The following is a 40597-nucleotide window of genomic DNA, read 5'->3' as shown; positions in this document are numbered from 1 at the left end:
GACAACAGCATTAGGAGGTGTGCGAGGCCGTCTCCAGCTGCGGGGTGGCGCGCCCGGCGGGGCGCGGCGGGTCCGCCCTTCTCACGCCAGACACCCGATCGGGTTTCACCACCCGGCACACGCCAACGCGCCGGGGCGGGGCCCGGGCCCTGAGCCGACGTCAGGCGCGGGGCTTCGCGCGGACGTGCATGCGCTCGCCCTGGCGGCCGAAGAGGCTGAGGATCTCCACGGGGCGGCCGTCCGCGCTGCCGAACCAGTGGGGGAGGCGGGTGTCCCACTCGGCCGCCTCGCCGGGGCCGAGGACCAGGTCGTGCTCGGCGAGGACGAGCCGCAGGCGGCCGTCGAGGACGTACAGCCACTCGTAGCCCTCGTGCGTACGCAGATCGGGCTCGCTGCCCCGGTCCGGGATGATCATCTTGTACGCCTGGAGGGGGCCCGGGCCGCGGGTCAGGGCCACGGACGTGCCGCCGTCCGGCAGGGAGCGGGGGGCCATCCGTACCCGGGGATCGCCCACCTCGGGGGCGCCGACCAGATCGTCCAGGGGCACGCGGTACGCGGAGGCGAGCGGCAGCAGCAGCTCCAGGCTGGGGCGGCGCTGACCGGACTCCAGCCGCGACAGCGTGCTCTTGGAGATGCCGGTCACCTCGGAGAGCGCCGCCAGGGTGAGCCCGCGCTGGGCGCGCAGCCGCCGCAGCCGCGGGGCGACCTCGTCGAGGACCGCCTGGTGGGGCGGTGGGGTGTCCTGTGCCCGGTCCGGTGCCGGGTCCGGTGCCGTGTCCTGCGCTGTGTCCATGCGGGCATTCCACCCCGCTGTCCCGGAATCGGCAACAAGAATTGCCGTACGGGGTCCGGGGGCGCACGCTCCTCGGCATGAGCACACGCAACGCTTCCGGACACGGACTCTCCGGACACGGACACGGACACGGTCAGGGCCAAGGGCAAGGCCACGGTCACGGACACCACTCCACCACCGAAATCGACTGGGAGGTCATGGCCGCCCACCTGGAGCGCAACGGCGAACTCCAGCTCCCGGTCCTCAGCCGGACCGCGGCCCGCCTGAGGGAGCTGCTCGGCCCCAAGCGCGAGGTCCGGCGCGTCCTCGACATCGGCAGCGGGCCGGGGGTGATGACCTGCGTACTCGCCGAGGTTTTCGCGGACGCCGAGACGGTCGCCGTGGACGGCGCGCCCGGGCTGCTCGACCGCGCCCTGGCCCGCGCCGAGAGGCTCGGGCTCGGGGCCCGGGTGGCCACCCGGCAGGCGGAACTCCCCGACGGTCTGGACGACGCCCTGGGCACGGCTGATCTGGTCTGGAGCAGCAAGGCCGTGCACCACCTCGGCGACCAGCAGGGCGCAGTGGACGCGCTCGCCGGCGTGCTGCGGCCCGGCGGGCTGCTCGCCGTGGCGGAGGGCGGGCTGCCGATGCGTTTCCTCCCGCGCGACATCGGCATCGGCGCGCCTGGCCTCCAGGCCCGGCTGGACGCCGTTCAAGAGCACTGGTTCTCGATCATGCGGGCCGAGCTGCCCGGCAGCACGGCCGTGGTCGAGGACTGGCCCGCCATGCTCGCCCGCGCCGGGCTCACCGGCGTCGGCGGTTTCACGTTCCTCCTCGACCTGCCGGCGCCGCTGGGCGGACCTGCCCGCGCCTTCCTGCACGCCCATCTGACCCGGTTGCGGGAGGCGATGGGCGAGTTGCTGGACGCGGAGGACCGCACCACCCTCGACGTGCTGATCGATCCCGAGGCGGCGGAGGGCATCGGGCGGCGGCCCGACGCCTTCCTCCTCTCCGCCACCACGGTCTTCACCGGCACCCGCCCGGCCGGCGCCTCATGAAGCCGACCGGCATAGGCGAGGCCGCCCGGGCGGCGGGAGGACGTACGGAGCCGGCGCCTCCGGTCCGGTGGGTGCTGGCCGGCCTGTCGTTGTCAATGCTGCTGTCCTCCCTCGGCACCAGCATCGCCAACGTCGGGCTGCCGACCCTGGCGCAGGCCTTCGGCGCCCCCTTCCAGGAGGTGCAGTGGATCGTCCTCGCCTATCTCCTGGCCATCACGACCGTGATCGTCAGCGTCGGACGGCTCGGCGACATCGTCGGCCGCCGCCGGCTCCTCCTGGCCGGCGTCCTGCTGTTCACGGCGGCCTCGGTGCTGTGCGGCTCAGCGCCCGCCCTGTGGCTGCTGATCGCCGCCCGGGCCGCACAGGGCCTCGGCGCTGCCGTCATGATGGCCCTGACCATGGCGTTCGTCGGCGAGACGGTACCCAAGGCGCGGACCGGCAGCGCGATGGGGCTGCTCGGCACCATGTCCGCGATCGGCACCGCGCTCGGTCCGTCGCTGGGCGGCGTGCTGCTGTCCGGATTCGGCTGGCGGGCCCTCTTCCTCGTCAACGTGCCGCTGGGACTGCTGACCCTCCTGCTCGCGCACCGCCACCTGCCCGCCGACCGGCGGCCGGAGCCCACCGCCGGCCGGGCGCGCTTCGACCACCTCGGCACCCTGCTGCTCGCCGTGACACTCGCGGCCTACGCACTCGCCATGACGACCGGGCGCGGCCGTTTCGGTGCGCTCAACCTGGCGCTGCTGGCGGCCGCCGCCCTCGGAACCGGGCTCTTCGTACGGGCCGAAGCGCGGGCGGCGTCACCGCTGATCCGGCCGGCCGTGTTCCGCGATCCCGCGCTGAGCGCGAGCCTGGCCATGAGCACGCTCGTCTCGACGGTGATGATGGCGACCCTGGTGGTCGGGCCGTTCTACCTCTCCCGGACGCTCGGGCTCGGCGAGGCCCTCGTCGGACTGGTCCTGTCGGCCGGCCCGCTGGTCGCCGCGCTGACCGGGGTGCCGGCCGGCCGCATCGTGGACCGTTTCGGCGCTTCCCGTATGACGGTCCTCGGGCTCGCCGCCATGGGGGCCGGTTCCTTCCTCCTGTCCGTGACCCCGCAGACGCTCGGTGTCCCCGGCTACCTCGCCCCCCTCGTCGTCGTCACCGCCGGCTACGCGGTGTTCCAGACGGCCAACAACACCGCGGTCATGGCGGACGTCCCCGCCGACCGACGGGGCGTCACTTCCGGCATGCTCAACCTGTCGCGCAACCTCGGGCTCATCACCGGAGCCTCGGTCATGGGCGCCGTGTTCTCCCTCGCCTCGGCGGCCGCCGATGTCGCCACGGCGCGCCCCGACGCCGTGGCCGGCGGGATGCGGATCACGTTCGCGGTCGCGGGGGTTCTGATCGTCGTCGCCCTTGCCATGGCGGTGGGAAGCCGTACGCTCGCGCGACGCGCCGCCGCGAGGCCCGCGGTCGGAGGGGTCAAGTCCAAGGCATGAGCAGTCGGTTGATCCACCGGTGGGGCGGACCGTCGGAGCATATGCTCGGGCCCCACGTCGGCGCGTCCGTACGTCCGTACATACGCCCGTGCATTCGAATGCCTCGCGAACCGTAAGGGGACCGCGCCGTGAGCGTCCGCATCCAACCCTCCGCCCAGGTCGACGACACGGCCGAGCTCGGTGAGGGGACCACGATCTGGGATCTGGCGCAGATACGGGAGGAGGCCCGGCTCGGGCGCGGCTGCATCGTCGGGCGCGGGGCGTACGTCGGGCCGGGCGTGCGCATCGGGGACCACGTCAAGCTGCAGAACTACGCCCTCGTCTACGAGCCGGCCGAACTCGGCGACGGCGTCTTCATCGGCCCGGCGGCGGTGCTCACCAACGACTTCTACCCGCGGGCGGTCGACCCCGACGGCACGCTGAAGCGCGACGGCGACTGGGAGCCCGCCGGGGTCGTCGTGGCCGAGGGGGCCTCACTGGGGGCCCGTTCGGTGTGCGTGGCCGGGGTGCGCGTCGGGCGCTGGGCCCTGGTCGCGGCGGGCGCCGTGGTGTCCCGGGACGTGCCCGATTTCGCGCTCGTCGCGGGCGTACCGGCACGGCGGATCGGCTGGGTGGGCAGGGCGGGGGTCCGCCTGGTCGAGCGCGCGGACGAGCCGGGCGTGTGGGAGTGCCCGCGCACCGGCTCGCTGCACGAGGAGAAGGACGGAACCCTCGTCGAACGGACCTGACGCCATGTCGGCAACTTGGAACACCGGCATTTCCTCAAAACCGCAATCAACGAGCATCCATGGGGCATACCGTGTCCCTGCACACGGGATCTGGGCCGGCAACACGCTTGTCCCAGTGGGGGGTTGTACACGACGAGAAGCATCGCGGGCAGTGTCGCGCCGGCGCGGATCCACCGCGCCCGCAGAGACTGCCGCTCACGCGTGCCTCCGTCCACGGCATCGCTGGGGGGTCCAGACGCAGCCGTCGGACGGCTCGTGCACCGGCAGAACGAGAAGCACCGCCGGGCACGCGCACCGTCATGCGCAGTCCCCCTCCGCGGAATGACGACCGCCAGGTCCGTCCGAGGAGCGATCAGAGGGGATAGGTGTGTTGGAGCCGAACAGCTCGGACATACGGAGTGCGCTCAATACGCGGAAAGTCGGGGTGGGGACCCGATGACAGCCACACGATCAGCAGCACTTGCCGGCGCGGACGCGCCGCTGCACGCCCTCGCCCAGCGGCTGCTGGCGCTGGCCGAGGCGGGCCTGCCCGCGATGTACCTGCCCGGCGCCGAGACCTTCGTCTTCACCCGGGCGGGAACGGTCGCGCCCGACGGCACCCGCCGCCTGGCACTGCGCGGCACCAGCACCCGGTACGCGGCCATCACCGCCCTCGGGGCCCGCTTCCTGCCTGAGGACCGGCAGCGCGCCCTGTTCGGCGGACGCACCGCCGAGGAGTTCACGGGTCTGCTGGTGCAGCGGCTGCCCGGGGTGACGAACCTCGGGGACGCGGCGCTCACCGCCTGGGCCGCCGCCGAGACCGGCCACCCCAAGCTGTCCGACGCCCTCGACCGGGTGGCCGAGCTGGACCCGCCCGGGCGGCCGCAGTACACGGTCGAGGCGGCCTGGGTGCTCTCCGCCCTCGCCGCCGCCCGCGCCGCCGTGGACGTCGAGGGCCGCCTCGCGGCCGCCCGCGCCCGCCTGCTGGCGGCCAGGACCGGCGACAGCCCGCTCTTCGCGCACGCCACCGGGCCAGGGCTGGTCCCCGGATACCGCTCCCACGTCGCCTGCTTCGCCGACCAGACCTATCCGCTCCAGGCCCTGGCCCGGCTGCACGCGAGCGGCGGCGACCCGGAGGCCCTCGAGGCCGCCGACGCCTGCGCCTCCCGTATCTGCGCCCTCCAAGGGGACGGCGGACAGTGGTGGTGGCACTACGACGCCCGCCACGGCGGCGTGGTGGAGGGCTATCCCGTCTACAGCGTCCACCAGCACGCCATGGCCCCGACGGCCCTGTTCGACCTGGCCGAGGCGGGCGGCACCGACTTCGGCGCCCACATCCGCCGGGGCCTGCGCTGGATGACGGAGGTGCCCGAACTCACCGGGCCGGCCGGCATCCCGCGCGAGCCGATGATCCGCGAGGACTTCGGCGTCACCTGGCGCAAGGTCCACCGCGGCGACCCGAAGAAGGCCGTCCGCGCCGCCCGCGGGCTCACCACCCGCGTTGCGCCGCATGCCCGGCTCACCCCGCTGGACCGGCTCTTCCGCCCCCTCTCGGTGGACCGCGAGTGCCGCCCGTACGAGTTCGGCTGGATGCTGTTCGCCTGGCTGGGGGGTCCGCAGAGATGACGCCACGGCAATCCCTCTTCGGGGTCGGACTCGACCCGCTGACCATGGACGAGACCGTACGGCGCTGCCTGGACGCGGTGGCGCGCGGCGAAAAGATCGAGATCGGCATGGTCAACGCCGCCAAGCTGGTCAACATGCGGCGCGACCCCCGGCTCGCCGAGGCGGTCGTCGGCTGCGACCTGGTCCTGGCCGACGGACAGGCCGTGGTCTGGGCCGGCCGCGTCCTCGGCGTCCGCCTCCCGGAACGGGTCGCGGGCATCGACCTGTTCCTGCGGCTGCTCGCCGCCGCCGAGGAGGCCGGCATCTCCGTCTACCTGCTCGGTGCCCGGCAGCAGGTCCTGGACATGATGCTTCGGCAGATCGCCGAGCGTTTCCCGAAGCTGCGCGTGGCCGGCAGCCGCGACGGCTACTTCGCCGACTCCGAGCAGGAGCCGATCGCCGACGCCATCGCGCAGAGCCGCGCCCAGCTGCTGTTCCTCGGCATGACCTCGCCCAAGAAGGAGATCTTCACCGCCGGCTACGGCACCCGCACCGGCGCGCAGGTGGTCCACGGCGTCGGCGGCTCCTTCGACATCCTCGCGGGCATCACCAAACGAGCCCCCCTGGTGTGGCAGCGGATGGGACTCGAATGGTTCTACCGCACCCTCCAGGAGCCCCGCCGGCTCGGCAGGCGCTACCTCACCACCAATGCCGCCTTCCTCCTCATGACGGTCCGGGAACTCATCCGCCGCACACCGTCTGCCGGTTCCGCGAACAGGAGTCACTGATGCGTGTCGTCGTCGTGGGACAGGGATACGTCGGCCTTCCGCTGGCCATCAGGGCCGCCGAGGTCGGACACCAGGTGATCGGTTACGACGTGGACGCGCGGCGGGTCAAGAGCCTCGCCGCCGGCGAGTCGTACGTGGAGGACGTCACCTCCGAACGGCTGAGCCGGGCGCTGGAGCGCGGCACCTACCGCCCCAGCGAACTGGCCCGGGACTGCGGCGGCTTCGACGTCGCCGTCGTCACCGTGCCCACCCCGTTACAGGAAGGCGCTCCCGACCTGCGCTACATCGAGGAGTCGGCGCACACCCTGGCCCGCTTCCTGCGCCCCGGCGCCACGGTCGTCCTGGAGTCCACCACCTACCCGGGCACCACCGAGGAGCTGTTCGCGCCGATCCTGGAGGACGGCTCCGGGCTCACCGCCGGCGCCGACTTCCGCCTCGGCTACAGCCCGGAGCGGATCGACCCGGGCAATGCCGTCTGGGGCTTCCAGCAGACGCCCAAGGTCGTCTCCGGCGTCGACGCCGCCTCCCTGAAGGCCGTCGAGTCCTTCTACGGGGAACTCGTCGACACCACCGTGCCGGTGAGCTCGCCCAAGGAGGCCGAACTGGCCAAACTGCTGGAGAACACCTTCCGGCACGTGAACATCGCGCTGGTCAACGAGATAGCCATGTTCGCCCGCCACCTCGACATCGACGTGTGGCAGGCCATCGAGGCCGCGTCCAGCAAGCCCTTCGGCTTCATGAAGTTCACGCCCGGGCCCGGCGTCGGCGGCCACTGCCTGCCCATCGACCCCTCGTACCTGTCCTGGCGGGTGCAGCGCGAACTCGGCCAGAGCTTCCGCTTCGTCGAGCTCGCCAACGACATCAACAGCCACATGCCCGAGTACGTGACGCGCCGCGTCATCGACGCCCTCAACGCCAGGCGCCGCTCGGTCAACGGCTCCCGCATCCTGCTGCTCGGGCTCGCGTACAAGAAGAACACCGGTGACGCGCGGGAGTCGCCCGCCGTGCGCATCTCCCAGCTCCTCCTGGACATGGGGGCCAAGGTGCGGGCGGCCGACCCCCACGTCGTGGAGAGCATCAAGGTCGACGCCCGGCTCGTCCGCGTCGAACCGACGCGCAAGGAGCTGGCCGCCGCCGACGTCGTCGTCCTGCTCACCGACCACGACTCCTTCGACTACGCCATGGTCACCGAGCACGCCTCCTTCCTCCTCGACTGCCGCAACCGCCTGTCCGGACCGACGGTGGAGGTGCTCTGAGCCCATGACCAGGATCATCTGCGTCGCCGGAGCGCGACCCAACTACATGAAGATCAAACCCGTGATGGACGCACTGGAACGCCGCGGCGTCGACGTGGTCCTCGTCCACACCGGCCAGCACTACGACGCGTCCATGAACGACGTGTTCTTCCGCGACCTCGGCATCCGCACCCCCGACCGGTACCTGGGCGCCGGCTCCGGCACCCACGCCCAGCAGACCGGCCGGGTCATGGCCGCCTTCGAGCCGCTGCTCGACGAACTGGCCCCCGACGCGGTGGTCGTGGTCGGCGACATCAACTCCTCGCTGGCCTGCGCCCTGGTCGCCGCGAAGGCCGGCCCGCTGCTGGCCCATGTCGAGGCCGGACTGCGCAGCCGTGACTGGAGCATGCCCGAGGAGGTCAACCGGGTCGCCACCGACCGGGTCAGCGACTACCTGCTGGCCCCCTCGCCCGACGCCGCGGCGAACCTGCGGGCGGAGGGCTACCGGGAGGACCAGATCCACGTCGTCGGCAACGTCATGATCGACACCCTCCTCGCCAACCTGGACCGGGCCCGGGAGTCGGACATCCTGGACCGGTACGGGCTCACCCGCGGCGGATACGGCCTGGTCACCCTGCACCGCCCGGCCAACGTCGACGACCCCGCCGCCCTCGGCGGCCTGCTGAAGGCCCTGGGCGAGATCGCCGGCCGCTGTCCCCTGCTGCTGCCCGTGCACCCGCGGGCCGCCGAGCGGCTGGCGGACATCGGCGTGCCCGGCGGCATCCGGCTGGTGCCGGCCGCCGGATACCTCGACTTCCTCGCCCTCCAGGACTCCGCCCGCCTGGTGCTCACCGACTCCGGGGGCATCCAGGAGGAGACCACCGCCCTCGGCGTGCCCTGCGTGACCCTGCGCGAGAACACCGAGCGGCCCATCACCGTCGAGGAGGGCACCAACGTCCTGGCGGGCACGGACCCGGAACGCATCGTCACCACCGTGCACCGGGTGCTCGACGATCCGCCGGCGCCCCGCTGCCCCGCACTGTGGGACGGCCGCGCGAGCGACCGCATCGCCGAGGTCCTGCTGGCAGGCGGGTCCGCGGACACCCGGCTCAGACCCACCGGCCTCGTCCCGCGCGGGGCCGGCACCGCACCGCAGTAACCGTACATCCGAGGGGGAGGAAGACCATGGATCTCGCCGAAATCTGGCGGGTCATGCGCAGGCGCTGGTACGTACTGCTGCCCGGACTGCTGCTCACGGCGGCGCTGGCCGCCGCCGTGCACCTGCTGGTGCCGGTGGAGTACCGGTCCCAGAGCACGGTGACGCTCCTGAACTCCTCGAAGGCCACGGCGGCCTTCGACGGCAACCCCTTCCTGAGTACGCAGGCCTCCCTCACCGGGATGGCCGACGGTCTCGCCCGCAACCTCAACTCCGACGGCTCGTCCGCCGCGTTGAAGGCCATGGGCGTGACCGGGCTGCACGAGGCGAAGATCGCCGACAATGCCCAGGGGCCCTTCCTGTGGCTGAGCGTCACCGGGCCCGACCCGGCCGCCGTCCTGAAGTCGGACGAACTCCTCACCCAGTACGCCGAGAAGCGGCTGCGTGAATTCCAGACCCAGCAGTCGGTGACACCGGAAGCCATGATCCGGATGGCGACGATCGTGCCACCCCAGAAGCCGGAGGCCGAGACGAAAACCAGGCTCCAATACCTCGTCATGGCAGGCGCGTTGGGCTTTGTGCTCAGCCTGGTCGCCACCTTCTTCGTCGAAGCCCGCAGGCGGACGCCCGGCAAGCACCGGCCCGCCCCGGACGAGGCGGCCGCGGCACCCGCGGCACCCGCGGCGGCCCCGGCCGCCGAACCGGCCGGTTCGCCGTGACCGGCTCCGGGACCGATACGGAGGCCGGCCCGGCGCCGCCGGCGCTGGGGCGCAAGGTCGGCTCCGCGGCCCGGTGGAGCCTGGTCAACACCGTCGTCATGCGGCTCGGGAACTTCGTCACCGGGATCATCCTCGCCCGCTTCTTCCTCGGCCCCGAGGCCTGGGGCGTGTACGGCATCGCCCAGACGGTGCTGCTGGTCCTGCTCTCCGCGAACGAACTCGGCGTCTCGCTCGCGATCGTGCGCTGGGAGGGCGACCCGCGCCGCTTCGCCCCGACCGTGCTCACCCTGAGCGCGGCCTCCAGCTGCCTGCTGTACGCGGCGCTCTTCGCGGCGGCCCCCGCCGTGGCGGCGGTGCTCGGCTCGCCGCAGGCCTCCGGGGTGCTGCGCGTGATGTGCCTGTGCGTGGTCCTCGACGGGCTGTCCCAGGTGCCCGCCGGCTTCCTCACCCGGGAGTTCGCACAAGGCCGGCGGATGGCCGTCGACGCCGTCAACTTCGTGCTCAGCACCGCGGTGACCCTGCTGCTGGCCGTCGAGGGCTGGGGCCCGATGAGCTTCGCCTGCGGAGCCGTCGCGGGCAACGTGGCCGCGCTCATCGGCTGCTGCCTCGCCGCACCCGGCACCCTGCGGTTCGGCTGGGACCGGGAACAGGCCCGGGCGCTGCTCCGGTTCGGGCTCCCGCTCGCCGGAGCCAGCATGCTCGCCCTCGGCGTCGTCAACGTGGACACCATGGTGGTGGGCTCCGCCCTGGACCAGCTCGCCCTCGGTTTCTACGTACTCGCCTTCAACATCTCCGGCTGGCCGGTCCGGATCGTCTCCGAGGCCGCCCGCCGCGTCTCCTTCGCCGGATTCTCCCGGCTGGCCTCATCGCCGCAGGCGCTGGCGAGTGGCTTCGGCCGCGCCCTCGGCGTCGTCGTGACGGCCACCGTCCCGCTCTGCGTCCTGCTCGCGGCCCTCGCCGGCCCGATCGTGGAACTCGTGTACGGAGAGCGCTGGCTGCCCGCCGCCCGCGCGCTGCCCTGGCTGATGGCCCTCGGCCTGGTCCGCATCGGCTGCGAGCTGGCCTACGACTGCCTCGTCGCCATCGGCCGCCGCCGCTCGCTCATCGCCGTCCAGGGGCTCTGGCTCCTCATCCTGATCCCCGTCCTGGTCATCGGCGCCGGTACCGGCGGGATCGTCGGGGTGGCGCAGGGGCACGTGCTCGTCGCCGGCGGCGTCGTGGTGCCGGTGTTCCTGATCGCGCTGCACCGCGGGGGCATCCCGCTGGGGACGGTCGCACGGGCCTGCGCCTGGCCCTTCCTCGGCGGAGCGGTGATGAGCGCGGCGGTCCTCGGCCTGGAGCGGTACCTAGGGGACGGCGTCCTCGCGCTCCTCGCGACCGGAGCCGCCGGGACCCTCTGCTACGTGCTGTGCGTCCTGCCCAGCCGCTCCTTGCTCAGAGGGTAGGCCGCCGTGACACGGGACCGGAGGCGGTGGGGAGCCTGGCTGCTCGGCGGGGTGGTGCTGGCCGTCGTACTGACCCTGTACCAGGCCGACCGCACCGGCGTGAGCGAGCCCTCGGCGGGACCCCCCGCGGGGCCCTCCGCCACACAGCCCGGCCGGCCCGCCCCCACGCCGCCCGCCACGGGCACGACCGCCCCCTCGGCCACCACGGGCACCCCCGGACCCTCGGCCACCACGGCGGAACCGTCGCCGAAGGCCTGCGCATCGCCCGGCGCCTGCGGATTCCCCGACGAGAGCAGCACCGGCCCGCGGACCGCCCTGGAGCAGCACGACACGGGCAACATGTCGGTCAAGACCAACGGCACGGTCATCAAGGGCTGGGACATCCGCGGTTCGCTCGACGTCTACGCCGACGACGTCACCGTCATCGACAGCCGGATCACCTCCGCCAACTGGTGGGGGATCAACCTGCGCCCCGGCTTCCGCGGCCTGAAGGTCCTGCACACCACCATCACCGCCGTGCCGGGCAAGGGCCCTGACAACGGCGGGGTGAACTACGCCGTCTCGAACATGGGCGACAGCTCGATCGAGGTCGGCTGGTGCGACATCTCGGTGTTCGGCAACGCCCTGTCCATGGGCCAGGGGGAGCTGCACGACAACTACGTGCACGACATCGTCCCGTTCCGCAACCAGGGCGGCGAATGGCAGCACACCGACGCCGTCATCAGCGGAGGCGGCAACAAGGGCCGGCTGACCGTCCGGCACAACACCCTCCTGAACTCCGTACCCGTGGACAAGGGGGCCACCGCCGCCCTCGGCCTCTTCGCCGACACCGGCACCGTCTCCTCGGTCGTCGTCGACGGCAACTGGCTGGCCGGCGGGGCCTACGCCCTCTACGGCGGCGGCCCGGGCGCCACCGGCATCCAGGTCACCGACAACGTCTTCTCCACCCAGTACCACCCCGGCAGCGGGGCCTACGGCCCGGTTGCCGCCTGGAACGCGGGCGGCGCCGGGAACGTCTGGCGGGGCAACCGCATGACCGATGGCCGCCCGGTCGTGCCCGAACCGGCCCCCTGACCCCCAGTGACCACGGAGAGTTCATGATGCGCCGTATCGCCCGGGCCCCCTGGGAGCTGCTCAAGCGGGTCTTCGGCTGGCTGGTGCTCTTCGAGGCCTCCAACAAGGTCCGCCTCTTCCCCTCAGCCGTCCGGCTGCGGCGCTTCGAGGACGCCGAGACCACCCGGCTCGCGGCCCTCCTGGGCCGGCCCCCGGCCGCCCTCGTCGCCACCGTGATCGCCACCCACCGGCGCCCCGAGGCGCTGCGGGCGGCGGTCCGCTCGGCGCTGGAGCAGACCGTGGCCGACCAGGTGGTCATCGTCGTCGACGACGGCGCAGGCCTGCCCGGACTGCCCGCCGACCCGCGGCTGTTCGCCGTTTCCCTGGCCCGCAACACGGCCACCGCCGGAGTCGTGCGCAATGTGGGGATCCGCCTGACCAGATCGCGGTACGTGGCCTTCCTGGACGACGACAACCTCTGGGAGCCCGACCACCTGGAACAGGCTCTGGCGGTCCTGGAGCCGCCCAGCGCGCCCGACGCCGTCTACACCGCACTGCGCAGGATGCTGCCCGACGGCACCGAGAAGGACGTCCTGTCGGTGCCCTTCGACCGCCGCCGCGCCGCCCACGAGGCCTTCCTGGACACCAACGCCTTCGTCGCGCGCCGCACCCGCTCCCTGTACTTCAGCCGCCTGCGGCGCACGCCCGAGGTGCTCCCGCGCGAGGACTGGGAACTGGTCCGCCGCTACAGCCGCCACCACGAGGTCCGCCACCTGCCCCGCGCCACCGTCCGCTACCTGGTCAACCCGGGGAGTTTCTACACCGCCTGGGACCAGGGCCTAGGGCCCGGGAGTGGCGCGCAGCGCGGAGGGGCCGGCCAGGGCCCGGGCGGCCGCTCTGCTTGACGCCCGGCCGAGGGCCGCCCGGGAGGTCTCCCGCAGCAGGACGGCCGCGCGGAAGGCGGTGGCAGCGGCGAGCCCGTGGCGGCGGCGGTAGAGCCGGACGCGGTTGAGGGTCAGCAGGGTCCACAGGCGCGGTGACACCTGCGAGTCCCCGCCGAGATGGGTGGCCGCGGCCGCGGGCTCCAGGCGGGTGACGAAGCCGCGGTCCCGGGCCCGCAGGCAGTACTCGGTCTCCTCCGAGTACAGGAAGAAGGATTCGTCCCAGGCGCCGCACGCGTCCAGGCAGGCCCGGGACAGGGCCATCAGCGCGCCGGTCGCCCAGTCCGCGACCGTCGCCCGCTCGTAGGCGGACGGGTCCGTGACCAGCTCGCTCCAGCGCGGGAAGCGCCCGGCCCGGCGGTTGCCCAGCACCGCCTCGCCGAGCGCCCGGGTCACGCTGGACTCGCGGCGCAGCGAGTGGAGGAGCGTACGGCCGTCCTCCTCGTACAGCAGCGGGACGCTGATCCCGACGCGGCCGCCGCCCCTCTGCGGGGCGTCGAGCGCGTCCACGAGCAGCAGGGCGCAGCCCCGCCGCATCCGGACGTCCGGATTGCACACCACGGCGGCCCGGAAGCCGCCCTCCCACTTCGCGGCGGCCTCCAAGGCGGCGTTCACCCCGGCCGCGTATCCGGCGTTGCGGCCGGTCTGGACGATGGTCGTCTCCGGGGCCAGGGAGCGGATCAGATCCACGGTGCCGTCGGCCGAGTCGTTGTCGGCGACGACGAGGCGCCAGTCGAGCCCGGCCATGCCGTCCGGCAATGAGGCGAGGAACTCCGGCAGCACCGCGGCGCTGTTCCAGGTGACGACGAGGACGGCTACGGGACCGGCACCCGGGGCGGGGTGACCGGCGGTCGGGCGGTCGGAGGGCATGGGGACTCCACGATCGGGGGCTGGGCGGGCGCCGCGCGCCGGACGAAGCCGAGGCAGCTGCCTCCGGCGGCGATCGTCAGGAAGAACATCCCGGCGAACATCGGGAAGCTGAGGGCGTCGAAGGTGGCGCTGATGACCAGGGCGACGAGGGCCGAGGCGAAGAACGCCTGCCCGAGCTCCCGGTCGGACTCGCCGCGGGCCAGCCGGCGGATGGCGCCGCCCTGGTGGATCCCGGTGAAGAAGAGGAGCAGCAGGGCGATCAGGCCCAGCGCGCCCGTCTCCGCGAGGGTCAGCATGTACTGGTTGTCGGTGAAGAAGTAGAGCTCGGGGATGAAGGTCCCGAAACCCCGTCCGAACAGCGGGCGTTCCTCCACGTAGGGGAGGATCGCGCTGTATTTGAGGGTACGGGCCTGGGTGCTGCTGTCGGAGTTCGTCAGGAAGGAGGCGAACAGCGTGCCGATGGTCCCGATCAGCCCGGGGACGATCACCTTGAAGCAGGCAACAGCGCCCGCCAGCATGCCGATCGCGGCCCACCGGCGCTGCGGCTTCCAGCGCAGCACCATCACCAGGACCACGATGAGCACCCCGATGATGGAGGTCCGCGACACCGTCAGCGGCAGGGCGCCGCCCATCAGCACCACGGGCCCCCAGCGGTGCAGCCGGCTCAGGTGCCCCCGTACGGGATCGAAGGCCTGCTGGACGGCGAAGGGCAGCAGGAGCGCGAGCATCCCGCCGAACTCCAGAGGCTGGGCCGTGGTGGAGCGCGGCCGGGTGAAGGCGCCGCGGTCCAGCGTGGTGATCTGGGGGACGCTCGACTGGAGTCCCGGGATGCCGATGTGGTCGGCGATGTTCGTCGCGGTGAAGAAGTCGTAGTAGCCGATCGCGGCCACCACCGACGCCATCACGACGGCCCGGCGCAGCAGGACGTCCAGGCGCGCCCGGTCCTTGATCCCGGCGGAGACCAGCACCACCAGGGACACCCAGACGAGCAGCGCGATCAGGCCGCGGTCCGCTGCGAGGATCTCCTTGTGCACGCTGCCGCGGGTGGCGTTCGCGAGGTACGAGGCCAGGACCGCGACGGCCAGCAGGCACATCACCACCCGGGGCAGCCGGGTGCCGGGGGCCGCCCGGATGCGGCCGGTGATCCAGGCCGCCAGGTACCAGAACAGGCCGAGCAGCGCGAAGACGTTGGCCGGGGTGCCCACCCCGCCCATGCCCGGCAGGGTCAGGTTGGAGGGGATGAAGAAGGCCAGAGCCAGATAGCCGGTGAGCAGCCGGGTGGTGTCCAGGTTCAGGGCCTGGAGCCCCCGGTGGACGCGCCGTTTGCGCGGTGACGCCGGGGGGGCGGCCGAGGGCTCGGCCGCCTCGCGCCGGCGGCGGCGCGCCATCAGCACGCTCTCCGTCACGAAGGAGAGCGTGAACCCGGCGGTCGTGCCGAGGATGATGACGCCCAGCACCTGCTGGTAGCGGCTCTTCAGCTGCGGCACCGGAGTCTGCGGCAGCACCACCGGGGCGGTCTGCACGAAGTACGCGGGCTGCACCTGGGCCGCCGCCTGGAGGGCGTTGAGCTGCTCCCCGGCGAAGGCGGTGAGCGTACTGGTCTCGCCCAGCACCTTCGCCCGGTCGGTCCCCGTGACGGTCAGCGTGATCAGCGGACCCGAGGTGTTGGCGGCGAACCCGACCGTGTAGGGGTCCGTCACCCCCAGGCCGTGCAGGTCCCGCGCCGCGTCGGCCCCCGACAGGGTCCTGATCAGCACGTCCGCGGTCACGACCAGCGAACCGCCGGCGTTCGAGATGGGATTGCCGAAGGCGGGCGGCAACTGGGAGTTGGCCGTGGAGTCGAGCAGCGCGACCGAGCTCTGCGACTGGTACGCCACCGGCACCGAGCGGTACAGGTGCAGCGCCGCGAGCAGGCCGAGCAGGGCCAGGGGCAGCATCACGTACCAGCGGCGGCGCAGCACCGCGCCTATCTCGCGGATGCTCACGAACACCCCTGCGGCGCATCGGATTTGATGGCGGGCCTACCCGTGTCCTGCGAGCATCGGTCACGATGGAAGGAATCCCCGTGTCGCCTGGTGAGTTGGTCCGCGCACTGCGCCGGCGCTGGTACGTCCTGGTCGTGGTGATGCTGCTCGCGGCCGCCGGGGCCCTCCACGTCCTGCGCCCCGACCGCACGTACGTCAGCTCGGCGGTCGTGGTGCTCAAGCCGCCGGTGACCGGCAGCCAGCCGAACCAGCTCGCCAACCTCCAGCCGCCGCTGGCGGCCGTCTCCTACGCGGTGATACAGCAGCTGCTCGCGCCCGACGGCGCGGCCGAGCTCAGGGCCGCGGGGGTCGAGGGAACCTACCGGCTGGTCCCGCGGAACAGCGGCACCAGCGTCACTCCGCGCCACCTGATCCCCTCCTTGCAGGTCCAGGCGGAGCAGTCCGATCCGGCCGCCGCCGACGCGGCCGTGCGCACGATCACCGAGGTCTACGCCAAGCACCTGTCGGACCTGGAGACACGGCAGGGGATCCCGGCGTCGGCGCGGATGAGCGTGGACCTCCTGGTACCGCCGACCGCGGTCGAGCGGACCAGCGACCGCAGCCGCGGACTGGCCGGGGTGGCACTGCTCGCCGCGGTCGGCGGCGGGGCGGCGGCCCTGTGGACCGATCAGCTCCTGACACGCCGGGACCGGCGCCGGCGCGAAGGCGCCGACACCGGTCCCGAGACCCCGGCGCGGGACGGCCGCGTGCCGCACGCCGCGGCGTCCCGCTGAGCCGTGCTGGTGGTTCATCAGATCCCCCGGCGCTTCCAGGACTGCCACCACAGCCACTCGCGGCCCCGGTCGGCGACGGCGGAGAGCACCAGCGGCTGGAGGCAGGGCATGGCCCGCGCCCCGATGCGCCGCCGCCGGCGCAGCGCCCGGTACTCGCCGAGCGAGGTGTAGCCGCCGGGCAGGCACTCGGCGGCGAACGCCTCCAGCTCCTCGACCGGTACCACCGCGGTACGCCCACGGTCGTAGGCCCGGTAGGCGCGCCGCAGCGCGTACCGGGCCAGCCGGGTGCGCGCCGCCAGCGACAGCCGGTCGGCCCCGGGCAGCAGATCGGCGCACTTGTCGAGCACCGAGTCGAAGGCGACGAGGCGCTGGCGCAGGTCGTCGAGCTGCCCGCCGAAGTCCGTCGTGGACATGTTGTTGCCGTGGACCCGGTAGAAGGCCTGGTCGGCGCCCCGGATGTAGCCCACGTCGGCGTGCGCCGCGAGCCGCATCCACATCTCGATGTCCCCGGCGTGCGGGAGCTGCGGATCGTAGCCGCCGACCTTGTGCTGGAGGCTGGTGCGGACCACCACCTCGGGCGAGGTGATGCACCCGGTGCCCTCACGGAAGCGCCGGTCCAGCCACCACCGGCCGGGGTAGACCACCGAGCCGGTGCTCCGCGTACGGGCCGCGGGCAGCGGGCCGCCGTGCCGGAAGCGCAGCGGCCTGCCGTAGCAGAAGCCCGCCTCCGGATGCGCGTCGAGCAGGGCGGCGGCCCGGACGAGGGCCCCGGGGACCAGCCGGTCGTCCGCCGAGAGCAGGGCCACGTAGTCGCCGTCGGCCCACTCCAGCAGGCCCTCGTTGTAGGTGGCGATGTGGCCCCGGTTGCGCTCGTGGACCCGGACCTCGATCCGCGGGTCGGCGGCGGCCAGGGCCCGCGCGACCGTCGCGGAGTCGTCGGGTGAGGCGTCGTCGATGATCAGCACCCGGACGTCGACACCCTCCTGTTCGTCCAGGACGCTCTTGACGCAGTCGGCCAGGAAGTGGCCGTACTTGTAGCAGGGGATCACCACGCTGACCGTGCTCACGGGCCGGTCACCTCCGAGGAGGCCGCCGGCGGGGCGGCGGCCGGCGCGGTGGTGGTAAAGACCGGGCCGACCCAGTAGTTCACCGAGCCGAAGGTGTTCGCGGGGAAGGACGTCGCGGAGCCGTACTTGTACAGCCCGTTGGCGCCGCCGCTGCCGTCGGCCGGCGCGACCAACGGATAGGAGCGGTGCGCGCCGGTGAAGTAGCCGCCGTCCACCGAGTAGTTGCCGTTCGGCGCGTGGTACGAGGCCACGTACGAGGTGCCTGCCGTGACGGGCACCGCAGTGGCGAACGTGAGCTGCTGCCAGCCGGACAGGGTCTCGCTGCCGAACGTTCCGGTGGCCAGCAGCGTGCCGGAGGCGGACCACAGGCTTCCGGTGTGCGTGCCGGTGTTGCCGGGGCCCTTGTAGAAGGTGACGCCGGTGATGTAGCCGTTCACCGCGGACTGGAAACGGGTGCCCAGCTCCACGGAGTTGGCGTCGTCCCCTGCGTTGGCGGTGCTCGGTGTGGCGCCGCTGCCCCACAGCGTGCACGGGCAGTTCACCGCCGGCGGCGAGGAGCTGGTGGTGAAGTTCCACGTGACCGGCGCGGCCATGGTGTTGCCCCACAGGTCGGCGGCCTGTACGGACGCCGTGTAGGTGGTGTTCAGGGCCAGTTCGGTGGACGGGGTGAAGGTCGCGCTGTTCGCCGCGCCGAGGGTCTTGGTGCCGGGCACGGTGGCGCCGCCGGAGTCCTTCAGCGTGAAGGCCAGGGTGTCCGCGTCGACGGCCGTGCTGAAGGTGGCTGTCGCCGCCGCCGTGATCGGGGTCCCGGTCGCCGCGGACTGCGGCGAGGTCGAGCTGACGGTCGGCGGTGTGGTGCTCGCGGTGGAGGTGTCCAGGACCGCGTCGACCCAGTAGTTGCTGCCGCTGGAGGCGGTGGCCGGGAAACCGCCTGTGGCGCTGTAGCGGTAGACGCCGTTGCCGCCGTCGGTGCCGCTCTTCAGCGCGGTGAGCGGGACCAGCCCCGCCTCCCCGGCGGCGAAGGTGGTGTCGAAGGAGTAGCCGCCGTGCGGCGCGAAGTAGGAGGCGATGTAGGTGGTGTTCGCCTTCACCGGCACGGGGGAGGGGAAGTTCAGCTGCTGCCAGCCGGACGCCGTCTCGTTGGTGAAGGTGCCGGTGGCCAGGCGCTGGCCGGTGCTGCTCCACAGGCTGCCGGTGTGCGTGCCGGTGTTGGCGGGGGACTTGTAGAACCGGACGCCGGTGATCGAGCCCGCCACCGAGGTGCGGATCTTCACGCCGAGCTCGACGGCGCTGCCGTCACCGGCGTTGACGGTGCCCGGGACCGCCGCGGCCGGCCAGACGGTGCAGGGGCACTGCTGGGGGCCGACGGTCAGCGGCACCGTGGTGGTGGCGCCGATGTTCACGCTGTCGTCCACCGCGCGCACCTTGATCTGCACGGGGCCCGGAGCGGTCGGGGTCCACTTGTAGCTCCAGGAGCCGAGGCCCGTGGTCGCCTTCCAGGTGGTTCCGCCGTCGGTGGACACCTCCACGCGGGCCACCACGCCGCCGCCGGAGTCCGCGGCCGTGCCCGTGACGGTCACGGGCCGCAGCGCCGGTACGGTGGCGTTCGCCGCCGGGCTGGTCACCGTGATCGCCGGGCCCACCGCGTCCGTCGAGGCGGTCGAGGCGACCAGATCGCCCTGGAGCGACTTGGGCTGGACCCCCATGTCGGCGAACACGTTGACCGTGGCCTGCTGCATGCGCTTGTCCTCGGTGACCACGGTGTCGTCCGGGTTGCTCGCGGGCATGTTCGTCAGGCCCCAGGACCACTGCACGGTGCCCGCGCCGAAGACCAGCGCGTGCGAGGTCTGGTCGCGGAAGGCGACCAGGCTGTGCGTCGCGGTGCCGTTCCCGTACGTGTTGCCGTAGTCCTTCAGGAGCTTCCCGTCGTTGATGTCCACGGTGGTGGACGACAGCTGGATCTGTCCGGCGGGGCGGGTGGCGTTCTCCGCGTCGCTGTCCCACTCGTAGCCGAGCGTGCCGGTCGGGAAGGTGGCGGTCTGGGAGGGCGCCAGGTTCGCGACCGTGGTGCCCCGCCACAGCCGCAGTTTGGCGAAGGAGCCCGGCACGGTGATCGCGTCGCCGCGGTAGCCGTTCACGCTGAACAGCGAGCCGGTGAGCTGGTTCTGCAGCTGGTAGGGCCGCCCGTTGGCGGCACTGGCCGGGTCCATGAAGGTGCCCGTCCAGATGCCGCTCGGGTCGGGGATGCCGTTCGGCTGCGGGAAGGACAGCTTGGTCTCCTTGTAGCTGACCAGCGTCCGGTTGGCGGTGGCCGCGCCGTCGATGCTCGGGGCGAGGCGGGTCTTCCAGAAGACCTCGTTGCCGCTGAAGTACGTCTGGTGGACCCCCGCGCGGCGCGCGTCGAGCGCGTTCGTGAACTGCTCCTGGGTCCAGTACTCGTCGTGGCCCGAGGACACGAACACCTTGTGGTTGCGCAGCAGCGGGCCGCGGGTCGCGGTGTCGATGCCGGTGGTGTAGCTGACGTCGTAGCCGTTGCGCTCCAGCCACGAGATCATCTGGAACTCGGATCCGAAGATCCCGTTGTCCCCGCCGATGTCCAGGGGCCGGTTGTAACTGACCTCGTACGCCCGCCCGTCCGGCGCCGGGCCGCCGCCGCCGTAGAGGTCCTGGCCGCCGTAGTCGTTGTACGCCTGCCAGGTCTCGTCGCTGGTCTGCACGACGATGTCGGAGTGGCTTGAGTCGTTGCGGACGACGAACGGGTAGGGCATCACCCCGCCGCCGTCCGCCTGGTCGAAGTTGGCCATGTACAGGCCGGAGACGGCGTCGGCCGGCACGGTCCACGTCGAGGTGACGGGCCAGTTGCCGCAGTCGACCAGGCCGGTGGCGGGCTTGGTGGTGCAGCTGCGCGGGTTCCCGCCCGCCGGGACGTTCGCCGGGTACGTCGTGGCCGCCTGGGCCGGGGTCGACAGCAGGCGGGCCCCATTGCCCGCGTAGTGGCCCAGCCGGTAGACGGAGACGCGGTACGGAGTCGGCGACTGGATCTTGAACTGCACGGTCTCGCCGGCCTGGACGCTCGTCTGTGCGCTGAACCCCTTGATGTCGCCGTACGCGTTGGGCGCGAACCAGTCGGACATCGGGCTGCCCGGCTTGGAGTTCTCGCACACGACGGCGTTCGAACCGGGACCGCAGGGGTCGGCGGCACCGGCCTCCGCGGACGGGGGCAGGACCGTGGCCATCAGCGTCGCGACCACGGTGAAGAGACCGTACCGGAGCAACCTTCTCCGTCTGTTCATCTGGACCTCATTGGGTACGTGAGCACGGGGCGTCAGCGCAGCGCGTCGGTGAGCGCGTCCACGACCCGCTGCTGTTGGGCAGCGGTGATCTGCGGGAAGAGCGGAAGCGAGAGCATCCGCTCCGCGGCCCGCTCGGCGTGCGGGAAGGCACCGCGGCCGTACCCGAGGTGGGTGAAGGCCGGAGTGAGGTGGACGGGAGCCGGATAGTGCACGCCCGCGCCGATGCCCTCGGCGTTGAGCTTGCCGACGACGGCGTCGCGGTCCGCACCGGAGACCCGTACGACGTACAGGTGCCACACGTGGACGTTGCCCCGGGCCGTGACCGGCAGGGTCACGCGGCCGGTGGCCGCCAGGCCGCCCAGCAGCGTGTCGTACCGGGCGGCGGCGGCCCGGCGGGCCGCGTTCCCGTCGGCCAGCCGGGCCAGCTTCGCCCGCAGGACCACGGCCTGGAGACCGTCCAGCCGGCTGTTGAAGCCGGCCACGTCGTGCCGGTACTTGGCGGTCCCGCCGTGGTTGGCCAGCGCCCGTACGAGGCCGGCCGCCTCCTCGTCGTCGGTCACCACCGCGCCCGCGTCTCCGTACGCGCCCAGGTTCTTGCCCGGGTAGAAGCTGGTCGCGGCGATCCCGCCGCTGCCGGGGGAGCGGCCGTCACGGGTCGCGCCCTGGCTCTGCGCGGCGTCCTCGACGATCCGTACGTGCGCGGGGAGTGCGGCGGCCAGTTCCGCGGTGGCCGCGCACTGCCCGTACAGGTGGACCGGCACCACGGCGCGCGTGGCCTTGCCCACCGCGTCCAGCGCGGCCTGCGGGTCCATCAGGAGCGTGTCGGGGAGGCAGTCGACCAGGACCGGGCGGGCGCCGATCCGGGCGGTGGCGCCCGCGGTGGCGATGAAGGTGTTGGCGGGCAGCACCACCTCGTCGCCGACGCCGACCCCATGGGCGCGCAGGGCCAGTTCGAGGGCGTCCGTGCCGTTGGCGACGCCCACGCAGTGCCCGACCCCGGCAAAGGCGGCGTACTCGCGCTCGAAGGCGCGGACCTCCTCGCCGCCGATGAAGGCGGTGTCGGCCAGCACGCGGTCGAACCCTGCCCGTAATGCGTCGGCGACCTCGGCGTGGGCCGCCTTCAGGTCGACGAGCGGTATCTGGTTCATATGGCGGGGTTCCCCATCCGTGTGTCCGGCATCGGTGCGTCCGGCGTGCCTGTGTCCGGCGTGCGGGCTTCCGGCATTCGTGCCGCTGGCGTCCGTGCGTCCGGTGTCCGCGCCTCCGGCGTTCGTGCCTCCGGCCGTGGGCCGGTTCCCTCCCCCTGGCCGGCGTCCCCGGCGTCCCCGGCGGCTGCGGCGGCCCGGGCCGCGTCGCGGGCCAGTTCGTCGAGCGCCGGACCCCCCGCCGCGCGCAGCCGGCGGGCGGGGCTCCCCGCCCAGACCTCGCCCGGCGGCACATCGGCCAGGACCGTGCTTCCCATGCCGGTCAGCGACCAGGCGCCGACCTGTGTGTACTCGCGGACCAGCGACCCCGCGCCCACGTACGCCCCGCGCCCCAGCCGCACCCCGCCGCCGAGGCGCACCCCCGAGGCGAGCGTGGCGAAGTCCCCGACCGTGTCGTCGTGGGTGAGGACCACCTGCGGCATCACCGCCACATGCTCCCCGACCCGGACGGCGGCGGTCAGCACGCAGTGGGCGAGCAGCACCGAGCCGGCGCCGAGGACCGAGGACCCCGACACCACCGCCGTGGGGTGGACCACCGTCGCGTACCGGCTCCCGGGCAGCCCCAGGCGCCGTACGAGCCGGGCCCGTACGGCGTAGTCGCGCGGACTGCCGGCGCAGACCACCACCCGGGCGGCCGGCAGCGCGTGCACCCGGTCGCAGCCGCCCAGCACCGGCACGCCGTCCACCTCCCGCCCGTGCAGGGCCGGGTCGTCGTCGAGGTGCCCGGCGAGCCGCCACCGCGGGGCGCGGCCGTGCGCGGCGTCCGCGGCGGCCGCGTCCCGTACGGCCTGCGCGGTCTCCCGCGCGAACCCGCCCGCCCCGACGATCAGCAGGTCCTCGGTCACAGTCCCGGTCACGGTCCCGGGCTGCGGCCCGTTCATCCGCCGGCCGCTTCGCGCAGCGCCGCCACCACCCGGTCCTGCTCGGCCTCCGTCATGGTGTGGAACAGCGGCAGGATCAGGGAGCCGCGGCTGATCCGCTCGGTCGCCGGCAGCGGGGCCGCGCCGTGCCCCGCGTAGGCCGGTTCCAGGTGCGAGGCCATGATCCCGCGCCGGGCCGAGATCCCGGCGTCCGAGAGCCGGGCGAGCAGTTCGTCCCGGCCGACCGGGAAGTCCTCGGCCGGCAGCACCCAGTACGACTGGAAGTTGCCCTGGCCGTAATCGGGGTCCCGGACGGGTCGCAGGCCCGGGATCTCAGCCAGCAGCTCCGTGTACCGGGCGGCGAGCGCCCGGCGCCGCGCCACGATCGCGTCCAGCTTGCCGAGCTGAACCAGGCCGACCGCGGCCTGGATGTCGGTCATCCGGTAGTTGTAGCCGACCTCCAGATAGCTCTCGACGATCGGCTTGCCGCTCGCGTGCCGCTGCGCGGCGGACACGTTCATGCCGTGCTCGCGCAGCCGGCGCAGCCGCTCCGCCCACCGCGCGTCGTCCGTGGTGAGCATGCCGCCCTCGCCGGTGGTGATCACCTTGCGGGGGTGGAAGGACCAGGCGGCGAGCAGCGCGCCGTGCCCGACGGACTTGCCGCCCACCGTCGCGCCGATGCCGCAGGCCGCGTCCTCCACCAGCGGAAGGTCCCACTCGGCGCAGGCCGCGCGCAGGGCGTGGACGTCCGCGGGCACCCCGCCCTGGTGGACGGCGAGGACCGCCTTCGTACGGGGCGTACGGACGGCGTCCACGGTGGCCGGAGTCAGATTGCCGGTGGCCTCCTCGACGTCCGCGAACACGGGGCGGGCTCCGACGTAGCGCACCGCGTTGGCCGTGGCGATGAACGACAGCGAGGGGACGGCCACCTCGTCGCCCGGCCCCAGCTCCAGCGCGATGAGGGCCAGGTGCAGGGCGCTGGTGCACGAACTCACCGCGATGCCGTGCTCGGCGCCCACCCGGTCGGCGAAGGCCCGCTCGAACTCGGCGACCCGGGGCCCCTGGGCGACCCAGCCGGAGAGCACCGCGTCGGCGGCGGCCCGCGCCTCCTCCTCGCCGAGCCAGGGCACCATGACCGGGATACGGGCGGGCGCGGGCGCGGGCGCGGGCGCGGGCGCGGGCGCGGGTACCGGACCGGGATCGGGGGCGCTCATCGTCCGGCCTCCCCGGCCGCGTCGGCGGCGCGCTCGGCCCGCCACCAGTCCACCAGGTCCCGCAGCCCGCCGCGCAGACCGATCTCCGCCGTGAAGCCGAGGCGCTCGGCGGCCCGCGCGGTGTCGGCGAGCCGGCGGGTGACCCCGTTCACGGCGCGGGCCGGCCCGTGCACCGGCGCCAGCCCCTCCGCGCCCATCGCCTCCAGCAGGCCGAGCGCCAGGTCGAGCAGGCTGGTCTCGGCCCCGCTCGCGACGTTGAACACCTCGTCGGTCAGATCCGACTCCGCGGCCAGCAGATTGGCCCTCGCGATGTCCCGCACGTCGACGAAGTCCATCGTCTGGGTGCCGTCGCCGAGGATCAGCGGCGGTTCGCCCGACGCGATCCGCTCCATCCAGCGGATGAGCACCTCGGTGTACAGCCCGTGGATGTCCATCCGGGGCCCGTACACGTTGAAGTAGCGCAGCGCGACGTAGTCCAGCCCGTACATGGAGTGGAAACTGCGCAGCACCCCCTCGTTGAAGGCCTTCGCCGCCCCGTAGAAGGTGTCGTTGTTGTACGGGTGGTGGCGCTCGGAGGTCGGGAAGGTCTCGGCGAGCCCGTAGACCGAGGCCGAGGAGGAGGCGATCACCTTGCCCACGCCGGCGGCGGCCGCCGCCTCCAACACGTTGAACGTGCCGTCCACCAGCACCTCGTTCGCCAGCCGCGGCTCCTCCGCGCACTGGGTGATCCGGATGGCGGCGAGGTGGAACACCAGCTCGGCGCCCTCGGTCGCCTTGCGCACCGCGGCCACGTCGCGGATGTCGCCCTCGACGACCTCCACCACGCCGCTCGGCAGCGCCCGGGCCAGGTTGGCCGCGCGCCCCCGTACGAAGTTGTCGAGCACCACGACCTCGCGTGCCCCGTTGTCCACCAGCAGGTCCACCACGTGCGAGCCGATGGTGCCCGCCCCGCCGGTGACCAGAATCCTCTTGCCCTCTACGCTGCTCAACGCCCTGCCCCCACTGAGTTCGTCATGTTCTTGCGTGCGAACGGTCCGGCAGCGCTCAGCGGCCGGTGCGCAGTCCGACGACCGCGCCGCGGAACTCCAGGCTCCTGGAGGCCGCTTCGAGGATGTCCAGCACCCGCAGCCCGGCCCGGCCGTCGGTCAGCGCCGGCCGCCGCGTCTCGATCGCGTCGGCGAACTCCTCGACCATGCTGCGCAGCGCTTCCTTCTCGCCGATCGCGGGCGCGACCATGTCACCGGTCCGGTAGGAGATGAGCATGTCGCGGCGCTCGTCGGCGCCGATCTCCTGCGAGGCGGCCAGGTCCACCCCGCGGTCGAAGACCGCCACGCGCTGGGCGGGGTTGAGGTCGTCCCAGACCAGGGTGCGCTTGGAGCCGCCGACCATGGTGGTCCGCACCTTCGTCGGGGAGAGCCAGTTGACGTGCACGTGGGCGATGGCGCCGGTGTTGAGCTGGAGCGTCAGATAGGCGACGCAGGACTGCCCGGCTCCGATGGGGTCGGCTCCGTGCGCGGCGACGGCGACCGGCCGGACGTGGTCGGGGAGGATGAAGTCGAGGATCGACAGGTCGTGGGGGGCCAGGTCCCACAGGACGTCGATGTCCTTCTGGACCAGGCCGAGGTTGATCCGTACGGAGTCGACGAACTGGATCTCGCCCAGCTCGCCGGAGCGGACCATGTCCCGGATGCGGGCCACCGCGGGGGTGTAGCAGTACGTGTGGTCGCACATCAGCGTGAGGCCGCGTTCCTCGGCCTCGGCCACCAGCCGCAGTCCGTCCTCGTAGGTGGCGGCGAGGGGCTTCTCCACGAGGACGTGCTTTCCGGCGCGCAGGGCGGCCAGCGCGACGTCCAGATGGGTCCCGGCCGGGGTGGCCACGGCGACCGCCTCGACGGCCGGGTCGGCGAGGACCTCCGCGTAGTCCGAGGTCGCCTGGACCGTGGAGTATCCGCCGAGCACCTGCCGGGCCCGGTCCACGTTCAGATCGCAGAGCCGGCGGAGCCGGAACCGCGGACTGGACTGGAAGTTGCGGACGAGGTTGGGACCCCAGTAACCCGCGCCGACCACGGCGACGCCTAACGGGCCCCCTGGCTCCCGGTCGCCCGCGTCCTGCACCGCGTCCTGCACCGCGTCCTGCACCGTGTCCTGCACAGCGTTCCCCTTCCTTCCGCGACGCACGCCGACTGGCGTGTCGACAACTCATGGCCGGACGCGTGCGATGGATGGAAGTGCCGTCGGCAGCGGGCCGGACGCGTGCGCGACCGGTGTGTGACCCGCTCAACGGTGATGGACCCCCCACAACCGATGCCCTACGTGATCCGCCTGCCTTCGCCCCCCGGCGTTCCGGATTGATCCCCGCCCCGCCGAAGCACGCCGAATCCGGTCGGCGACGCTCAATCTAGACCACCGGGCCTACTCCCGGGCAGAGTTGGGGGAATCGCCCGGTGCAGGTGTTCGAGCGTGCATACTGCCCGGGTGACCAGCATCGTGATACCGGCCCACAACGAGGGCCGGGTCATCGGCCGCCTCCTCGACGCACTCCTGGCCGACGCCGCGGCCGAGGGCACCGACACCGGCTTCGACATCGTCGTCGTGTGCAACGGCTGTACGGACGACACCGCCCGGGTGGCGGGTGCGCGCGGGCCCCGGGTCCGCGTGGTCGAGATCCCGACTCCGTCCAAACACAGGGCACTTCGGGTGGGCGACGAGCATGCGCGGGGCTTTCCCCGGCTCTACGTCGACGCCGACGTGGTCGTCGGCGCCGCCGACGTACGGGCCCTGGCGGGTGCGTTCACCGGGAGCCCCGAGCTGCTGGCCGCCGCGCCGGACCGCGAGATCCCGCTGGCCGGGTGCGCGTGGCCGGTGCGGGCGTACTACGGGGTGTGGCAGCGGCTGCCGGCCGTCCGCGAGGGGCTGTTCGGCCGGGGGGTCATCGCGGTGTCGCAGGCCGGGCACGCGCGGATCGCCGCCCTGCCCCCGCTGATGGCCGACGACCTGGCCGCGTCCCAGGCCTTCGGGCCGGGGGAGCGGCGCGTGGTCGAGTCGGCCCGGGTGGTGGTGCGTCCGCCGCGTGCGTGGTCGGACCTGGTCAGGCGGCGGATCCGCGCGGCGACCTCGTCGGCGGAGTTCGAGCGCTTCCAGGCGTCGGGGCGGGCGCCGGTGCCGGCCGGGTCGGGAGGGTCTGCCGTAGCGCGAGGGCCGGGAGCGCCGGCCGGGCCTGCGCCTTCCGCACCGGCCGGGCCTGCGCCCTCCGCGCGCACCGGCACGGCCGATCTGCGCGCCCTGCTGCGGGCCCATCCGCGGCTGCTCCCCGGGGTCGTGGTGTTCGCAGCGGCGGCCCTCGCCGCCCGGCGGGGATCGCGCAAGGCCATCCGGAGCGGGGACTTCTCCACCTGGCTGCGGGACGAGAGCAGCCGCACCGGGAGCTCCTGACCATGTACCTCGCGGACCGCTCCGCTCCCGCCGGAGCGAAGAACGGGCCGGGCCGCGGACCCGTACGGGCGCCCGCGGTCGCCTCGGCCGTCCTCGCACTCGGCACGGTCAGCATGGTCACCGACGTCTCCTCCGAGATGGTCACCGCCGTCCTGCCCCTGTACCTGGTCGCGGGACTGGGGCTGAGCCCCCTCGGCTTCGGCGCGCTCGACGGCGTCTACAACGGAGTCAGCGCCCTGGTGCAGCTGACCGGCGGGCACCTCGCCGACCGGGTCCGCAACCACAAGCTGATCGCCGGACTCGGCTACGGCCTGTCCGCCCTGTGCAAGCCGCTGCTGCTGCTCGCCCACAGCCTCGGCCCGGTGGGTGTGGTCCTCGCACTGGAGCGCACCGGCAAGGGGCTGCGTACCGCGCCGCGCGACGCGCTGATCTCCCTGTCCACGCCTGCCGGGTTACAGGGGCGTGCCTTCGGTGTACACCGGGCCATGGACACCACCGGGGCGCTGCTCGGCCCGCTCGCCGCCTTCCTCATCCTGAGCGTGGTGGCCGACGGCTACGACACCGTCTTCGGCGTGAGCGCGTGCGTGGCCGTCCTGGGCGTGGTGGTCCTCGTGCTCTTCGTACCGGGCACCCCGGGCCCGGGTGTCAGGGGTCCGGGCGGCGAAGGCCCGGGCGGTACGGGCGGCACGGGCGGTACGGGCACGCGTGGCGGGCCGGCACCGGCCGGGGTGCGGCCGCCCGCCGTGGGCCTGCGCGACGCACTGGCCCTGCTGCGCCTGCCCCGGCTGCGCGCCCTGGCGGCCTGCGCCGCCCTGCTGGGCCTCACCACGGTCAGCGACGCCTTCGTCTACCTGCTGCTGCAACGCCGCACCGGCATGGGCGAGCAGTGGTTCCCGCTCCTGCCGCTCGGCACCGCCGCCGTGTTCCTGCTGCTGGCGGTACCCGCCGGTGCCCTCGCCGACCGGATCGGGCGGCGCACCGTGTTCCTGACCGGGCACGCGCTCCTGCTGGCGGGGTACGGGCTCCTGCTGTGGGTCCCCGGCCGGCAGCCGGCCCTGCCGTACCTGGTCCTCGTACTGCACGGCCTCTTCTACGCCGCCACCGACGGCGTGCTGCCCGCCGCCGTCGCCGCCATCGTCCCCCGGCAGCTGCGGGCCACCGGCCTGGCCCTCGTCGGCACCGGCCAGGCGCTGGCCCGCTTCGGCTGCTCCCTGGCCTTCGGCGGGGCGTGGACGCTCTGGGGCCCCGGCCCGGCCCTCGCCGCGGCGGCGGCGGGGCTGCTGTGCTCCGCCGTCGCGGCCGCCTTCGTGCTGCGCCCGCCTGCCCCGTCTGCCCCGACCGCCCCCGACGCTTCCCCACGCCCGCGAGGAACCCGATGACGCTGTCACGCCGCCTGCTCGTACTCGCCGCGGCGGTGCTGCTGCTCGCCGGCCTCGCCACCACGCTGGTGCTGCGCGGCGCCTCCCGCGCCGACCAGCCGCAGACGGGCAACCCGGCGGTCACCGCGGGCCCGGTCACCCTCACCCGGCAGGACACGCTCGCCTTCCTCAACGCCGACCGCGGCCCGCACCGCGGCGCCCTCGTCTCGGTCCCGGCCGGCACACCCCAGGCCGGGCGGACCGCCTCCGGGCTCACCTGCCAGCGCTTCCACGCCGCCGCGAGCACCGGTGTGTGCCTGCGCTCCACGCCCGGCGCGCTCGCCCAGGACAACCGCGCCCTCATCGTCGACGCCGAGCTGCGCACGCAGCGCAGCTTCCCCCTCGCGGGCACGCCCAGCCGGGCCCGCGTCTCGCCCAGCGGCCGGTTCGCCGCCTGGACCGTCTTCGTGTCCGGCGAGTCCTACGGCTCCGCGTTCTTCTCCACCCGCACCGCGATCGTGGACACCCGCAGCGGGGAGCTCGTACCCAGCCTGGAGGAGTTCGCGATCCTCATGGACGGCCGGGAGTACCGCGCGGCAGACGTGAACTTCTGGGGCGTCACCTTCTCCAAGGACGACGACACCTTCTACGCCACCCTCGCCACGGCCGGCCAGACCCATCTGGTGAAGGGCTCGCTCTCCCGCCGCACCGTCACCACCCTCGCCCAGAACGTCGAGTGCCCCTCCCTCTCCCCGGACGAGACCCGTATCGCGTACAAGAAGCGCGTGCAGCGCGGCGCGTCGCTGTGGCGCGAGCACGTCATGGACCTCGCGACGCTCCGCGACCACCCCCTGACGGAGAAGCGCAGCGTGGACGACCAGGCCGCCTGGCTCGACGACCGCACCCTCGCCTACGCCCTGCCCACCGAGGGCGTCGTCGACAGCACGGACCTGTGGACCGTCCCCGCCGACGGCACCGGCTCCCCCCGCCTCCTGACCCCGTCCGCCGGCTCCCCGGCGCGCCTCGGCTGACCTCCGGCGCGCGGAGGAGCCGACTCTTTCCCCGGTACGAGGACCGGCGCCGCCTGCCGGCACACACCGGGCGTGAGGGGCCGGTCACCGCACGCGCCTTCCGAAAATCTGCACATCGTGTGCGTGACCGGGACGACCCGGCTCCACAACTGCCGGAAAAGCCGCAGCCGTAGCCTCGGATTGGTGGTGGTTTGCCCCGTTGGGTTCCGTGTAAGCAGCGGGCGGCGCGTATGTGTTACTCGATCTTGTGAAGAAGTCGTCACTTTTCGGTGAATGAAGCTCCACGCCGGTCGTCGGCGGCGGCCATCCGGCCGTGATGGAGCGTCAACAGGATTGGCCGGGCCCCCCGTTCGCGTGCTTTCATCATGCGCACCGCGGCGGTTGTGAATGGCGGCCGGGTTTTGGGCCCCCAGCCGCCGCGGGAAGTAATTCCTCCCCCCAATGAAAGGTGCGCGCCATGCGTAACGACATCGAGACCCGTGAGATCGCCGACACCGAGCTGGACGCCGTCTCCGGCGGCATCATCACCGTGTCCGGCGGCCTGGCCGGCGCCGCGACCAGCGACGTCAACAGCGCTGTCGGCCTCGTCGGCTCCCTCAGCACCGTCCAGACCGCCACGGGCATCGTCTCCCACGTCCCCGGCCTGGTCTCGGGCATCACCGGCGTTTCGGTGAACACCGGTCGCGCCGGTCTCTGATCGGGATATCCCCATGAACCCCGGAGTGCGCCCCACGGCTCCGGGGTTCATGGCTGCCCGCACGCCAGGCCCATACGAATGCAGTTGAAGGAATAGTCCGTGCAGTTTCGCCAAAAGGCTCTTTCCAAGCTGCAATCGCCCGAAGAACTCGATTTGCCCGTGCGTTTCGCGCGCCCGCAGGGCCGGCTCGTCCTGGCCGTCACCGTCGTCGTCATGGCCGCCGCGGGCTTCTGGGCCTTCACCGGCACCGTGTCCTCCAAGCTGACCGCACCCGGCATCCTCACCCATGCCGACGGCAGTTACGTGCTCCAGAGCCCGGTCGCGGGACAGGTGACCGGAATCCTCGCCGAGGAGGGCCAGCTGCTGGCCGCCGGTGCGCCCCTGCTCAACGTCCGTACGGAGCAGGGGGACCGCCCCGTGCGCGTGGTGACCGCCGGCCGGCTGACCACCCTGGTCGCGAAGGTGGGCTCGGTCGTCACGACCGGCGCGGACGTCGCCACGGTGGAGCGCGTGCAGGATCCCGAGGACCCGCTGGTGGCCGTGCTGTACGTACCGGGCGCCGGCGGCGCGGCGATCCCGGTGGGCGCCGCCGTCGACCTGAGCGTCCAGTCCGTCCCGCAGCAGCAGTTCGGCATGCTGCGCGGCCGCGTCAAGGCGGTCGGCCGCGCGCCCCAGACGCAGGCGCAGATCAGCGGCTTCCTCGGCGACGGCGTGCTTGCCGAGCAGTTCTCCCGCCACGGCAGCCCGATCGCCGTGCTCGTACAGCTGGAGCGCTCCTCCGCCACCAAGTCCGGCTACCGGTGGTCCTCCGCGGACGGCCCCCCGTACGCCGTCGACTCGACGACCCCGGTCACCGGCGCCGTCCACCTCGCCGCCCGCCGCCCCGTCGACTGGCTGCTGCCATGACCGCCCCGCAGGCTCCCCAGCTCCCTCCCGCCGGACGCCGGCGCCACCGCCCCGAGCCCAAGGGCGGCGCCCGCCGCAGGTCCGCGCCCGCCCCCAGGGGCAGGACGCCCCGCCCCGTACGCACCCCCACCGTGCTCCAGATGGAGGCAGTGGAGTGCGGCGCGGCCGCCCTGGCCATGGTGCTCGGCCACTACGGCCGCTTCGTCCCCCTCGAAGAGCTGCGCATCGCCTGCGGCGTCTCCCGCGACGGCTCCCGCGCCAGCAACCTCCTCAAGGCCGCGCGCAGTTACGGGCTGGCGGCCAAGGGCATGCAGATGGACCTGGCCGCGCTCGCCGAGGTACGCGGCCCGGCCGTGCTCTTCTGGGAGTTCAACCACTACGTCGTCTACGACGGCATGGGCCGCCGCCTCGGCCGCAGGGGCGTGTACGTCAACGACCCCGGCAAGGGCCGCCGGTTCGTTCCGATGGAAGAGTTCGACACCAGCTTCACCGGCGTCGTGCTCACCTTCGAACCCGCCGAAGGCTTCCGCCGCGGCGGCCGCAAGCCGGGCGTGCTGGGCGCCATGCCGGCCCGCCTGCGGGGCACTTCGGGCACCATGGCCGCCGCCGTGGTCTCCAGCCTCCTGCTGGTGGCCGTCGGCGTGTCCGTCCCGGCCCTGAGCCGCACGTACATCGACATGTTCCTCATCGGAGAGCAGACCTCCCTGCTGGGCGTGCTGTTCGCGTCGATGGCCGTCGCCCTCGCCCTCACCGCGACGCTCACCGCGGTCCAGCAGGCCAATCTGCTGCGCGGGCGCATCATCTCCTCCACGCTGGGCAGCGCCCGCTTCCTCAGGCACCTGCTCAGGCTCCCGGTCACCTTCTACGCCCAGCGCAGCCCGGCCGATCTGGTCCAGCGGCTCCAGTCCAACGACGCGGTCGCCGAGACCCTCGCCCGGGACCTCGCCGCCGCGGCCGTGGACGCCGTGGTGGTCGTGCTCTACGCAGTGCTGCTGTGGACGTACGATCCGCAGCTCACCCTCGTCGGCGTGGCTGTAGCGCTCCTCAACGTGGTGGCCCTGCGGATCGTGATCCGCCTGAGGGCCACCGGCACCCAGAAGCTGCGCGCCGAGAGCGCCCGGCTGACGAACACCTCCTACAGCGGCCTCCAGCTCATCGAGACGATGAAGGCCACCGGCGGCGAGAACGGCTTCTTCCGCCGCTGGGCCGGACAGCACGCGGTCACCCTCGACGTGCAGCAGCGGCTCGGCGTGCCCAGCGCATGGCTGGCGACGGTCGCGCCCACGCTGGCGGCGTTCAACAGCGCGCTGATCCTGATGATCGGCGGCCTGCGGGCGGTGGAGGGCCACCTCACCGTCGGTCTGCTCGTCGCCTTCCAGGCCCTGGTGACCAGCTTCACCGCGCCGATCTCGCGGCTGGGCGGTGTCGCCGGAAGAATCCAGGACTTCGCGGCCGACGTCGCCCGCCTCAAGGACGTCGAGAACTTTCCCGTCGACCCGGTCCACTCGCGGCGCGAGCCCGCCGGCGCCACCCGCCGCCTCAAGGGCCACGTCGAGCTGGAGAACGTCACCTTCGGCTACAGCCCGCTGGACGCCCCGCTGCTCAAGGACTTCTCGCTCTCGGTCGGTCCCGGCCGCCAGGTCGCGCTCGTCGGCGGCTCCGGCAGCGGCAAGTCCACCGTCTCCCGGCTGATCTCCGGCCTCTACGCCCCCTGGGAGGGGACCATCCGGATCGACGGGATGCGGCTGGAGGACATCCCGCGCGGCGCACTGGCCGCCTCCGTCTCCTTCGTCGACCAGGACGTCTTCCTCTTCGAAGGCACCGTCCGCGACAACGTCACGCTGTGGGACCCGTCCATTCCGGACGAGGCCGTCACCGCCGCCCTCGAGGACGCCGCCGTCCTCGACGTGGTCGCCCGCCGCCCCGGCGGCATCCACAGCCGCGTCGAACAGGACGGCCGCAACTTCTCCGGCGGCCAGCGCCAGCGCCTGGAGATCGCCCGGGCACTGGTGCGCCGCCCCAGCGTCATGGTCCTCGACGAGGTGACCAGCGCCCTGGACGCGGTGACCGAGCAGGTCATCATCGACAACCTGCGCCGCCGCGGCTGCGCCTGCGTGGTCATCGCCCACCGGCTGAGCACGGTCCGCGACAGCGACGAGATCGTCGTACTCGACCGGGGGACGGTCGTGGAACGGGGCCGGCACGAGTACCTGGTCGCGGCGCAGGGCCCGTACGCCGAACTCGTCAAGGAGCACTGAGGTGACGTACGCACACCACGACACCATCACGGCGGCGTCTTCGGGCCGGGAGGGCGGGGCCGCCCCCGACCCGGTCGTCGCCGCCCTCGGCGGACTGGGATCGCCGGTCGACTGCACGGGGCTGCGCAGCCTGTCCCTGGTGGGCCCGCTCGTCCTGTGGCTCGTCGTACAGGGAGAGCTGGACCTCTTCGCCGTCGACGCCGCACAGGCCGGGCACTGGCACTTCCTGGGCCGGCTGGAGCCGGGCACCCTGCTGCTGGGCCCGCCCGAGGGCCCGGACCACACCCTGGTCGGCCGGCCCCTGCAGGGGTGCGGGCTGCGCCGCATCGAACTGCGGGAGCTGTACCGCGCGGAGTACGGCGACCAGCCCTACGGCGACCAGTCCTACGGTGACCAGTCCTACGGTGACCAGTCCTACGGTGACCAGTTCCACGGCGGACCGTGGTACGCCGATCAGGGGCCGTACGGCGCCGCCGCCCCCGTTGCACAACCGAGCCCCCTCGAAGACGCCTTCGCGCGCGGCATCGGCCGCGGCCTGCGCGTGCTCTACCAGGCACAGCCGGACGGAAACGTCACCCCTTCCGGCCAGGGCGGGGCCGACGACGACATCCTGTGGATGCAGATCACCCCCGGCAGCTTGCAGTACGGCGCCGTGTACGAGGCGGAGGCGGTCGGCACCCTCCTCGTCGACGCGGCGATGTGGCAGGGCATGGTCGACCAGCAGTACCGGCTGCTGTACGCCCTGGACCGCTGGATCGAACGGCTCGAACGCGCCCACGAGGACCGTACGGCGGCCGGAATCGAGGCCGGCCGGGCCGCCCGTACCCAGGCGGACCGGACGCTGCTGGCGTCCATCGCCCGCTCCGGCCGGGACACCCACCGGGCCGCGGGCGCCGACGCCACCTTCGCCGCGTGCCGCCTGGTCGCCGCCGAAGCCCGCATCACCCTGTCCGAACCGGGCGGGGGCGCCGGCACATCAGACCAGCTCGATACGGTCGATCCCATCGAACGCATCGCACTCGCCTCACGGATCCGCACCCGGGCGGTCCGGCTCGGCGGACGCTGGTGGCGGGAGAACAGCGGCCCGCTGGTGGGCCGGCGCGAGGAGGACGGGACCCCGGTCGCACTGCTGTGGCGGCGCGGCGGCTACGAGGCGGTCGACCCCGCCACCGGCACGCGCGAGCGCATCGGCAAGGCCAACGAGGCCGCCTTCGCACCGCAGGCCGCCATGCTCTACCGCCCGCTGCCCGACGGCCGGGTGGGACTGCCGGCCCTGCTCCGCTTCAGCGTGCGCGGCACCCTCCCGGAGCTGCGCAGCATCATCCTGGGCGGGCTGGTCGCGGTGGTCCTGGGCGCGCTGGTGCCCGTAGCCACCGGCGAGGTCCTCGGCCGGTACGTCCCACAGGCCGAGACCGGCCTCATCGTGCAGACCGGGCTCGCCCTCATCGCGACCGGCGTCGTCTCGGCCGCCTTCATGCTGCTGCAGAACACCTCCATCCTGCGCATGGAGGGCCGTATCGAGGCCACCTTGCAGCCGGCGGTGTGGGACCGGCTGCTGCGGCTGCCGACCACGTTCTTCGCCGGCCGCTCCACCGGCGAACTGGCCGGCGCGGCGATGGGCATCAGCGCCATCCGCCGCGTGCTGTCCGGAATCGGCTCGGTCTGCGTACAGGCGGGCACGGTCGGCACGATGAACTTCGTGCTGCTGCTCGTCTACAGCGTGCCGCTGGCGATGGCGGCGCTCGCCATGCTGGCCGTCATCGCGGCGGTGTTCCTGGGCCTGGGGCTGTGGCAGCTGCGCTACCAGCGCCGGCTGATCACCCTCGGCAACAAGCTCAACAACCAGGCCTTCCAGACCCTGCGCGGCCTGCCCAAGCTGCGCGTCGCGGCGGCCGAGAGCTTCGCGTACGCCGCCTGGGCACGGGAGTTCGCCCGCACCCGCGACCTCCAGCAGCGCATCGGCCGGATCCAGAACACCATCACGGTGCTGGGCGCGGTCTACCTGCCGCTGTGCACCCTGATCATGTTCATGCTGCTGGCGGGACCCGCCCGTGGCGCCATGTCGGCCGGCGAGTTCCTCACCTTCAGCACCGCGCTGACGATGCTCCTGTCCTGCGTCACGCAGCTGACGGGCGCGCTCATCTCGGCTGCCGAGGTGCTGCCGATGTTCGAACAGGTCAAGCCGCTCCTGCGGGAAACCCCGGAGGCGGGCCGCTCCAGCACCCGACCGGGCCGGCTGACGGGCGCCATCGAGGCCAAGAACCTGACCTACCGCTACGCGGACGACGCCCCCCTGGCCCTGGACAACGTCAACTTCAAGATCTCCCAGGGCGAGTTCGTGGCGATCGTCGGGGCCAGCGGCTGCGGCAAGTCGACACTGCTGCGGCTGCTCATCGGCTTCGACAAGCCCGTCTCCGGCAGCGTCCTGTACGACGGCCAGGACCTGGCGGCACTCGACCAGGCGGCCGTGCGCCGCCAGTGCGGAGTCGTCCTCCAGAACGCCCAGCCCTTCACCGGCTCGATCCTCGACTGCATCTGCGGCGCCGGAACGCACTCGCTGGAGGAGGCCTGGGAAGCCGCGGCGATGGCGGGCCTGGCCGAGGACATCAAGGCCATGCCGATGGGCATGCACACCATGCTGTCGGACGGCGGCGGCACCGTCTCGGGCGGCCAGCGCCAACGCCTGATGATCGCCCAGGCCCTCATCCGCAAACCGCGCATCCTCTTCTTCGACGAGGCCACCAGCGCACTGGACAACGACGCCCAGCGCGTGGTCATCGAATCCACCCGCGCCCTGCAGGCCACCCGCATCGTGATCGCCCACCGACTCTCCACGATCATGGACGCCGACCGGGTGATCGCCATGTCGGACGGCCGCATCGTCCAGCAGGGCCCACCCGCCGAACTCCTCGCCGACCCCACCGGCCTCTTCCACGACCTGGTCCGCCGCCAACTGCGCTGACCCGTGGCGTCGCAATCCCGTAGGCGCTTCCCGACTGATGGCGCCAGAGCGCCATCTGCGTCGACGACGGCAGCCGTTCAGAAACCGCCGACTCGCCGGGCCGCCTCGGAGCCCACCCGGCGGCCAGTCGGGCGCTACCTCCAAGCCCGGCCCTTCAGGTCCGGGTCAAGTTGACAGCCTTTCATCGTCATGCCGTGTTACGTAGCCGATTCTCCCCACGCGCCCCCAAGGCGGCCTCCGTACTCCCCAGATTCTCCCCAGAGGGACGGCGTCCACCGGTGACGGCGATGGCGGTCAAAGGTCCGAACGAGGGGGCACTTGTCGCTCCCCTGTCGAGAAAGCGGCCAAGCGAACGGGGAAGGCAACGGGTATTCGGTGCTCGCACAAGAGATTGCGGAATCATTCGCTCCGACGTGACGGCCGCTGGGAAATTTCCGCGACTCGCGCGACGGACCCGCACCCTGGCCGCGTAGAGCAGGTGAAGAGGCCGGGGAAGTGCGATGAGGGAGGGGTCTGACGGATGGCGGATCGGTTGCCGGTGCGGATGTGTAAAGGCGTGCGGGGTACGGCGGTCGCGGCGGCGGCCATGGCGGCGCTGACCGGCTCACAGGCGCCCGGCCTCGCGGCGTCGGCGTCCTCCCCCGTGGAGGCCACCATGTCACCGAATCAGGGCACTTCGGGCGATTCCTACTACTTTCGCGAGTTGCCCCCACTTGCGTCGCACGGCCCGTCCGCACAGCAGCCGTCCTCGGCCGGTGCCATCTTCGCGGCCGGCCGTGCGGCGCTGCCCGCCACCGTCCTCGCCGCGTACCGCAACGCGGAGTCGACGCTCGTGCGGAGCACCCCGCGCTGCGGTCTGCGCTGGCAGCTGCTCGCGGCGATCGGCCAGGTGGAGTCCGGCCAGGCGCGGGGTGGGAGGGTGGACGCGGACGGTACGACGTACGCGCCCATCATCGGCCCGCAGCTGAACGGCCAGGGGTTCGCCTCGATCCGGGACACCGACGGCGGCGCGTACGACGGCGACCCGTCCTACGACCACGCGGTCGGCCCGATGCAGTTCATCCCGTCCACCTGGGCCAGATGGGGCGCCGACGGCAACGGCGACGGCAGGACCGACCCCCATAACGTCCACGACGCGGCGCTCGCTGCGGGCCGCTACCTGTGCGCGGCCGGACGCGACCTCTCCCGGCCGCAGGACCTCGACCGCGCGATCCTCTCCTACAACCATTCCCGGGAGTACCTGAGCGTCGTCCTGTCCTGGTACGCCTACTTCAGGGACGGCCACCGTGTGGTTCCGGACCAGGGCGGCGCGGGTTCCGGTACGGAGGCCGACTCGCCCGGCACGGGGCGGACCGAGCCGGCCGGCCCGGAGCCGGGTACCGAGACCCCGCCCGCCTCCCCGGCGCCTACGCCCCCGCCCGGGCCGAAGCCCGCGCCGACGCCCGCCCCGTCACCGACCGCCGGCCCGCCGGACGGCGGCGCGAAGACCAGGCCGCCCCTGGTCGCGGCCCCGAGTCCCGCTCCCGGCGCCGGGATCGACGTGCCCGGTGACGGCGTCCTTCCGGATACCGGCATGGTCCCCGGCAACGGTTAGGACTCACTCGCGCATCACCCCCTCCACAACACCATGTACCCGGCGGTAACCTTCCGGGTCATGGCGACGGACAGGCATCCTCCGCACCCGGCCGAACCGGGTGACGACTCGGCCCACCTGCGGTGGCAGCGCATGTGGGGCCATCGCGAGCAGCTGCTCAAGGTGGCGCGCCGCAGGTCCATGAGCGCCGAGGACGCCGAGGACGCGGTGCAGGAGGCGATGCTGCGCGGCGCGCAGCACACACACCTTGACGAGGCGCGGCTGGGCGCATGGCTGACGACCGTGACCATGCGCCTGTGCGTCGACCGGTACCGGCAGGTCCACCGCGAGGCCCAGCTGTGCGGTACGCCCAAGCTCACCGTCCCCGGCCCGGTCCCCGTCGACGAGGCGGTGTGCGACAGGGCGGAGGCCAGGTGGCTGGCCTTCCGGAGCAGGGAGCTGCCCGCCCGCCAGGCGGAGGCACTCCGCCTGAAGGCGGAGGAGCGGGACGTCGGGCAGATCGCCCGCGAGATGGGGCTGAGCTACGAGGCGGTCGAGTCCCTGCTGGCCAGGGCCCGGCGTACGCTGCGCAACTCGCTGGCCGGGACGCTGGCGCTCGGCCTGTGGCTGATCGGGCGCGGCCGGGACCAGGCGGGTCAGGCGGGTGCGCATGCCCCCGCCCTGGCCGCGGTCTCGGCGGCCGCGACACTGGCCATGGTGGGACTGGCCCTGCCCTTCGCGTACGAGCCGAGTGCGCCGGTGCCGCCTGCGCCGGAGATGGCGGTGGTGGGGGAGGAGCCGGGCGCGGCAGTTGACCGTGTACCGGCTGCCTCGTCCGTACGACCGGACGCCCCCGGCTCCGTACGCCCGACCGGAGCGGTGTCGCCCACGGCCCTCCCCAGCGCCCTCCCGGCGGTGCTGCCCGAACTGCCGGAGGTGGCGGCGACCCTGCCCGCCGCACCGGGCCTGCCCACCCCGGCTCTGACCGCCCCGGCCCTTCCCGCCCCGGTCCTTCCCGCGCCCGCCGTGTCCGTGCCGCCGGTGCCGTCCACGCCACCGCTCCCCGACAGCACCACCGTGCCGGACCTCCCCGGTGCCCTCTCCACCCGCTTGCCGTAAAAAATCTTGGTTTCGCCGCGACGGACCCGCCGCCCTTCCCCGTAGAGCAGATGTCGGAGCTGCTCCCCGTTGAAGGGTGAACCGGATGGGTGTCGAGATCTGCGTGGAAGGGTTGACCAAATCCTTCGGCCACCAGGTCATCTGGCAGGACGTGTCGCTGACGCTGCCCGCCGGGGAGGTGTCTGTCATGCTCGGCCCCTCGGGTACGGGCAAGTCGGTGTTCCTCAAGACACTCGTGGGCCTGCTCAAGCCGGACCGGGGATCGATCCGGATCGCCGGTACGGACATCACCGAGCTCCGCGAGCACGACCTGTACGAGGTGCGCAAGCTCTTCGGCGTGCTGTTCCAGGACGGCGCCCTGTTCGGGTCGATGAACCTGTACGACAACATCGCCTTCCCGCTGCGCGAGCACACCCGTAAGCCGGAAAGCGAGATCAGACGGATCGTCCTGGAGAAGATGGACATGGTCGGTCTGATCGGTGCCGAGGAGAAGCTGCCCGGCGAGATATCCGGCGGGATGCGCAAGCGGGCGGGCCTGGCGCGGGCGCTGGTGCTCGACCCGGAGATCATCCTGTTCGACGAGCCGGACTCGGGGCTCGACCCGGTGCGGGTGGCCTATCTCAATCAGTTGATCGTGGACCTGAACGCGCAGATCGACGCGACCTTCCTGATCGTCACCCACGACATCGCCTCGGCCCGCCAGGTCCCGGACAACATCGGGCTGCTGTTCCGGCGCGAACTGGTGATGTTCGGCCCCCGCGAGGAGCTGCTGACCAGCGACGAGCCGGTCGTACGGCAGTTCCTCAACGGCCGTATGCAGGGGCCGATCGGCATGGCGGAGGAGAAGGACGCCGCCCAGGTCGAGCAGGAGCTGGCAGGCCTCGCCGGCGGGGACGACGCCATTCCCGAAATGACCCCGCGCCTGCTGCCCAGCCCCGGGGTCACCCGGCCGCCCCGCTGGCAGGCGATCGCCGACCGCGAGGCGGAGCTGCACCGCCCGGACCCCTCCGGGGAGGCTGCCCCGGCCCCGGCCCCGG

General features: G+C 72.9%; 32 protein-coding genes. 22 read left to right on the top strand and 10 right to left on the bottom strand.

Features of this window, described 5'->3' with window-relative positions; genetic code table 11:
- Window positions 1-160 precede the first annotated feature (160 nt).
- Complete coding sequence (locus J7E94_RS03815) at window positions 161-793, bottom strand: helix-turn-helix domain-containing protein (protein WP_215012293.1); 633 nt, start codon at window positions 791-793, stop codon at window positions 161-163.
- Window positions 794-870: 77 nt separating this feature from the next.
- Between J7E94_RS03815 and J7E94_RS03810 the strand changes: the two genes are divergently transcribed.
- From J7E94_RS03810 to J7E94_RS03760, 11 genes are all read left to right on the top strand, one after another.
- Window positions 871-1830 (top strand): trans-aconitate 2-methyltransferase, encoded by a 960-nt coding sequence (locus J7E94_RS03810; protein ID WP_215012292.1) that lies wholly within the window; start codon window positions 871-873, stop codon window positions 1828-1830.
- Window positions 1827-3308 carry an MFS transporter gene (locus J7E94_RS03805; RefSeq protein WP_215012291.1) on the top strand — a complete coding sequence of 494 codons (1482 nt, stop codon included), beginning with the start codon at window positions 1827-1829 and terminating at the stop codon, window positions 3306-3308. The genes J7E94_RS03810 and J7E94_RS03805 overlap by 4 nt, the downstream gene beginning before the upstream one ends.
- A gap of 128 nt (window positions 3309-3436) precedes the next feature.
- The gene (locus J7E94_RS03800; RefSeq protein WP_215012290.1) at window positions 3437-4036 is read left to right on the top strand and encodes an acyltransferase; all 600 of its coding nucleotides are present in this window, start codon (window positions 3437-3439) and stop codon (window positions 4034-4036) included.
- Window positions 4037-4471: 435 nt separating this feature from the next.
- Window positions 4472-5641 carry a hypothetical protein gene (locus J7E94_RS03795; protein WP_215012289.1) on the top strand — a complete coding sequence of 390 codons (1170 nt, stop codon included), beginning with the start codon at window positions 4472-4474 and terminating at the stop codon, window positions 5639-5641.
- Window positions 5638-6408 (top strand): WecB/TagA/CpsF family glycosyltransferase, encoded by a 771-nt coding sequence (locus tag J7E94_RS03790; RefSeq protein ID WP_215012287.1) that lies wholly within the window; start codon window positions 5638-5640, stop codon window positions 6406-6408. The genes J7E94_RS03795 and J7E94_RS03790 overlap by 4 nt, the downstream gene beginning before the upstream one ends.
- The gene (locus J7E94_RS03785; RefSeq protein WP_215012285.1) at window positions 6408-7664 is read left to right on the top strand and encodes a nucleotide sugar dehydrogenase; all 1257 of its coding nucleotides are present in this window, start codon (window positions 6408-6410) and stop codon (window positions 7662-7664) included. The genes J7E94_RS03790 and J7E94_RS03785 overlap by 1 nt, the downstream gene beginning before the upstream one ends.
- Before the next feature lie 4 nt (window positions 7665-7668).
- The gene (gene wecB, locus J7E94_RS03780) at window positions 7669-8802 is read left to right on the top strand and encodes a non-hydrolyzing UDP-N-acetylglucosamine 2-epimerase (RefSeq protein ID WP_215012283.1); all 1134 of its coding nucleotides are present in this window, start codon (window positions 7669-7671) and stop codon (window positions 8800-8802) included.
- Window positions 8803-8828: 26 nt separating this feature from the next.
- The gene (locus J7E94_RS03775) at window positions 8829-9518 is read left to right on the top strand and encodes a chain length determinant protein (protein WP_215012282.1); all 690 of its coding nucleotides are present in this window, start codon (window positions 8829-8831) and stop codon (window positions 9516-9518) included.
- On the top strand, window positions 9515-10963 hold the full coding sequence (locus tag J7E94_RS03770) for an oligosaccharide flippase family protein (protein WP_308344503.1): 1449 nt from the start codon (window positions 9515-9517) through the stop codon (window positions 10961-10963). Before J7E94_RS03775 ends, J7E94_RS03770 begins: the two co-directional genes overlap by 4 nt.
- A 6-nt stretch (window positions 10964-10969) precedes the next feature.
- Window positions 10970-12037: a hypothetical protein gene (locus J7E94_RS03765; RefSeq protein WP_308344501.1), complete on the top strand. Its 1068-nt coding sequence runs from the start codon at window positions 10970-10972 to the stop codon at window positions 12035-12037.
- 23 nt (window positions 12038-12060) lie between these two features.
- The gene (locus tag J7E94_RS03760) at window positions 12061-12921 is read left to right on the top strand and encodes a glycosyltransferase family A protein (RefSeq protein WP_251056093.1); all 861 of its coding nucleotides are present in this window, start codon (window positions 12061-12063) and stop codon (window positions 12919-12921) included.
- On the opposite strand, the gene J7E94_RS03755 is transcribed toward J7E94_RS03760, so the two are convergent.
- Both J7E94_RS03755 and J7E94_RS03750 read right to left on the bottom strand, forming a co-directional pair.
- Window positions 12856-13827 carry a glycosyltransferase gene (locus J7E94_RS03755; RefSeq protein WP_215012281.1) on the bottom strand — a complete coding sequence of 324 codons (972 nt, stop codon included), beginning with the start codon at window positions 13825-13827 and terminating at the stop codon, window positions 12856-12858. The genes J7E94_RS03760 and J7E94_RS03755 overlap by 66 nt on opposite strands.
- The gene (locus J7E94_RS03750; protein WP_215012280.1) at window positions 13773-15812 is read right to left on the bottom strand and encodes an O-antigen ligase; all 2040 of its coding nucleotides are present in this window, start codon (window positions 15810-15812) and stop codon (window positions 13773-13775) included. Before J7E94_RS03750 ends, J7E94_RS03755 begins: the two co-directional genes overlap by 55 nt.
- Before the next feature lie 80 nt (window positions 15813-15892).
- On the opposite strand from J7E94_RS03750, the gene J7E94_RS03745 reads away from it, so the two are divergent.
- Window positions 15893-16585, top strand: coding sequence for a hypothetical protein (locus J7E94_RS03745; protein ID WP_215012279.1), 693 nt, complete (start codon window positions 15893-15895; stop codon window positions 16583-16585).
- A gap of 17 nt (window positions 16586-16602) precedes the next feature.
- Here J7E94_RS03745 and J7E94_RS03740 read toward each other — a convergent pair whose 3' ends face one another.
- Genes J7E94_RS03740 through J7E94_RS03710 form a run of 7 tightly spaced genes read right to left on the bottom strand, consistent with a single transcriptional unit; the run spans window position 16603 to window position 26375 of the window.
- Window positions 16603-17652: a glycosyltransferase gene (locus J7E94_RS03740; RefSeq protein WP_215012278.1), complete on the bottom strand. Its 1050-nt coding sequence runs from the start codon at window positions 17650-17652 to the stop codon at window positions 16603-16605.
- Window positions 17649-20945, bottom strand: coding sequence for a DUF4082 domain-containing protein (locus tag J7E94_RS03735; RefSeq protein WP_215012277.1), 3297 nt, complete (start codon window positions 20943-20945; stop codon window positions 17649-17651). Before J7E94_RS03735 ends, J7E94_RS03740 begins: the two co-directional genes overlap by 4 nt.
- A 32-nt stretch (window positions 20946-20977) precedes the next feature.
- Entirely contained in the window at window positions 20978-22093 is a 1116-nt protein-coding gene (locus J7E94_RS03730) for a DegT/DnrJ/EryC1/StrS aminotransferase family protein (RefSeq protein ID WP_215012275.1), read from the bottom strand.
- Window positions 22090-23007, bottom strand: coding sequence for a NeuD/PglB/VioB family sugar acetyltransferase (locus J7E94_RS03725; RefSeq protein ID WP_308344498.1), 918 nt, complete (start codon window positions 23005-23007; stop codon window positions 22090-22092). Before J7E94_RS03725 ends, J7E94_RS03730 begins: the two co-directional genes overlap by 4 nt.
- Window positions 23008-23027: 20 nt before the next feature.
- Window positions 23028-24224 carry a DegT/DnrJ/EryC1/StrS aminotransferase family protein gene (locus J7E94_RS03720; RefSeq protein ID WP_215012271.1) on the bottom strand — a complete coding sequence of 399 codons (1197 nt, stop codon included), beginning with the start codon at window positions 24222-24224 and terminating at the stop codon, window positions 23028-23030.
- Complete coding sequence (locus J7E94_RS03715; protein WP_215012269.1) at window positions 24221-25213, bottom strand: NAD-dependent epimerase/dehydratase family protein; 993 nt, start codon at window positions 25211-25213, stop codon at window positions 24221-24223. Before J7E94_RS03715 ends, J7E94_RS03720 begins: the two co-directional genes overlap by 4 nt.
- Before the next feature lie 55 nt (window positions 25214-25268).
- Window positions 25269-26375: a Gfo/Idh/MocA family oxidoreductase gene (locus J7E94_RS03710; RefSeq protein WP_308344496.1), complete on the bottom strand. Its 1107-nt coding sequence runs from the start codon at window positions 26373-26375 to the stop codon at window positions 25269-25271.
- 324 nt (window positions 26376-26699) lie between these two features.
- Here J7E94_RS03710 and J7E94_RS03705 point away from each other — a divergent pair, with 324 nt between their 5' ends.
- From J7E94_RS03705 to J7E94_RS03660, 10 genes are all read left to right on the top strand, one after another.
- Complete coding sequence (locus J7E94_RS03705; protein WP_215012267.1) at window positions 26700-27656, top strand: glycosyltransferase family 2 protein; 957 nt, start codon at window positions 26700-26702, stop codon at window positions 27654-27656.
- 2 nt (window positions 27657-27658) lie between these two features.
- Window positions 27659-29035 carry an MFS transporter gene (locus tag J7E94_RS03700; RefSeq protein ID WP_215012265.1) on the top strand — a complete coding sequence of 459 codons (1377 nt, stop codon included), beginning with the start codon at window positions 27659-27661 and terminating at the stop codon, window positions 29033-29035.
- Entirely contained in the window at window positions 29032-30045 is a 1014-nt protein-coding gene (locus tag J7E94_RS03695) for a TolB-like translocation protein (protein ID WP_215012263.1), read from the top strand. Before J7E94_RS03700 ends, J7E94_RS03695 begins: the two co-directional genes overlap by 4 nt.
- 457 nt (window positions 30046-30502) lie before the next feature.
- Entirely contained in the window at window positions 30503-30742 is a 240-nt protein-coding gene (locus J7E94_RS03690; RefSeq protein WP_215012261.1) for a hypothetical protein, read from the top strand.
- 99 nt (window positions 30743-30841) lie between these two features.
- A complete protein-coding gene (locus J7E94_RS03685) occupies window positions 30842-31648 on the top strand; it encodes an HlyD family efflux transporter periplasmic adaptor subunit (protein ID WP_215012259.1) in 807 nt (268 codons plus the stop codon).
- Window positions 31645-33906, top strand: coding sequence for an NHLP family bacteriocin export ABC transporter peptidase/permease/ATPase subunit (locus J7E94_RS03680; protein WP_215012257.1), 2262 nt, complete (start codon window positions 31645-31647; stop codon window positions 33904-33906). The genes J7E94_RS03685 and J7E94_RS03680 overlap by 4 nt, the downstream gene beginning before the upstream one ends.
- A gap of 1 nt (window position 33907) precedes the next feature.
- Window positions 33908-36868, top strand: coding sequence for an NHLP bacteriocin export ABC transporter permease/ATPase subunit (locus J7E94_RS03675; RefSeq protein ID WP_374224389.1), 2961 nt, complete (start codon window positions 33908-33910; stop codon window positions 36866-36868).
- Window positions 36869-37424: 556 nt separating this feature from the next.
- Complete coding sequence (locus J7E94_RS03670) at window positions 37425-38462, top strand: lytic transglycosylase domain-containing protein (RefSeq protein ID WP_374224388.1); 1038 nt, start codon at window positions 37425-37427, stop codon at window positions 38460-38462.
- Between the two features lie 60 nt (window positions 38463-38522).
- Entirely contained in the window at window positions 38523-39560 is a 1038-nt protein-coding gene (locus J7E94_RS03665; protein WP_215012255.1) for an RNA polymerase sigma factor, read from the top strand.
- 85 nt (window positions 39561-39645) lie between these two features.
- The coding region (locus tag J7E94_RS03660) for an ABC transporter ATP-binding protein (protein ID WP_215012253.1) at window positions 39646-40597 on the top strand (952 nt) is incomplete at its 3' end.

It is taken from the genome of Streptomyces sp. ISL-94, from assembly GCF_018614075.1.
GTDB lineage: Bacteria > Actinomycetota > Actinomycetes > Streptomycetales > Streptomycetaceae > Streptomyces.
Note: the sequence above shows the minus strand (reverse complement) of the source record. Positions and strands in the feature narration are given on the sequence as shown.

What these genes read in the sequence shown, in the direction of transcription:
- J7E94_RS03735 (WP_215012277.1), bottom strand. Translation starts at nt 20,945, where the DNA reads ATGAACAGACGGAGAAGGTTGCTCCGGTACGGTCTCTTCACCGTGGTC.
- J7E94_RS03795 (WP_215012289.1), top strand. Translation starts at nt 4,472, where the DNA reads ATGACAGCCACACGATCAGCAGCACTTGCCGGCGCGGACGCGCCGCTG.
- J7E94_RS03775 (WP_215012282.1), top strand. Translation starts at nt 8,829, where the DNA reads ATGGATCTCGCCGAAATCTGGCGGGTCATGCGCAGGCGCTGGTACGTA.
- J7E94_RS03695 (WP_215012263.1), top strand. Translation starts at nt 29,032, where the DNA reads ATGACGCTGTCACGCCGCCTGCTCGTACTCGCCGCGGCGGTGCTGCTG.
- J7E94_RS03785 (WP_215012285.1), top strand. Translation starts at nt 6,408, where the DNA reads ATGCGTGTCGTCGTCGTGGGACAGGGATACGTCGGCCTTCCGCTGGCC.
- J7E94_RS03810 (WP_215012292.1), top strand. Translation starts at nt 871, where the DNA reads ATGAGCACACGCAACGCTTCCGGACACGGACTCTCCGGACACGGACAC.
- J7E94_RS03665 (WP_215012255.1), top strand. Translation starts at nt 38,523, where the DNA reads ATGGCGACGGACAGGCATCCTCCGCACCCGGCCGAACCGGGTGACGAC.
- J7E94_RS03690 (WP_215012261.1), top strand. Translation starts at nt 30,503, where the DNA reads ATGCGTAACGACATCGAGACCCGTGAGATCGCCGACACCGAGCTGGAC.
- J7E94_RS03755 (WP_215012281.1), bottom strand. Translation starts at nt 13,827, where the DNA reads ATGCCCTCCGACCGCCCGACCGCCGGTCACCCCGCCCCGGGTGCCGGT.
- J7E94_RS03680 (WP_215012257.1), top strand. Translation starts at nt 31,645, where the DNA reads ATGACCGCCCCGCAGGCTCCCCAGCTCCCTCCCGCCGGACGCCGGCGC.
- J7E94_RS03730 (WP_215012275.1), bottom strand. Translation starts at nt 22,093, where the DNA reads ATGAACCAGATACCGCTCGTCGACCTGAAGGCGGCCCACGCCGAGGTC.
- J7E94_RS03790 (WP_215012287.1), top strand. Translation starts at nt 5,638, where the DNA reads ATGACGCCACGGCAATCCCTCTTCGGGGTCGGACTCGACCCGCTGACC.
- J7E94_RS03720 (WP_215012271.1), bottom strand. Translation starts at nt 24,224, where the DNA reads ATGAGCGCCCCCGATCCCGGTCCGGTACCCGCGCCCGCGCCCGCGCCC.
- J7E94_RS03700 (WP_215012265.1), top strand. Translation starts at nt 27,659, where the DNA reads ATGTACCTCGCGGACCGCTCCGCTCCCGCCGGAGCGAAGAACGGGCCG.
- J7E94_RS03815 (WP_215012293.1), bottom strand. Translation starts at nt 793, where the DNA reads ATGGACACAGCGCAGGACACGGCACCGGACCCGGCACCGGACCGGGCA.
- J7E94_RS03760 (WP_251056093.1), top strand. Translation starts at nt 12,061, where the DNA reads ATGATGCGCCGTATCGCCCGGGCCCCCTGGGAGCTGCTCAAGCGGGTC.
- wecB (WP_215012283.1), top strand. Translation starts at nt 7,669, where the DNA reads ATGACCAGGATCATCTGCGTCGCCGGAGCGCGACCCAACTACATGAAG.
- J7E94_RS03805 (WP_215012291.1), top strand. Translation starts at nt 1,827, where the DNA reads ATGAAGCCGACCGGCATAGGCGAGGCCGCCCGGGCGGCGGGAGGACGT.